At 29.0% G+C, this 51,440-nt stretch carries 41 protein-coding genes and 1 riboswitch; of the genes, 3 read left to right on the top strand and 38 right to left on the bottom strand.

The window, feature by feature from the left end; all coding sequences use genetic code 11:
• Positions 1-385 precede the first annotated feature (385 nt).
• The 15 genes from GXK56_RS23610 to GXK56_RS23540 all read right to left on the bottom strand — a co-directional run bounded on the left by GXK56_RS23610 (position 386) and on the right by GXK56_RS23540 (position 20,638).
• Positions 386-2,032, bottom strand: a complete 1,647-nt coding sequence (locus GXK56_RS23610) for a glycoside hydrolase family 43 protein (RefSeq protein WP_160692077.1) — start codon at positions 2,030-2,032, stop codon at positions 386-388.
• A 258-nt stretch (positions 2,033-2,290) separates the two neighbouring features.
• A complete protein-coding gene (locus GXK56_RS23605) occupies positions 2,291-4,006 on the bottom strand; it encodes a methyl-accepting chemotaxis protein (RefSeq protein WP_160692075.1) in 1,716 nt (571 codons plus the stop codon).
• Positions 4,007-4,516: 510 nt separating this feature from the next.
• Positions 4,517-4,822: a hypothetical protein gene (locus GXK56_RS23600; protein ID WP_160692073.1), complete on the bottom strand. Its 306-nt coding sequence runs from the start codon at positions 4,820-4,822 to the stop codon at positions 4,517-4,519.
• Positions 4,823-5,096: 274 nt separating this feature from the next.
• Positions 5,097-6,065 carry an AraC family transcriptional regulator gene (locus GXK56_RS23595; RefSeq protein WP_160692071.1) on the bottom strand — a complete coding sequence of 323 codons (969 nt, stop codon included), beginning with the start codon at positions 6,063-6,065 and terminating at the stop codon, positions 5,097-5,099.
• Between the two features lie 192 nt (positions 6,066-6,257).
• The gene (locus GXK56_RS23590; RefSeq protein WP_160692069.1) at positions 6,258-6,911 is read right to left on the bottom strand and encodes a hypothetical protein; all 654 of its coding nucleotides are present in this window, start codon (positions 6,909-6,911) and stop codon (positions 6,258-6,260) included.
• A 271-nt stretch (positions 6,912-7,182) separates the two neighbouring features.
• Positions 7,183-8,124 carry a DMT family transporter gene (locus GXK56_RS23585; protein WP_160692067.1) on the bottom strand — a complete coding sequence of 314 codons (942 nt, stop codon included), beginning with the start codon at positions 8,122-8,124 and terminating at the stop codon, positions 7,183-7,185.
• A gap of 252 nt (positions 8,125-8,376) precedes the next feature.
• Complete coding sequence (locus GXK56_RS23580) at positions 8,377-9,435, bottom strand: NAD(P)-dependent alcohol dehydrogenase (protein ID WP_160692065.1); 1,059 nt, start codon at positions 9,433-9,435, stop codon at positions 8,377-8,379.
• Positions 9,436-9,789: 354 nt separating this feature from the next.
• Positions 9,790-11,688: a sigma 54-interacting transcriptional regulator gene (locus tag GXK56_RS23575; RefSeq protein ID WP_160692064.1), complete on the bottom strand. Its 1,899-nt coding sequence runs from the start codon at positions 11,686-11,688 to the stop codon at positions 9,790-9,792.
• A 100-nt stretch (positions 11,689-11,788) separates the two neighbouring features.
• Entirely contained in the window at positions 11,789-13,252 is a 1,464-nt protein-coding gene (locus tag GXK56_RS23570; RefSeq protein ID WP_243156230.1) for an MATE family efflux transporter, read from the bottom strand.
• A 154-nt stretch (positions 13,253-13,406) separates the two neighbouring features.
• Positions 13,407-15,584, bottom strand: coding sequence for a Tex family protein (locus GXK56_RS23565; RefSeq protein WP_160692060.1), 2,178 nt, complete (start codon positions 15,582-15,584; stop codon positions 13,407-13,409).
• A 210-nt stretch (positions 15,585-15,794) separates the two neighbouring features.
• Positions 15,795-16,130: a hypothetical protein gene (locus GXK56_RS23560; protein WP_160692058.1), complete on the bottom strand. Its 336-nt coding sequence runs from the start codon at positions 16,128-16,130 to the stop codon at positions 15,795-15,797.
• Positions 16,131-16,253: 123 nt separating this feature from the next.
• Entirely contained in the window at positions 16,254-17,312 is a 1,059-nt protein-coding gene (locus GXK56_RS23555) for a DUF1835 domain-containing protein (protein WP_160692056.1), read from the bottom strand.
• A 126-nt stretch (positions 17,313-17,438) separates the two neighbouring features.
• The gene (locus GXK56_RS23550; protein WP_160692054.1) at positions 17,439-18,314 is read right to left on the bottom strand and encodes a CPBP family intramembrane glutamic endopeptidase; all 876 of its coding nucleotides are present in this window, start codon (positions 18,312-18,314) and stop codon (positions 17,439-17,441) included.
• 154 nt (positions 18,315-18,468) lie between these two features.
• Positions 18,469-19,953: a HAMP domain-containing sensor histidine kinase gene (locus GXK56_RS23545; protein WP_160692052.1), complete on the bottom strand. Its 1,485-nt coding sequence runs from the start codon at positions 19,951-19,953 to the stop codon at positions 18,469-18,471.
• Positions 19,943-20,638 carry a response regulator transcription factor gene (locus GXK56_RS23540; protein WP_160692050.1) on the bottom strand — a complete coding sequence of 232 codons (696 nt, stop codon included), beginning with the start codon at positions 20,636-20,638 and terminating at the stop codon, positions 19,943-19,945. Before GXK56_RS23540 ends, GXK56_RS23545 begins: the two co-directional genes overlap by 11 nt.
• Before the next feature lie 158 nt (positions 20,639-20,796).
• On the opposite strand from GXK56_RS23540, the gene GXK56_RS23535 reads away from it, so the two are divergent.
• A complete protein-coding gene (locus tag GXK56_RS23535) occupies positions 20,797-21,129 on the top strand; it encodes a hypothetical protein (RefSeq protein ID WP_160692048.1) in 333 nt (110 codons plus the stop codon).
• A 325-nt stretch (positions 21,130-21,454) separates the two neighbouring features.
• On the opposite strand, the gene GXK56_RS23530 is transcribed toward GXK56_RS23535, so the two are convergent.
• From GXK56_RS23530 to metK, 10 genes are all read right to left on the bottom strand, one after another.
• Positions 21,455-21,742: a putative quinol monooxygenase gene (locus GXK56_RS23530; RefSeq protein WP_160692046.1), complete on the bottom strand. Its 288-nt coding sequence runs from the start codon at positions 21,740-21,742 to the stop codon at positions 21,455-21,457.
• Between the two features lies 1 nt (position 21,743).
• Positions 21,744-22,250 (bottom strand): nitroreductase family protein, encoded by a 507-nt coding sequence (locus GXK56_RS23525; RefSeq protein WP_160692044.1) that lies wholly within the window; start codon positions 22,248-22,250, stop codon positions 21,744-21,746.
• A 114-nt stretch (positions 22,251-22,364) separates the two neighbouring features.
• A complete protein-coding gene (locus GXK56_RS23520; RefSeq protein ID WP_160692042.1) occupies positions 22,365-22,790 on the bottom strand; it encodes a MarR family winged helix-turn-helix transcriptional regulator in 426 nt (141 codons plus the stop codon).
• A 210-nt stretch (positions 22,791-23,000) separates the two neighbouring features.
• A protein-coding gene (gene prfB, locus GXK56_RS23515) for a peptide chain release factor 2 (protein ID WP_160692040.1) occupies positions 23,001-24,096 on the bottom strand; the annotation gives its coding sequence in 2 pieces (ribosomal slippage) (positions 23,001-24,017 and positions 24,019-24,096; 1,095 coding nt in all).
• Positions 24,097-24,429: 333 nt separating this feature from the next.
• Positions 24,430-27,015, bottom strand: a complete 2,586-nt coding sequence (gene secA / locus GXK56_RS23510) for a preprotein translocase subunit SecA (RefSeq protein WP_160692079.1) — start codon at positions 27,013-27,015, stop codon at positions 24,430-24,432.
• A gap of 357 nt (positions 27,016-27,372) precedes the next feature.
• Positions 27,373-27,903 carry a ribosome-associated translation inhibitor RaiA gene (gene raiA, locus GXK56_RS23505; RefSeq protein WP_160692038.1) on the bottom strand — a complete coding sequence of 177 codons (531 nt, stop codon included), beginning with the start codon at positions 27,901-27,903 and terminating at the stop codon, positions 27,373-27,375.
• 483 nt (positions 27,904-28,386) lie between these two features.
• Positions 28,387-29,043 (bottom strand): phosphoribosyltransferase family protein, encoded by a 657-nt coding sequence (locus tag GXK56_RS23500; RefSeq protein ID WP_160692036.1) that lies wholly within the window; start codon positions 29,041-29,043, stop codon positions 28,387-28,389.
• Entirely contained in the window at positions 29,016-30,032 is a 1,017-nt protein-coding gene (locus tag GXK56_RS23495) for a hypothetical protein (RefSeq protein WP_160692034.1), read from the bottom strand. The genes GXK56_RS23500 and GXK56_RS23495 overlap by 28 nt, the downstream gene beginning before the upstream one ends.
• A gap of 52 nt (positions 30,033-30,084) precedes the next feature.
• Entirely contained in the window at positions 30,085-32,316 is a 2,232-nt protein-coding gene (locus tag GXK56_RS23490) for an ATP-dependent RecD-like DNA helicase (protein WP_160692032.1), read from the bottom strand.
• A gap of 197 nt (positions 32,317-32,513) precedes the next feature.
• Complete coding sequence (metK, locus tag GXK56_RS23485; protein ID WP_160692030.1) at positions 32,514-33,689, bottom strand: methionine adenosyltransferase; 1,176 nt, start codon at positions 33,687-33,689, stop codon at positions 32,514-32,516.
• A gap of 173 nt (positions 33,690-33,862) precedes the next feature.
• Positions 33,863-33,962, bottom strand: a riboswitch (SAM riboswitch).
• Between the two features lie 206 nt (positions 33,963-34,168).
• On the opposite strand from metK, the gene GXK56_RS23480 reads away from it, so the two are divergent.
• Positions 34,169-35,236 (top strand): nitronate monooxygenase family protein, encoded by a 1,068-nt coding sequence (locus tag GXK56_RS23480; protein WP_160692028.1) that lies wholly within the window; start codon positions 34,169-34,171, stop codon positions 35,234-35,236.
• A 206-nt stretch (positions 35,237-35,442) separates the two neighbouring features.
• On the opposite strand, the gene GXK56_RS23475 is transcribed toward GXK56_RS23480, so the two are convergent.
• From GXK56_RS23475 to GXK56_RS23440, 8 genes are all read right to left on the bottom strand, one after another.
• The gene (locus GXK56_RS23475; RefSeq protein ID WP_160692026.1) at positions 35,443-35,823 is read right to left on the bottom strand and encodes a RidA family protein; all 381 of its coding nucleotides are present in this window, start codon (positions 35,821-35,823) and stop codon (positions 35,443-35,445) included.
• Positions 35,824-35,983: 160 nt separating this feature from the next.
• Complete coding sequence (locus GXK56_RS23470) at positions 35,984-37,705, bottom strand: HD domain-containing phosphohydrolase (RefSeq protein WP_279283290.1); 1,722 nt, start codon at positions 37,703-37,705, stop codon at positions 35,984-35,986.
• A gap of 276 nt (positions 37,706-37,981) precedes the next feature.
• The gene (guaD, locus tag GXK56_RS23465; protein ID WP_160692024.1) at positions 37,982-39,262 is read right to left on the bottom strand and encodes a guanine deaminase; all 1,281 of its coding nucleotides are present in this window, start codon (positions 39,260-39,262) and stop codon (positions 37,982-37,984) included.
• Between the two features lie 144 nt (positions 39,263-39,406).
• On the bottom strand, positions 39,407-39,838 hold the full coding sequence (locus tag GXK56_RS23460) for a GNAT family N-acetyltransferase (protein ID WP_160692022.1): 432 nt from the start codon (positions 39,836-39,838) through the stop codon (positions 39,407-39,409).
• A gap of 96 nt (positions 39,839-39,934) precedes the next feature.
• A complete protein-coding gene (locus GXK56_RS23455) occupies positions 39,935-40,984 on the bottom strand; it encodes a methyltransferase domain-containing protein (protein ID WP_160692020.1) in 1,050 nt (349 codons plus the stop codon).
• Between the two features lie 164 nt (positions 40,985-41,148).
• Entirely contained in the window at positions 41,149-41,772 is a 624-nt protein-coding gene (locus GXK56_RS23450; RefSeq protein ID WP_160692018.1) for a type IV secretory system conjugative DNA transfer family protein, read from the bottom strand.
• A gap of 177 nt (positions 41,773-41,949) precedes the next feature.
• Positions 41,950-44,565, bottom strand: a complete 2,616-nt coding sequence (gene adhE, locus GXK56_RS23445; RefSeq protein WP_160692016.1) for a bifunctional acetaldehyde-CoA/alcohol dehydrogenase — start codon at positions 44,563-44,565, stop codon at positions 41,950-41,952.
• 789 nt (positions 44,566-45,354) lie between these two features.
• Positions 45,355-45,756, bottom strand: coding sequence for a MerR family transcriptional regulator (locus GXK56_RS23440; protein WP_160692014.1), 402 nt, complete (start codon positions 45,754-45,756; stop codon positions 45,355-45,357).
• A gap of 97 nt (positions 45,757-45,853) precedes the next feature.
• Between GXK56_RS23440 and GXK56_RS23435 the strand changes: the two genes are divergently transcribed.
• Complete coding sequence (locus tag GXK56_RS23435; protein ID WP_160692012.1) at positions 45,854-46,648, top strand: SDR family NAD(P)-dependent oxidoreductase; 795 nt, start codon at positions 45,854-45,856, stop codon at positions 46,646-46,648.
• A 132-nt stretch (positions 46,649-46,780) separates the two neighbouring features.
• Here the strand turns inward: GXK56_RS23435 and GXK56_RS23430 are convergent, their stop codons facing one another.
• The 5 genes from GXK56_RS23430 to GXK56_RS23410 all read right to left on the bottom strand — a co-directional run bounded on the left by GXK56_RS23430 (position 46,781) and on the right by GXK56_RS23410 (position 51,363).
• Positions 46,781-47,041, bottom strand: a complete 261-nt coding sequence (locus tag GXK56_RS23430; protein WP_160692010.1) for a GNAT family N-acetyltransferase — start codon at positions 47,039-47,041, stop codon at positions 46,781-46,783.
• A 59-nt stretch (positions 47,042-47,100) separates the two neighbouring features.
• The gene (locus GXK56_RS23425; protein ID WP_160692008.1) at positions 47,101-47,712 is read right to left on the bottom strand and encodes a hypothetical protein; all 612 of its coding nucleotides are present in this window, start codon (positions 47,710-47,712) and stop codon (positions 47,101-47,103) included.
• 417 nt (positions 47,713-48,129) lie between these two features.
• Positions 48,130-48,393 (bottom strand): hypothetical protein, encoded by a 264-nt coding sequence (locus tag GXK56_RS28355; protein WP_243156228.1) that lies wholly within the window; start codon positions 48,391-48,393, stop codon positions 48,130-48,132.
• Positions 48,394-48,535: 142 nt separating this feature from the next.
• Positions 48,536-50,362 (bottom strand): sugar-binding protein, encoded by a 1,827-nt coding sequence (locus GXK56_RS23415; protein WP_160692006.1) that lies wholly within the window; start codon positions 50,360-50,362, stop codon positions 48,536-48,538.
• Between the two features lie 311 nt (positions 50,363-50,673).
• Entirely contained in the window at positions 50,674-51,363 is a 690-nt protein-coding gene (locus tag GXK56_RS23410) for a hypothetical protein (RefSeq protein ID WP_160692004.1), read from the bottom strand.
• Positions 51,364-51,440 lie beyond the last annotated feature (77 nt).

The following is a 51,440-nucleotide window of genomic DNA, read 5'->3' as shown; positions in this document are numbered from 1 at the left end:
TATTGCCAAGAAGGAGTTGATTTTATTCAGTTTACACAAAATTTTTTACAGAGCCAGATTCATAAATTTTGTTAAAAAGGCTTTACAGGTTTTTCGTAAAATAATCATAAAATCACCCCTAAAAATTCTATAGTTTGTTAAAACATTTATATTAATTAATTTTCTACGTATTTACTAATTAAATAATAATCATTATAGCAAACTAAACCTTTTCATAAAAGTTTAGCTTTCCACAAAAGATCTAAAAGTAAAACATAGTTTTTTATATTATTATTACCTTGCTCTTGCTTTATCTAAAGAAAAAATTCTAGCTATTATATTTTAATATCTAGAATTTCTCTTGTATTTATGCCCTTATATAAAACTAAATTAACATTTTAGATTTCTAATCAACATCCTTTGATTCATCAGCTTCATAATTAAAGAAATCAAAATCTGCATAATGTTTGTGTAATACTCTGTCTGCGCAGGTAATTCCAACAAAAGTTCCTGTAAATTCACCATACTTGCAATATTCATCTGAAAATTTAGTTGTATCAAAAACTCCTCCTATTTTCTCAAATGAATTTCCATCATATGACCATTCGAAATATGATTTTCTGCCTTCAATTTTTAATTTAAAATAAATTGGACATTCTTTTACTGGTATTCTAGTGTTAAGAAACTCCGTCTTTTCCCCATTTTCTATGTGAATTACTGATATTGCACTTTGCTTTAAAGTTTCACTATAATACTTTCTTAAGTAAATATAATTCATATTGTCATAGTACATAATAAGTCCAGCACTATGTTGGTGCACTTTTGGAGTAAATTCCATCTTAGTTGTTACAGTTGCATAAACAGAAGTTAATTTTCTTGCTAAAATACTAACTTCATTTAAAGAACATCTTGACTCCTGACCACGTATTCTAACATATCCAGGTCTTGCTTTAACATCTGCAAAAGATTCTGGTGCAATACGTGGAGCATAATACTGAAGTCCTAATTTATCACTGTCAAAATCGTCAAAATTAGGTATTTGCGACATTTCTACTTCTGGTAAATTACTAGGTTCACAGTATTCTTTTGCTAAATTACCGCCACCTTCTAATCTTAACCAGCTATCTTCTGTCCAGAACATTTTTTGAATTGCAGTTTCTCTACCTAAAGTACATCTTAATTCTGGAACAAATGGTCTGCTGCATAGATGTACAAGATATACTTCACCATTTGGTGTTTCAACGTAACTTGCATGTCCTGACTTTTGCAGTTTAGAATCTGGATTAAAATATTTTGGTTTTAAATGATCAGGATCATGTCTTTCATAAAACTCTCCTGGAATAGATGTTAATATTGGATTCATGGGATCTTTCTCATATGGTCCCCATACATTTTTTGAACGTCCCATTGTTACACTATGGCCATAGCCAGTTCCACCTTCTGCACACATAATATAATAATACTCTCCACGCTTTGTTAAATGTGGAGCTTCAATACATCCTCTATCTGTGCCCCCAGACCAAATTCTCTTTGGATAGCCTATAATACTTTTTTCTTTTGAAGAATATTCAACCATACAAATTGCCCCTGGTTTTTCGTAGCCTTCTCTTGTTTCCCATTCTAAGGATACTACCCACTTTCTTCCGTCATCATCATGTAATATAGATGCATCAAAACCTGAAGAATGTAAATATACTGGTTCACTCCATGGACCAGTAATATCTTCAGCTGTTACAAGATAGTTATTCACATCAAAGTATCTTGCATTCATAGAATTCATTACACCATAAACTACATAAAATAAATCTTCTTCCTCACAATAAGTTAAACAAGGTGCCCAAATTCCCTTAGCATATGGAAGTTTTCTTAAATCAAGCTTTTCTGGATCAGTTAAAACGTGAGTATATAATTCCCAGCTCTTTAAATCCTTTGAATGATATATTGGAATTGCTGGAAACCATTCAAAAGAAGAAACTGCTACATAATAGTCATCTCCTTTTCTGCAAATACATGGATCTGGGTTAAAACCTTTAAATATTGGATTTTTAATCATTAAATAATGCACTCCTCTCACTGTTCACTTCTTTTATAATTAAATCTTATTCTTTATTAAGCAACTCTCTTAAACCGTTTTCATTATTAAATTATAACATCCTCTTTTTTAAGCTAATAGTACACAATTTGTGAATATAGTTTGAGATTTGTGAATAATAAAATTAATACATCATTTATCTTATAAAAAAGCATCGTCAAATTATTAAATCATAATCTGACAATGCTTAATTTAATTTCTAAAATCATTAATTATGTACTATATTCTAAATTCATTTACCATATCATTAAGTTTTTCAGCTACTTCTGCTTGTTGCTGTGCAGTCTGCATAACTTGTCCAATAGCCTTTGTTGTTTCATTTATACTATCTTTAATTGTTTCAGCATTTTCAGAAGATTTTTGTGCAATATCAGCTGTGGTTTGTATTGCTTGGCTAACTTGGTTTATTGTTGCTGTAAGTTCCTCTGACATTGATGCAATTTCTTCTGACATATTAGTTACAAATTCAGCATCCTTATAATATTGATCTCCTACACTCTTCATATCTTCGAATTTTGGGTCCACATCTTCTACTATGAAATCTAATACTTCTTGATTATTAGCTGCAAGATTTTTAAAGGCAACTTCTACTTTTATTATTGTATCCTGTATTTTTGTTACAGCTTGTGAAGATTGTTCAGCTAGCTGTCTTACTTCTTCCGCAACTACTGCAAAGCCTTTTCCCTGCTCTCCTGCTCTTGCTGCTTCTATTGCTGCATTAAGTGCAAGTAAGTTTGTTTGTTCAGATATATCTGCAATTGTATTTGCCATTACTTCTATTTCTTTTACTACTTCTCCATCTTTTAAAGCCTTCAATCCTTTTTGTTTCTTTTCTTCGTATATTCTTCTCGTTTCTTCTATAGATGCTTTACCCTTCTTTTGAGTTTCTATAGCTCTTGATCTTGACTCATTAGCATTACTGCTTCCATCCATTGCTTTATTCGATAATATATTTATACTTGAATCTACTTCTTGAACTGATGCGCTTATTTCTTCTGCAGATGCACTTGTTTCCTGTACATCATGAGTTATATTTTTTATTGCTTCATTTATATGTTCTGAAGTTGTTGTTAATTCCTCAACTGTAGCTGAAAGTTCTTGGCTTGATGCACTCATATCTTGAGCTTTTTCCATTATTTCATGTATTAATAAACCTATGTCCTTTTGCATTACTAATATGGAATTTGAAAGTTCACCAATTTCATCTTTTCTCTTAAGATAATTTTCTGGAATAATTCCTGAAAAGTCCTTTTGAGATAAAACCTTAATGTAATTAACGGTTTTATCTAATGGTTTAACTATTGCTTTTGTTATAATTATTGCTAATACAACTGCTATTACAACTGCTATTAATGCTAATCCAATAAATACTCTTATTGACCAATCAAAATCTTTAGCATTTTGAGCATCAATTTCTTTAGCTTGCTCCGAATTATACTCAGCAAGGGCTTTCAGATTTTTTTGAAACTCATCTGCTTTTGTAGCAAGAACTTTATATTTTTCAAATGCATCCTGACTATTTCCTTCCATAGCCAATTTTAGTATTGTGTTCATTCCATCTCTGTATGCCTTAAGTTCTAATTCAACAATTGGTATTGTTTGAGATTCAAACTCATCTAAATCAGTTTTCTTATAATTTTCCCAATTATCATCATACTTTTTTGTTCTTTCTTGAATGTCACTAAATTTGTTCTTTTGTTCCGCAGCATTCCTACTATTTAGAATTATGTAATATAAATCAGCTTCTATACCCCTTGCTTGGTTTCTGTTATCATTTAACCATTGAATTGGAAGAAGTCTTTCATTATACATAGACCTAACACCTTCACTTGATCTTATATTGTAGAAAAATCCTACTCCTCCAACAAAAATAATAGATAAAATCATGATAATTGAAAATAACATGATTTTTGTTTTAATCTTTAAGTTATTCATTTGTGCCCTCCTATGCTTAATTGCTATTATTTAAAACTTAATAAAGTTTTTTCTTTCCTATAATGACTTAATTTCATTTACTATATTGTATCCTATATTAGCACAAGATTTTCCTGTTGTGTATACTTATATTTTCCAAATATGACTTTTAATAAAAATACTTTAAAATACACACATATATAAGGAGTAACTATGCTATAATTCGAAACTTTTCACTTCTAAAAAAAGCAGCTATGCACTAATAAAAAGAGTGGCTATGCCACAAAGCGGAACTTTCCTGCAATTAAGATCTTTTCACATCTCTAAGGAGTAGCTATGCTACAATTCGAAACTTTTCACCTATAAAAAAACAGTTATATACCTATAAAAAGAGTATCTATGCACCTATAAAAAAATAGATTAGAAGTAGACATATAATCTTATATCTTACTTCTAATCTATTTTATTAAATCTGCTATAAATATTTATTAATTTAGATAAACTGTGTTAACTAAGTTTTAACAATTCAAACTATGAGTTATATTTGAATTTAATAGCTATTTCTTTTATTTCACCTTTAGAATTTTTTCTAATTGTAAAGTTTTTAATATCTTTAAAATCATTATCTAATTGGTAATTTAATTCTGTAATTGTAGCTTTAGCTTTCTTAGTGACACCACCATCTTCAACAACTGCAAATCTTGACTTTCTGCAAGTTGTTTCATTGCTCACATCATCAATAATTACATAGTATTCTGGAGCTTCTTCTATTACTGTATATTCTTTATTTAAAGTTAGTGTTGTACAAAGATTATTATCAATACATTTTACTATCATAATAATTTACCTCCCTATTGGTAATTTAAATATTTTCCATAAGATCATTTCCTATTTCTAAACTACGTCTTTCTTATGTATTAATTATACAATATTTTAGCAATATTTAAAACACCATTTTTTTGAAATTATAACGATTTATTATTTCAACTATTATTTTTTAATTAATTTTGTATTTTTATATTTGTAATAGTTTAATATTCATAATTTGCTAATTTGGTTTACATAGAATTTACATTCTCTTTCATTTTCTTTACATTATTACTATTATATTTTAGTGATTTTGAATATTTAATTTATATTCTCTAGGTGTCATTTTATATTTTCCTTTAAAAATTTTATAAAAATAAGTAGGATTTTCATAGCCTACAAAATCCATTATCTCAACTATTGAATAATTAGTTGATTTAATTAATTCAGAAGCTTTACTAAGCTTACGTTCTTGCAACAATTCTTTAAATGTCATTTCTGTATGTTTTTTTATTAATTTGCTAAGTTTATAATCTGGCTGCTTCAACTTTTCAGATAGTTCTGTTAAAGTTGCCCTTTCATAATTTTCTTCAATATACTTAAGACTTTGAATTATTAACATCTTCTCATAATTATCCACAGAATACATCTCTATATCCTGTGAATTCTTTATTAATTCTACTAATAAAAGTCCTACTAACAATTTTATTGTTGCCTTTTTCATGATTGAAGTAGTGTACAATTCTATAATTATTTTTTCTACTAAATCCTGAATATCTTTTCTTTCCGAAACTTTAAAATACAAATATTCTCCTTCTTCATAGTCCGTATATAGTGTAGTTAATAAAAACTTACTAATGATATTTTCATTATCTAAAAGTGTTATTATATAATCAAAAAATTCTGGTCTGATTATAAAATTTATAATTATATCTTCTTCACTGGAAGCTTTTATTTCATGATTTATGTATTGATTTAAGAATATTAATTCTCCCTTTTGAAGCACTATTTCTTTATCATCTATAACTTGAGTGAATTTTCCCTGATAAACATAGTTAAATTCTATATAGTTATGCTTATGACTTGGGAAATTAACAAATCTAGTGTGTTTTCTAATATTAATAAGTTCCCCTGGTGGCAATAATTTATTACTATCTATAATAAATTTCCCCTCATCAGTATATATACTTTTGTCTATAGAGGATTCTCCCTTTAATATGTGCAGTTCTTCCTCTGTCAAAGCTACTAATTTATCATGGATTTCTTTTAACATAAGCCATCCTCCTCAAGTTATGAATAAATAATAGTATTTACATTATACAACCCATCTATAAGAAAGTTAATCCTTAAAATTAATAAAATATTCTTAGCTCTAATCATTAATTTTTGCTTTAAAATAAAAAAGATACAACATTATTATTGCATCCTTTAATACTAACAAATTTTATTAATTTCTTATTTGGTCTTAATTTGTTATACACTCATTCATAAACTTAAGACCTTCTTTTATGTTTCTATGCTTCAATAGCTTTACATCTGACTTAAATGCTTTATAAATAATTTGAATACAGTATCCTATTCCAAATGCAGTAACCAGCGTCCCAATTCCAACAAATCCACCTAATATCCAACCTATTATTAATGCGCACATCTCAATACAAAATCTTATTATGCCTATTGATTTTCCTGTAAGCTTAACTAAAGCCATCATAAGACCATCCCTTGGACCACATCCCATTTCACAGCCTATATACAAATAACTGCCTATAGCTGAAGCAAATAAACTTCCTATAAGCATAATTATTCCTGTAAATAAATTATTGCATACTGGAATAATCTTAATATATATAATAATATCTATAAAACATCCAATTACTATCATGTTCGCTATTGTGCCCAACCCAACCTTTAAGCCAAGTAAACTTGTCACTATCACTATGACTACACCAACTATAATACTTGCTTGTCCCATAGTTAAACCAGTTACATTGGTTAATCCTTGATGAAACACATCCCATGGGCTTAATCCCAAATTTGAATTTAGTGCCATAACAGTTCCACAGGCACATAATACAAATCCTAGTGTTATTCTAATTATAAGACTTAATATTTTTTCCATAACCATCCTTACTATGAAAATTACGATTTGAACTAAAATAAACATTCACTTAATGCCTGTTATTTAATTTATCAATAAAATTCATTCTCTAAAATTTTAACTATTAGTCAGTTTACATCAATATTTAGTATATTACAATTTACTTTAAACCTAGAAATATTCATGTAAAGCGTATACATCTAGTTATTTATTGTTATAATAAGCCTTAATGTAATTTTTATAAATCTCATATATCATAATTACATGAATAACACTTGGTTCACTTTAATTTTTATGCAGTAATCTCTTCTGTTTTTCCTTTTTTAACTCTGTATACTAAAAATATTCCATAGCAAACAAGAATTAATGCTATTAAGATTTTAATATCAAATATATTTTCACCTAAAACTAAAGCTGATAAAAGTGTTCCAAAGACAGGTACTAAAAAATTAAATACAGATATTATTCCAACCTTATTATACTTTAATAATTCAGTCCATAGAGCAAAGGCTACTGACGACAATAAGGCCATATAAATTAATAATGCTGTAGATTCTATTGTAAATCCAGTTAAAGTGCCTCCTAAAATAAATCCAAGAACAGTCAATATAATACCACCTATTGATAATTGAAATCCAGTAACTATTGACGGTTGTTGACTTTGAGTTATCTTTTTGCCATAAATGGCTGAGGCAGCAAATATTATTGCAGCAAGCATTATAAATCCTTCTCCTTTTAATGTAAAAGAATTTCCTGCTAACGATTGTCCGTTTAAATTTACTATTATTACCCCTAAAAAGCCAATTAAACATCCAACTATTTTATTAAAATTCAATTTATCATTTTGATAAATAAAATGTGCAAGTATTATGCTTACAAAAGTTCCTGTCCCATTAATTATTGAACCCCTAATTCCAGTAGTATAAGACAGACCTACATAAAAAAATATATATTGAAGAGCAGTTTGAGTCATTCCTAGTAAAGTTATTTCTCCAAATTGTTTTTTTGTAAAATTAATCGCTGTTTTCTTTATAGCAACTTCAAGTAAAAGTATAAAAATACCTGCAAGAGTAAATCTATAACCTGCAAAGACTAATTTAGAGCCCACATCTTTTACATTAAATAATTCATATCCAACCTTAATAGCTGGGTAAGCACTTCCCCACAAAAGACAACTTAAAACTGCTAAAAGCACAATATTCCTTCTACTAGTGTAAAATTTAGTTTTATCCATATGTAAATCTTTATCTCCTAACTACTATATAAGTTAAATTTAATATTTAAGAAAGCCTTAATATCATTTCGAAGACTTCATTTAAATACCTATTTATTATATCAAATAATACTAGTAATAAAAAATTTAATCTTTAAATTATTTAAACATTCCAATCTCAATGTTTAAATTTTAACTTATTTATTTTTATACAAACGCAAAGGATAGGCTTTTTAGAATTACCTATCCTTTTCTAATATTTATTTAAAAATATTATTCTAATATAACTACTGCTTTAATTAAATCTTTTGGCTTGTCCTTCATTAATAAAAGTGCTTCTTCTATGTGATCAAAACCATGATACACATGTGTAACTAATTTGCTTAAATCAACACGATTATATACTACCATGTCTCTTAACATCTCTGCTCTTAGACGACCTCCTGGGCAAAGACCTCCCTTTATTGTCTTATGAGCCATTCCACATCCCCAGTCTACACGAGGTATTGGTAAAGTTTCTCCACTTCCATGGTAATTAATATTTGAAATTACTCCACCAGGTTTAACCATAGATACTGCTTGTGCTAATGTTTCAGCACCCCCACCTGCCATAATTACACGGTCAACACCTTTTCCATCAGTCAAATTCATAATTTGAGTAACTATGTCACCATCTTTATAATTTACAATATCTGTTGCTCCATAAAATTTAGCAGTTTCAACGCAAACTGGTCTACTTCCTACACCTATTATTCTACCTGCTCCACGTAGTGCTGCACCTGCTATACCCATTAATCCAACCGCTCCAATACCAATTACTGCAACGCTAGATCCCATTTGTATATCTGCAAGTTCTGCTCCATGGAAACCAGTAGTCATCATATCAGTTATCATAACTGCTTGTTCTAAAGGCATATCTTTTGGTAACATTGCAAGATTCATATCTGCATCATTTACATGAAAATATTCACCAAACACCCCATCTTTAAAGTTTGAAAATTTCCATCCTGCAAGCATTCCATTTGAATGTTGTTGAAAACCTGCTTGAACTTCTAAAGATCTCCAATCAGGAGTTGTACATGGCACAATAACTCTGTCTCCAGGTTTAAAATCTTTAACTTCACTTCCTACTTCAACAATTTCACCTACAGCCTCATGACCTAGAATCATATCATGTCTATCACCAAGTGCTCCTTCAAAAACAGTATGTATATCTGAAGTACATGGTGATACAGCTAATGGACGCACAATTGCATCATATGGACCTGCTACTGGCTTTTCTTTTTCAATCCATCCCACTTTATTAATACCTAGCATTGCAAAACCCTTCATAAATATGCTCCTCCTTAAAAATAGTTGTTATTTCTTTTAAACCATAAACTTACTGCAAAATATATTGAAATCCATTTGTGGTTACATCCTATTATTAAGCAAACTTTATGCCAAACATATTTTATGAAACATATTATGATTTTTATTTTTATATCATCCAACTGTATATCGCTATTTTTCTAACATAATGATGTGAATTTTTTGCTTAAATTGTATTTCCAATTAGTATATTCTAAATAATATGTAGTAAAAAACAACATTTTTATCATTTAATATTGTTGTGTTTTCATACACTGTTTGATTTTTAAACACAATTTGAATCATTAACTTGTTAAAAAATAAGCTATCAAAAATTTATTTAACTTTTATATCATATTTCTTCATCTTTGCATATATTGTACTTCTATTTATCCCTAATATCCTGCAAGCTTTAGAAATATTGCCATTACATTGATTTATACAACTAGAAATTGCTCTTTTCTCCAATTCTTCTAACGAACACATATCATATTCCAAATTTACATTGCTGGAATAATTGATTTCTCTTTTTATAGTTTTATTTTCAAAGGTAAATGAAGTATTTCCATCCATATTTACAATATTCTCAATGCAATTTTCTAATTCCCTTACATTTCCTGGCCAAGTATGATTTAAAAGTTTTTCATATATACTTTCTCTTATTTGGGGAATAGGTTTCACTAATTTAGCAGATTTAATTTTGAGGAAATGCTCTATTAGAATTTCAATATCCTTTGCTCGTTCTCTTAGAGCTGGTACATATATAGGAATTACACTTAATCTATAATATAAATCTTCTCTAAACGTTCCATTCTCCACTTCTTTTTTTAAATTCTTATTTGTAGCAGCAATAATTCTTACATTTACATCAATACATTTGTTCCCACCAATTCTAGTAACACAACCTTCTTGAAGTACTCTCAAAAGATTTACCTGCATATCTAGTGGCATTTCGCCTATTTCATCTAAAAATAAAGTTCCTCCACTGGCAAGTTCAAACTTTCCTGGGCATCCTCCTCTTTTAGCTCCAGTAAAAGCACCTTCTTCATATCCAAAAAGCTCACTTTCTATTAAACTTTTAGGTATCGCTCCACAATTAATCGCCACAAAGCTGTTGTTTCTTCTATTACTATTATTATGAATAGATTGTGCAATAAGCTCTTTCCCTGTTCCACTTTCCCCTTGAATAAGTACCGTAGATGGGCTATTTGATATATTCTTTATTTGTTCCTTCAATCTTAGAATAGCTTCACTTTGTCCAATTATATCGTTAAAAGTATACTTAGCACTTCTACCAATGTATTTATTAACTAAATTATATATATTTTGCATATCTTTAAAGATTCCTACCATACCAGTAATATTGTCATTTTTATCTTTAATAGGATATACATTTAAATTAAATCTTTTTTCCTTATCAGAATATATAATTTCTCTATCCTCATAGACTTGTCCACCTCTAAGTTGCTGAAGTATATGTTCCCAGTTATCTAAAACAGTATCTACATTTTTATTTATAACTTCCTCTGCTTTAATATGTAACATTTCACAGGCACTATTATTTATGGCTTTTATTGAGCCTTCCGTATCCACTGCAAAAATTCCTAAATTTAATGAATTCATAACTTTATTTAAATATTGATATGTTTTAAATAATTCCTTTTGAGTCTTCTCACCTTTTAACTGATTTTCAATAGATTTTACAGCTGCCACTACAAGGCCTAAAGTATGAGGATGAGCTAGTTGACGCCGTCCTGTTAAATTAACACATCCAATTATTTTTCCATCTTCACTATGAATAACTGAAGAAGAACAAGTCCAGACATGAAAAACTTCTATAAAATGTTCTTCACCTGAAACTTGAAGTGAACAATTTTCAGAAATAGCAGTACCAATTCCATTAGTACCAGCACTTTTTTCACTCATATCAGCGCCTTCAATAATTCCCATCTTAGTTTGATCTATTATTATATCTTCATCACCTATAATAGTAAGAACAACTCCACTTTTTTCTGTGAAATATAATGAAAAACCTGATCCTTTTAAGAAGTTATAAAGTATTTCCATAAATGGTTTAGCTATTTCTATTAGTTGTTTATTTTTTTGTATAAGAATCTGAAACTCTTTATCTTTAAGTATTCTTAAAGGGCATGGTATATCTTTTTTTACACCGTGATTACTGCTTCTCTCATGTGATCTATTTATTATTTCATTATATGCATATCTTTTCAGCATTTCATATTTCCTCCATATTATTTTCACATAAAAAACAAACTCCTAAATAATATTATACCGATTTCAGAATTGTATTACTATGTTAAAAATTATATTGTGCTTACTGATTAATCTCACATTTCTCTATATTGTTTTCAGTAATATTTACCATCCACTTTTTCGAAAACATCAATTTAAGTCCAATTACAAGCCTTACAAGTTCTTCGCTAGAAAGCAATAAATAAACCCACTCAATAGGAAGCTTTAATATAAAAGCAGAAATAAATCCCATTGGAACCCCAATTCCCCAGGTCCCTAAAAAATCTAAGTATAAGGTATATTTAGTTTGTCCTCCACTTCTTAAGACTGCTCCACCTATAATCATATTTGAAACCTTTATCCATAATATTAAGGCAAATATAATCAATAACTTTATTGTACACTCTTTTAAATCTTCAGGTATATTAAATATGACTACATATAATTTTGAAAATAAAATTAGTAAAATTCCAAATATAACTGAACCTGCAATCCCTAATTGAACAAATTTTTTTGAATATTTGAAAGCTTCATCATTTTCATCTTTACCTAATTTATTTCCTATCATAATTCCTGCTGCAACACTAACACCTGAAAATAATCCAATACTTAAGCTTTGTATAGGAAACGTTAATGTCATAGCCGCAACTTCAGTAGTTCCAATTCTTCCATATACAATAGAATACATTGTTTCTCCTACTGCCCAGAAAAATTCATTTATTAAAATAGGTGTAGTTATTACCATGATCTTTTTGAAGAATTTAATTGATAAATTGAAAATTTCTTTTAATTTAAATGCTCCTGGATACTTATTTAAATATACACAAAATAAAAGTACCATTCCTTCTAATATTCTAGTTATAGTTGTAGCATATGCTGTACCTTGTAATCCCATTTCAGGAACTCCAAACTTACCAAATATGAGAATGTAATTTAGTAATGTGTTCATTACTATTCCAAATATCCCTGCAAACATAGGTAATTTAACATGCTCTGTGCTTCTTAAAATAGATGAATACATAGTTATAATAAGTATGGGGATATATCCAATTGCTATTATTTTAAGATATTCACTCCCTAGCTCAATTACTTTACTATCATTTGTGTAACATCCTAATACCTGCGTTGGAAACACCAAGGAAATTATTGAGAATATTAAAGTTATAGCAAATCCAACAAATAAATTTCCACCAAAAGAGCGTCCTATATTTTCTTTATCTTTCTTACCCCAAAATTGAGATATCATAATAGACGTTGAGGCACCTATAGCACTTAAGGTTATTATAAAAATATTAGGAAACCTAGACCCTAAGCCTACTGCTGCAATTGCATTTTCTCCAAGCTGACCAACCATCACCTGATCAATAATACTTAAAGAAGCTTGAAACAAGCTTTGAACTGAAACTGGTATTGCTATTGCCAGCATTGGTCTTAAATAAGAATCTTTCTTTAAAATTTTATTGTCCATATACTTCTCATCACCTTTTATTATTTGTTGTACACTTTGTACTACTTTTAGTTTAAAATTATTAACTATATATGTCAATGATCTATTGTAAATTTATAATATATTGTAAATTACTCCAAAAGCAAAAAACCTTAAGAATAAATAAACTCTATTCCTAAGATTTTTGCAAATTAAAACTCACTATTTATTTTACCGAATCTGTATATACTTACAAAATAATATATATCTTTAATTATATTCCCTCTGATTCATTTACATCCTTCATTGTTAAGGATATTCTCTTTCTCTTTTCATCAACTTCTAATATAGCTACTTTCACTATATCTCCAACCTTAACAATATCTAAAGGATGTTTTACAAATCTATTTGCCATTTGACTCTTATGAACTAATCCATCTTGGTGAACTCCAATATCTACAAAGGCACCAAAGTCTGATACATTTCTAACCGTACCAGCTAATACCATTCCTGGTTTTAAGTCTTTAAGCTCAATTATTCCTGTTTTAAGTATTGGTTTTGGCATTTCTTCTCTAGGATCTCTTCCTGGCTTCTTTAATTCTTTAATTATATCCTTTAAAGTCATTTCTCCAACTTCTAAAGTTTGACTCAATTTACTTAATCCTTGTGCCTCTGCTCTTTCATCTATATCTCCAAGTTTATTATTTTTAAGGTCTTCCTTATTATATCCAAGAACTTCAATTAATTTTTTAGCTGTATCATAAGATTCTGGATGGACTGAAGTATTGTCTAAAGGCTCTTTACTACTATCAACTCTTAAGAAACCTGCACATTGTTCATATGCCTTTTGCCCTAATCTCTTTACCTTTAATAATTCTTTTCTTGAAGAGAATTTTCCAACTTCTTCTCTATAATCAACAATATTTTTAGCAATAGCTGCATTGATTCCTGAAATATGTGTTAAAAGTGATGGTGTTGCAATATTTAAATCAACTCCAACAGTATTAACTGAATCTTCTACTACACCTGCTAAAGATTCTTCTAATTTTTTAGGGGTAACATCATGTTGATATTGTCCTACGCCTATTGCTTTAGGATCAATTTTAACTAATTCCGCAAGTGGATCTTGAAGTCTTCTTCCTATAGAAATTGCCCCTCTTACTGTAACATCTAAATCTGGATATTCTTTAGTTGCAAGCTCTGAAGCTGAGTAAACTGATGCCCCTGCTTCTGATACAATAACATAAGCTAGTTCTTTTCCAGTTTCATTTTTTATTTCAGTAAGCATTTCTGCAATAACTTCTTCTGATTCTCTAGATGCTGTTCCATTTCCAAGTGAAATAACATCAACATTATGTTTAGCTATAAGTGCTTTTAATGTTTTCTTTGTTCCTTCAATATCTCTTTTAGGTACTGTTGGATATACTGCTGTATTTTCTAAGAACTTACCTGTTTCATCTAAGATTGCAATCTTACATCCTGTTCTAAAACCAGGGTCATATCCCATTACTACTTTACCTTTAATAGGCGCTTGAAGTAATAAAGCTTTTAAATTTTCCTTAAAGATTTTAATAGCTCCTTCTTCACCAATATCAGTTAATTCACTTCTGATTTCTCTTTCTATTGATGGATAAATTAATCTCTTATAAGAATCCCTTATTGCAAGCTTCAATTTTTCATCTAAAACAGCATTTCCCTTTAATACTTGATTTTCTAAATATTGAATTACCTTATCTTCATTTACAGTAATTTTAACACTTAATATTTTTTCCTTTTCACCTCTGTTTATAGCCAATATTCTGTGAGGTGGTATTTTATTTACTGCTTCTGAATATTCATAATACATCTCATAAGGTGTTGATTCTTCTGAACTACCTTTAGATTCTATATTTCCTTCTCTAACAACGAATTCCCTTATGTATTTTCTATACTTAGCTTCATCTGAGATAGTTTCAGCTATAATATCTAAAGCACCAGAAATAGCTTCTTCACTGTTTGCTACTCCTTTTTCTTCGCTTATGTATTTAGCACCTTCTTCATCTAAACTTCCTGTAAATTTACCTTCTAAAATTAATTCAGCAAGTGGCTTTAATCCTTTTTCAACAGCTATTGTTGCTTTTGTTCTTTTTTTAGGTTTAAAAGGTCTATATATATCTTCAACTTCTGTTAAAGTTGTTGCCTTTTCTAATGCCTTTCCAATTTCATCTGTGAACTTCTCTTGTTCTTGTATTATTCTTGTAACAGCTTCTTTTCTTTCTTCTAAATTTCTTAAATAAGTAAGCCTTTCAGATAGTTTTCTTAAAACTTCATCTGAAAGTCCTCCAGTAACTTCTTTTCTATATCTTGATATAAAAGGAACTGTATTCCCATCATCTAAAAGTTCAATAACACTTTGAACCTGACCTAATTTTATTTCTAACTCTTTTGCAATTCTTTCTTCAATTGAATTCATAATTTCCTCCTGATTTTTAGTAGACATATCTATAAAATAATAACTTACCATGCTATTTTATTTCATAGGAATGAATATCTACGCTATAATGTATAACTTTTTAATCTATTGTATTATTTTATTTAATATGTAATAAATTATTCGACCTAATAATATTTTACCACATAAATAACTGCCATTACTATTTTTTAGTAATGGCAGCAATAATATTTATACAGTACCTTCTTGAATAACAGTATCCACTTTAAAGTCGTCTTCATCCATATTTATAGTAAGTATTATTGTTCTTAAATCATCTTTTCGCAAGTTCTCATATACTACAACTTCTTTTTTCTCACCATTTCTATTGTATAATAATCTGAGGTTTGTCGGCTTAGTTAAATACATTAAAACTAAATTTATAGTTTTTTGTTTGTTTGAAGCTATAGTTGATATTTTATACGGACTTTTTTCTAACCCTTCATAAATCAAATAAAAATCCTTTAATTCTTCTCCTGTCATATTTTTAATAATAACATCTTTTGCATATGGCATATTAAAAAGCATACAATAATCCTCCATTTTCTATTAAATTATATATTTTCGTTCAAATAACTTTTTTCTTACTTATTCTTGCTACCTATAAAAAATTATAGACCACTATTTTGTGATGTGCATATAAAAATCATTTTACTGAAGAATCCTTTCATCATTTTCTAAATTCTTGACCTGTCCTATTGTTAATCCTGTCTTCTCAGCAATAACCTCTAAGTCCAAAACATCCATAAGCTTTTTAGTTATGCTTATTTTTTCTTCCATTCTTCCCTGTTTCTTAGCCTCATTTATAGTATCTAATTCCTTTTCTATTTCTGCTTCTTTGTTTTTCCAAAACAATATTGCTTCTGGATCAGTACTTAAATACTCTAATCCTTTAGGAGATATTTTTATTTCCATTTCTCTCATAACTCCAAGCTTTCCCTTAAACTCTAACATTTCACTCTTTACTAATTCCTGCACTCTCCAAAAAATATATTCATCAGAAATTTTATTTTCACTATATCCTAATATACTTCCTACAATTCTTGCTGATTTTTTTAAATTTTTTTCTGTATACTTAAGTATATCTATATCAAAATAATCTTCCTTTACACTTTTTATCTTGCCTTCTTCATAAACACGAAGTAATGAATTTTCAGTTTTTAGTACATTCCATTGATTTAATAGCTCATTAAATTCTTCAGCTTCAATTTTTCTTTTTATATCAATAAAAGTCTTTAGTTTTTTAGGCATAATTTCTGCAACAGCTCTATATGTATATACATTACCATTCAATGATTCTTCAATTTTATCTGATACATTAATAAAATACATTTTCGGATTCTTATCTTTTATTAATTCCAAAGTATACATCATTCCACAAAGTTCCTGACTACATTGTCCAAACCATAAATACAATGTATCCGAAGATTTAACCTTCTGAATCTTCTTATAAAATTTCTTATACCCTTTTCTTAAATGTGCATTATCCCAAGAACGAATTCTTTCATCTTCTTCACTAAGACTATTAAGCCAGTTAATTCTTTCATCCGCATTTATATAATCTTCTATTATTCCTTGGGAAATATCATCTGGGAACGCAATAACTTTCTTTCCATCTATTGATTTTTCCTTTTTGACAGCATATTTTAATACTGCACCTGCAGACGCTGAAAAGCATACATGTATAATGTTTTCTGTACTTTTTTCCATTTAATCATCGCTCCTTTTATTATTTTCCACTTTTAATTATAATAAAGTAGGAATTATTATATATTTCTTACATATAACAATCCCTATTAAATACTTCATTTATTATATAAGTCTAAAGCAGCTTTTTTATTTTGATAATCCAACTCCAGTAAGTTCCAATTGTTTTTTCTTGTTATACATTTCTCTCAAATAGCTTTTATTTTCTCTTATAAACTTAACAAAAAACACCATTCCTGCTGAGAATAAAACTACACCTGAAAAAGCATAAAAAATCATATCTTTTGATGTCAAAATAATGTTTTGAACTCCAAACCCATGGAATAAAAGAATAAATATCATGCCAATAATACCATTTAAAAAATATATAAACATGGGAATTAAAATATTTTCATATTTTACATATAAAACACAATTGACTATTCCAAGCAAGAATATTCCTATCATTTGGGCTCCAAAGTTTAATGAACAAAAAATTATTGAGGATACAATTAAGCCAATATATACATTAAATTTCTTTGCAAGTCTTTTAAATATTGTATTCCTAAATATAATTTCCTCTGTAAATGGAGCTAAAAAAACTACCATAATAAATACTATTATGTAATCAGTCACAGTATTAATAACCATTGCCGAATCATTTGAAAACCAATTAGCAAAGTCTGGACTAATCAAATATGCTAGGTCTACTAAAATATTATTGGAACCAATTTGTAAGCATGCAGTAAATAGAATAATCCAAATTATTTCCTTCATATTTAAATTTTCTTTAAAATCTAAATATAAACGTTTTACATTTTCTTTAGAAAGCTTTAATTTGAATGCCATCATAAAAACTAGTAAAATTTCAATGACTAAACTTAATATATTTTTATCAGTATTGCTAATATCTCCTTTTTTTAAAGCTATTGCAATGGCGCACACTATTGAAAAAAGAAGTACAATCAAAAACATAAATACAATGTGCCTAATTTTCATTTCTTTAAAATCATTATCAAACTTCAAAAGAGCACCTCCTCTCTATAATTTAAATTGTTAAACCTTATTATTTGAAAGCAGTAAATTTAATATTTATATAATCCATTTTTCCTATTATGATTATTATAAGCCTATGTTATTAAAATCCACTTAGAATAACATTAATTTAACCTTAAAATTTCTATTTAACTATTGGCAACATAATTTCAAAGCTTGTACCAATTTCACTGTCTACAATCCTTATTCCACCATGATGTTTATTTATTATTTTCTTTGTGATAGACAATCCAAGTCCTGTTCCTCCTGTTTTAGAATTCCTAGACTTATCTACTCTTACAAAAGGATTAAAAATATTTTCTCTATATTTTTCTGGTATACTTTCTCCATTATCTGAAAATACTGCGCAAAAATATAAATCTTTAATCTCAACTTTTATTCCAATGGCGGTTCCAACTGGATTATATTTTAATTTATTATCTAAAATGTTATTAAAAGCTCTAGTTAATTTTTCTTCATCCATCATCACATAATAAGATTCATCCGGTATATCAAAGTCATACTCAAATTTGTTATGTTCAAATTCGGGAATGTAATTAGCAATAATCTGTCTTAAAAATTCTGATATATCACCTTTTGTTAAATTAAACTTATAATCTGCATTATCATATAAAGAAAATTCAAATAAATCATTCATAAGTTTATTAGCTCTATAAGAATTTTTATTTATTATAGTTAAATATTCTAGCTTCTCTTTTTCATCTAAATCCTTATTATTAATTAAAGTCTCACTATATCCTAAAATAGAAGTAAGTGGATTTTTTAAATCATGGGATATATCTAATATTAAACCTTCTCTTATTTTTTCTAGCTTTTCTTTTTCTCTTATTTCATTTCTTATAGTCTCAGCCATCATATTAAAACCATTGGCTAAATCTAAAAATTCATTTTTTGTATCTATTTTTATGTTTACATCATAGTTATTATTTGTTATTTCCATAACTCCATTTAATAATGCTTTAATTGGCTTTATAAAAATTCTTGAAGTTGCCTTTGCAAATAGATAAACAATAAATAAAATTATAAGCACATTAAACAAAAATAATACTTGAACTAAGGATTTATATGGAATTATTTTAGTTAATATATTAGGTCTTGTAATTGCTGAATAAGGACACCCTACTATAATCATAGAATCTTCTTCTGGTAAATACTTGCTATATAATGAGTATTTAATCTTATCATTAGTGTCAATAATAGAATTATTAAATTCCTCTAACACCATGTGAGCAATAATATCTTCATTTAATACTACCTTATTCTCCTTTGTAAGACCTGCTAAATGCATATAACTTTGCATACTTAAATCTTTAAATTCACCTATAACATGTCCTTTTGAATAAGTCACTTGATTCATAGTATTAATTTTTACAACAAAACCATCTATTTTTTTTAAATCCTCGTCTGTTATAGTCCTATAATCCTCCGACAACTTATTTTCTAGTTCAGCAAAATTAGAATTATATGTACGTGGATTACACAAAATTTTATATGCTCCAATAGAAAATACTATTCCTACTGCAAGTATTAAAGTAATAGCTATGTATCCAAAGAAATATATGAAGAATAGTTCTGCTGTAACATTTCTTTTTATTTTTCTAATTTTCATTAGCATGAACCCTTTCAATCTTATAGCCTATACCTCTTATAGTTTTTATATAAACAGGATTTTTAGGATCATCCTCAATTTTTTCTCTAATGTGGCTCAAATGAACCATTATATTATTTGAATCTCCAAAATAAGCTTCCTCCCACACCTCTTCATAAATCTGTTTCTTTGTGAAAACCTTTCCTAAATTAGAAACCAATAATTTTAATATTTTAAATTCCTTTGGATTTAATTCAATTTTCTTGTCCCCTTTGTACACTTCAAAGGTTTCAGTAAATAACTTTAAATCACCAGTAGCATATATTATATCTTTATGTTCCGCATATTTATAACATCTTCTAAGATTAGAAGCAACTCTTGCTGATAATTCAATTGGACTTATTGGCTTAACTAAATAATCATCAGCTCCAAGACCTAAGGCTAAAACCTTATCAGAATCATTTCCCATTGCTGTAATACAAATTATAGGTATTGTTGATACTGCTCGTACCTTTTGTATAACTGTAATACCATCAACATTCGGCATCATTATATCTACTAAGATCAGATCTATTTTTTCATTTTCAAAAATAGTTAAAGCTTCTTTTCCATCAGCAGCTTCAAATACTTCATAATTTTCTTTTCTCATGTGCAGTGAAATTAAATTTCGAATATCTTTTTCATCTTCTGCAATCAAAATATTCATAATTTATTACCCCCTTGTAATTAATTATTCTCAGAATCTATTTTATCATATATTTGTGGAATTATAGGAATTAATTTCTTAGTATTTTTATATTGCCCCTATTAAAATCTAACTGTATAATTATTATGTAAATATTTACCAAGAAAGGTGATGAATTTATGATTAAAAATATAAGTAAAATATGTTCTTTTTTATTACTATTTCTCCTTTTAGTACTAGCTTTAAATGAACTTAAAATAATGAATTATTCAGATGATTTAAAAAAGATTTTTTATTTTCTAACCCTTGTTTTAATAATGTTTTCTTCTGTTACAACACTGCTTACAAATAAGTCTGGCTTCTTTAAATTTGTGAGTGTTGTAATAATGCTTGCACTTATAGTTGGTGGAGTTATGTCTATACTTAAACCAGGATTAAATATTTCTTTGTATGTATGCATTATTCTTACCGCTGTATATTCTTTAGTTGATATGTTTTATAAGGCTACGTAAGCTGAACAGCACATATAATTTGCAATTAACATTTTACAATGTACAATTTATTTCAAAATCAAAAAGATAGAATATAGTACTTTGTAGACACATCGTATTACATTCTATCTTTTATTTTATAAGTTCTATGAAAAACTACATTTCTTAGCTCAATTAAAAATGTCCAGTTAACAATTTAAAATTAAAATAGAAAAACAGACAGGCTTTTTAATAAATCAAAGAATAGTTATGCACATAAAAAAGAGTGTCAACAATAATTAGTTTTCAAGAAATTCCGTAAGAATTCCATCATTTATTGTCAATTGTTAATTCCAATAAATATAAACTATAGTACTTTTGTATATATATTCATCTCTGCAGGTTTTTCCATATAAGTTGACATAAGTGGAACTATTCTTTGAAAATGTTCTGATTGTGAATGTTTAGTTAATGCTTCTTTATTTTCCCAAGTTTCTATCATTGTAAGTATGTTATTATCTTTTACGTCTTGATACATTTCATAACTTATGCAGCCATTTTCTTTAACAGTTGCTTCAACTAATTCTTTTGAAAGTTTTAAAACTTCATCCACATTATCTTTCTTCACGAAATTTTTAGCTATTACTTTAATCATATTATTTCCACCCTTCATAATGAACTTTGTCTTTATTGAATCTATTAACAACCTCGCTGCTTTGTTGGTCTGGATATCCTACTGGAACCACTGAAAATGGTAATATATTTTCTGGCAAATCAAAAAGATTTCTTACAAAATTCATTGTCTCTTCTGAAGTTGCAGTTCCAAGCCATACTGCTCCAAGATCTAATTCTACAGCTTCAAGCAAAAGATTTTCTGTTGCTGCTCCCATATCTTGTTGCCATGCTGTAGGTACTTTTAAATTGTCTTTATTGGCTGCAAGTACAAATGTAACAGCTGACCCCTCTATCATTTTTGAGTATGGACTCATCTGAGATAATTTTCTAAGTGTATCTTTATTTTCAATTACGATAACTTCCCATGGCTGTTGATTAACCGCTGATGGCGCCTGCATAATTGCTTTTAATAGTTTATCAATCTTTTCCTTTTCTACTGGTTTATCTTGATATTTTCTTACACTCTTTCTTTTAAATATTGCTTCCATTTATATTCCTCCATTATTAAAATATATTATCAAATTCTTATATAAAAATTGTCTTAACCAATTTATTTAGTTGTACATACAAATGTATTACCGAAAAATATGCTAAATTAAAATTTATTTCAATTTAGCACAAGTTTCATTTAATGTATTAGTTAATGCTTTGCATTCTTCCACTCCAAGATATTCTTTATATATAGAATGTAGGTTACTCCATGCTGTATTAATATCATTTTGGATTGCCTTTCCTTTTTCTGTTGAATAAATAAAGGAATTTTTTCCTTCTACTCTTCTCTCTAAATGTCCGCTATTCTCAAGTTTATCTATAAATCTTGTAATAGTTGAAGGAGCTACATCAAGTACTTCTCCTATTTCTTTTTGGCTAATTCCATCACTTTCATTAACAACACTCAAGAGAAACGCATATGTTGGAGAAAGTCCTGTTATTCTAAATTCTTCATCAGCAAATTTTCCTATTATTCTCGATAACTTATTAACAGAATAATACAAACAATCACCTAATAATTTATTTCTATCTAACATTTGTATTTTCCTTTCATTTAATATGCATTAAATAATTATAATTTATCACAAACATATTGAAATTTAACAACTTACAAATTTGTTTAATATATAGTTGTTTGTACATACAACTATATATTAAACAAATCTTTTTGTCAATACTACTATTTACAAAATAAATCAATCTTCAAAGAATTAAACTATTCTTTGAAGATTGATTTTACACAAAATTTAGTTCTTTAAATATGCATTTATAAACATATCTATTTCTCCATCCATAACAGCTGAAACATTTGAAGTTTCAACGTTAGTTCTGTGATCCTTAACCATGCTGTAAGGATGAAATACATAAGATCTTATCTGACTTCCCCATCCCATATCTTTAAGCTCTCCAGTTAAATCTTCAATCTTTTCTTTATGAGCTCTTTCCTTTAATTCAACTAATTTAGATTTAAGCATTTCCATTGCTGTATCTCTATTAGAAATTTGACTTCTTTCATTTTGGCACTGAACTACTATGCCTGTAGGGAGATGGGTAATTCTAACTGCAGAATCAGTTGTATTTACGTGCTGGCCTCCAGCACCTCCTGATCTATAAGTATCTATTCTAAGATCATCAGGCTTTATTGTAATATCCTGTTCCTTTGTAAGCTCTGGAAGTACTTCCATAGATGCAAAGGAAGTCTGTCTTTTACCATTTGCATTATATGGTGAAATTCTAACTAGTCGGTGAATTCCTTTTTCTGCTTTTAAGTATCCATATGCATATTCTCCTGTAACCTTTAAGGTCACACTTTTAATTCCGGCCTCATCACCTGGAATTAAATCTAAGGTTTCAACATTATAACCTTGTTTTTCACACCATCTGGTATACATTCTTAAAAGCATTTGAGTCCAATCATTAGCATCAGTACCGCCAACACCCACATGTAAAGTTAAGATCACATTGTTTTTATCATATTCACCGCTTAAAAGCACCTTCATATTATAATCTTCTATTTGAGCTTCAATTGCTCTCATAGTTTCAATTATTTCACTGGCTGATTCTTCATCATCCTCTTCCATAATTTCCTTCAATACTTCAATATCTTCAAGCTGAGATTTTAGTTTATCATACTTTTCCATTTTGTCTTTAACGGCTTTACTCTTTCTAGTAACTTCTTCAGCTCTTTTGGTGTCCTCCCAAAAACCTGGCTCCTGCATTTGACCTTCTAATTCGTGAAGTTCTCTTTCTAAACCTCCACGGTCAAAGTGAAGCCCCCATTTCCTCTATAGATTTCTTTATACTTGGAAGCTTTACTAATTCTTTTTCAAGTTCAATAATCATCTAACCACCCCTTTTATTCAGTTAACAGTTAGCAATTAACAGTTAACTATTTTTGGTTGAAATCCTAAAAGGATTTCTTTAATTTCCTATTTTTATCAATTGCTTTATATTAAAAATATATTTCTAACTACTAATATATTAATAAATATATTATATTAATCACCGAATTTCTTCAACTTATTCAACCTAATAAAAATTCCGTAGAAATCCATTTATAATTGCTACAACAACTACGCTTTAAAATCTCTACGGAATTTATTATATCACATTTATTTCTAAAAAAACTCCCTAGAGTTTTTTCCTTTAACTGTTAACCGTGCACTGTTAACTGCCTTAAACTTCTCTTCCACAACAGTTTTTGTATTTCTTACCACTTCCACATGGACATAATTCATTTCTTCCATGTTTATCATCATTTCTAACTGGTACCTGTGGTGCTACTGGCCCCTCACCATTTTGTGGACCTACTAATGCTGGGTCCTCCCATGGTCCTGCTGGTTTAAATGCACCTCCACTTGGTACTTCATCATGGACTGCTGCTGTTTCCTGAGCAACTCTTACTCTTTCTGGTGCTCTTTCTATCTTAACATGGAATAATAATTTTACAGTTTCTTCTTTAATTGCTTCTATCATGTCATTAAACATTGCACTACCTTCCATTTGGTATGCTTGAACTGGGTCAATTTGTTTAAATGATTGAAGACCAATACCTTGTTTTAAGTGATCCATGCTATCAATATGACTCATCCATTTAGTATCAACAGCTCTTAAAAGAACTACTCTTTCAATTTCTCTTAATCTTTCAGGAGTAAATTCTTCTTCTTTTTGTTCATAGAAGCTACGTGCTGTTTGATAAAGACTTTCCGCTATTTCTTCATTTGAAAGATTTTCAAGCGCAGGTAAATTAACTGAATTTGGAGGTATACAAATTTCTTGTAATGCCACCATTAAGTGAAGGAATTCTTCTCTATAATTCTCTGATTCACCTGTAACATAAGTATTAACAGCTTTTGATATAACATCTTTTGTCATTGATAATACTTCTTCTTTTACATCTTCACCTTCTAGAACTTCTGCTCTTTGCTTATAGATAACTTCTCTTTGAATATTCATAACATCATCATAACCTAATAATTGTTTTCTTATATCAAAGTTATTACCTTCAACCTTTTTTTGAGCATTTTCTATTGCTTTTGAAACCATTTTACTTTCAATAGCTTCTTCTTCTTGAAGTCCTAATTTTTCAACTACACCTTGAATTTTTTCTGATCCAAATATTCTCATTAAATCATCTTCTAATGAAATAAAGAAAGTTGATTCACCTGGATCTCCTTGTCTACCTGAACGTCCTCTTAATTGGTTATCTATTCTTCTCGATTCATGTCTTTCAGTACCTACTATCTTAAGACCACCAAGTTCAACAACACCTTCTCCAAGCTTAATGTCAGTACCTCTACCTGCCATATTAGTAGCTATAGTAACCATTCCCTTTTCACCAGCATGACTTATTATTTCAGCTTCTTGTTCGTGATATTTAGCATTTAATACTTGGTGTGGTATACCTTTTTTCTTAAGCATACTTGATACAAGCTCTGATTTTTCAATACTAACAGTACCAACTAATACAGGCTGACCTTTTTCATAAGCTTTTGCAACTTCTGATGCAACTGCTTTGATCTTTCCAAGCTCAGTACTGAAAACTAAATCTGGATTATCTATTCTAGCTATTGGTCTATGTGTTGGTATAACAATAACATCTAAGCCATAAATTTCTCTAAATTCATTTTCTTCTGTTAATGCAGTACCAGTCATACCTGATAATTTCTTATACATTCTAAAGTAATTTTGGAATGTAATAGTAGCTAAAGTCTTAGATTCTCTTGCAATCTTAACTCCTTCTTTTGCTTCTATTGCTTGGTGAAGACCGTCTGAGTATCTTCTACCTTCCATAAGTCTTCCTGTAAATTCATCTACAATGATTACTTCTCCATCTTTAACCATGTAATCTTTGTCTATTCTCATACCATAATTTGCTTTTAAAGCTTGAGTTACATAGTGTTGTAATTCTATATTATCAGCATCAGCATAGTTATCTACTTTAAATGTTGTTTCTGCTTTTCTAACACCTTCATCAGTCAACATTACTGCATTTGCTTTTTCATCTTTAGTAAAATCTTTTTCAGCAACCAATTTCTTTACAAAGAAATCAGCAACCTTATAAAATTCAGTAGATTTTTCTCCTTGACCAGAAATTATAAGTGGAGTTCTAGCTTCATCTATTAAAATAGAGTCAACTTCATCGACTATAGCAAAGTTTAATGGTCTTTGAACTCTTTCTTCTTTGTAAATAACCATGTTATCTCTCAAATAGTCAAATCCAAATTCATTATTTGTTCCATATGTAATATCTGCAGCATATGATTCTCTTCTTTGATCATTGTTCAATTCATGAACAATAACTCCTGTAGTTAAGCCTAAGAAACCATATAATTCGCCCATTTCTTCAGCATCTCTTTTTGCAAGGTAATCATTAACTGTTACTATATGAACACCATTTCCACTTAATCCATTTAAATATGCTGGAAGTGTTGCTGTTAAAGATTTACCTTCACCTGTTTTCATTTCAGAAATTCTACCTTGATGAAGTACCATACCACCCATAAGTTGTTCATCAAAATGTCTCTTTCCAAATACTCTTACAGATGCTTCTCTAGTAACTGCAAATGCTTCTGGTAAAATATCATCTAAAGTTTCACCATTTGCTAATCTTTCTTTAAATTCTAATGTTTTTCCTTTTAACTCTTCATCTGAAAGTTTTTGAATTGATTCTTCTAAATCATTTATTTTGTTTATAGTAGGTCTAAGTCTTTTGACTTCCCTTTCACTATAAGTTCCAAATACAGCGCTTAATAGTCCCATAATTACATCCTTTCGAAATTCTAATTTCATTTCTATATGTGTATTTTATTCATTCATAAATTAAATATAAATTACGTATTTTTTAATTATAGCATTTTACACATCTTCTTTTCAATAAAACTCAAGATATTTGTGTTAAATCCCATATAAATCATTAAATCTTAACAATTTATTAATAAAATTATAAGAACTTTTCTTTTAATGCGTAAATGATTTATGATTTATCTAATTTATAATATCATTCAACATCATTAACTTACAGAATTCTCTCTATAAGCATAAATTTATTTTATCAAACTTAAAATAACTGTTCAAGCTGCAACTCTAATGCATCTTGAACAGTTATTTTTTAATGTATTATATTAATTCAGGTTCTAACAAACCATAATCTCCATCTTTTCTCTTATATACCACATTTACCTTATTAGTGTCAGCATCTTGGAATACAAAGAAATTATGTCCTAGTAAGTCCATTTGAAGAATTGCTTCTTCTGAATTCATTGGTTTAACCCCAAATTTCTTTACTCTAACTAGCTTTCCTAAATCTTCTTCTAACTTACTATCTATATCATTCAATTCTCCAAATTTTACTGAGCCTCCATGCTTTCTCGACAATCTAGTTTTTTGTTTTCTTATTTGTCTTTCTAGCTTGTCTTCTACCAAGTCTAAAGACTTGTACATATCTGAAGTTGATTCTTCACCTCTCAATATAGCTCCATTAAATGGAATTGTAACTTCAATTATTTGTCTATTTTTTTGAACACTTAATGTTGCTTTTGCCTCCACATCTTTCTCAAAATACTTTTCCAATTTACTTATCTTTTTTTGCACAATTTCCTTTAGTGCTTCTGTCAATTCCATATTTTTTGCAATAACTGTAACTTTCATAAATTCCAGCCCCTCTCCCTTGAAAAAGTTTTGTTAAGTTTTATATTTTTGAGTTAATATTATTTTATCATCTTTTGACGAACTTAACAAGAGAATTATCAGTAAATTCTGAAAATTAATTTAATGAAAAAAAATAATCCTAAAAAATCGGATTATTTATGTATCTAAAAGTAAAAATTTAATTTTAAATTGTATTATTAACATACTTTAAGTTGTATATAGCAAAAAACTGATAAAATTAACTCTGCATGTCCTTAAATAAAGAGTAAAGCTAGTTGACCTGGTCTTTGACCCCACACTCGCCTGCTGGAGCTTTTGCTACTAAAAATTAATTCCTCACTACTAACCCTCTCAGTTCTATCGACTGGCAGGGCTTACTTCTATACCGCACCATGCTCCTTAGACATTTTATCTAAATTACGTGGATCGTTTTGCCTGCGACTAGCTTCGACTTTCAACCACAAACCTAGCTTTACATTAATATTATATATGACTTTTCGCCAAGGTCAATAGTTTTATATCACTAATATCAAATTTTTTTAACAATTCACTAGCTTCTTTTAAAGTTGCACCTGTTGTTGTAACATCATCTATCAGAATAATTTTCTTATTTTTTATGTTTATTCCTTTTTTTACGCCAAAGGCACCTCTTATGTTCTTAAATCTTTCATCCTTTTTTAATTTCTTTTGTTCCTTGGTTTCTTTTACTTTGATTAGCAGCTCTATAGCTTCAATTTCTAGGCTTATAGCTATTTTTCTTGCAATATATTCACATTGATTAAAACCTCTAGCTTTTTGAGATTTTTTTGATAAAGGAATATACGCTAATACATATTCCTTATAACAAAACTTTTCCGCAATATATTCCTCCAAAATTTCTGCAAGAATATCTCCCGCAGTAAAATCATTTTTATACTTAAATTTTAATATTAATTCTTTTAATACTCCGCCATAGTATCCACAGCTTATTATTTCTTCCTGATAGGATTCAGATATAAATTTAATGCTTTCTTTGCATCGATTACAAATGCCAAAACAATCATCTTCACCACATATAATACAATAATTTTCTCTTGGATATATTATTTCAATTAATGCTTCCCATAATTTTTTTATAGTTCTATTAAGCGTTTTTCCCATACTCTCTTATTGAATTCCCTTGCCATATTCTTAGCTTTCTCCATATCTTCTGATACTTCATTAGACACCAAAAGTACTTCTGGCAGTTCTGATTTCATATTTCTTATTTGACCACATATATATAAAATCTTTTTATAATTATATCTTTCACTATCAGAAAACATGACTACAATATCATCAACATAGCAAGATTCAAGTAACTCCTCTATTCTATTTGTTACTATAAATATTGCCTTATCTTTATGCTTTGATACACTTTCACATTTCTTTATATGATCATCTTTAGAGCATTTAATGACTTTCACTTCAGAAACCTTTAGTTTATTAATAAAGTAATCATAAACTATATTAACTTTCTCTTCCGTTGGTACATATATACCTACCTTATGATTACTTTCTTTAAACCATTTCAAATAATCATAAAGAGTATAGGGAATATCTTCATTTAGATCTATTCTAGTAGTTAAAATTCTAGGTTCGACAAAAGGTTTTTTATAGTTATATGCTGCAAGTTCAAACTTAGCCCCAACTAGTGCTAACTTCTCTATGCTATATACTAAAACTCTTCTTCCTAAATTTGAACAAAACTCCAGTTTTTCCTTTAGAATTATACTACTTAAATTTGAAAAATAAGTTATATCATCAAAAATAACTAAATCATACCCTTCTTCAATTTTATCCAGATTGTCATAGTGTATAAAAGTCAAATCTGCATCTGAAAGCCCGCTCTTAATATATGAATGTGTAACTTTTAAATTCATATCTCTCAATTTATTAACTAACTCTTTATTTTGACTATTTTTTCCCCATACATATAATACTTTTTCATCATTTTTAATGCTAGTTTCTATTATCTGAGAAAAAACACAAGACGTATTAAAAGGTACTGTGATTATAGTTAAAAATTTTATATTTTTTTTATACCAATAGTCAATCTTATCAAAGGCATACTGTAAATCTTCTTGGGCTACTTTGCAAATATCCTCCAAGCATATCTCTCCTTCTTTGTATACTGAAAATAACTTCTTTTAAATTCTCTCCTTAATCTTCAAACTCTTCTTTAGTTATTATATCTTTAATTCTATGTTTCAAAGCTGAATATCTTTCTATACTGTTAGTATTATTAATCATATACATTAATGCTTTTTGAAAACCAACTACTACCACGAGCTGCTTTGCTCTTGTAATACCTGTATATAATAAATTTCTATTCATTAAAAAAGGTGAACCCATAAATACAGGAAGAATTACTACCTTAAATTCACTTCCTTGACTCTTGTGAATTGTAGTTGCATAGGCTAATTCTAGCTCATCTAAGGTATTAAAATCATAAATAACCTTTCTTTCATCATCAAATACAATAGTTAAAACCTTAGATTCCTCATCAATGCTCTCAATAAAGCCTAAATCTCCGTTAAAAACTCCTACGCCTTCATTATCGTCTCCAAATCCATTGATTCTAATCCATTTTAAGCTATAATTGTTCTTTGTCTGCATTACTTTATCGCCTTCTCTAAAAATCATATCTCGAGAAGTTCTTTCTTTTTTATCCTTTTTGGGTGGATTAAATATTTCCTGAAGCCTTATATTTAAATTATTAACTCCTAATACACCTTTTCTCATAGGAGTCAACACTTGAATATCTTTTAATTTATCCCATGACTCATTAAATTTAGGAAGTCTTCTATTCATTAAATCTATTATAGTATTTAAAATTTTATCCTGATCATTTTCATTAATAAAGAAGAAATCTTTATCTTTTTGATTTAAGACAGGCATTTCCCCTTGATTTATCTTATGCGCATTTACAACAATTAAGCTTTCTTTTCCCTGTCTGAATATCTCTTTTAATCTTACTACTTTTATGTATTCACTTTCTATGAGGTCTTTTAATACATTACCTGGACCAACCGATGGTAGCTGATCAACGTCCCCAACTATTATCAATCTAGTTCCAAGTTTTATTGCCTTAAGCAGACTTTGCATTAGCATTATGTCGATCATAGATGCTTCGTCGATTATTATCACATCACAATCTAAAGGTGATGCTTCTCCCTTTTCAAATACAGATTCATCATCGTCTGAAACTCCCATTTCTAGAAGTCTATGAATTGTTTTAGCTTCTCTTCCGGTAGATTCAGTCATTCTCTTTGCAGCTCTTCCTGTAGGAGCCCCTAGTATTACTTTCATACCATTATTTTCATAAATATGAATTATAGCTCTAATTATTGTAGTCTTACCTGTTCCTGGTCCTCCAGTAATTATTTCTATACCATTATTAAAGGCACCTGCTATTGCCTCCCTTTGAGATGGCGCAAATTCTATCTCATGCTCATTTTCAAAAACTCCTATTTCAAAGTCAACATCTGAATTTATGGTTGGTACTTGCTGCAGTCCTAAAGTTATTATCTTACTGGTTACTCCAAGTTCACAATAATAATATTGAAGTAAAAATCCAACTTCACTATCATTTACTTTTTCAAGAACTATTTTTTGCTGAGCTGCCATATCATATATATTTTTTTCAATTAAATCTTTAGGTATTAATATTATTTTTTCACATTCTTCTATTATATTGTTTTTAGGCATATATGTATTTCCTGAAGAGCAAAATTGATTCATTACATATTTAATAGCACTTTGAATTCTAAATTCTGAAGCTTTTTCTACTCCAATGCTCATTGCAATTCTATCTGCAGTCCTAAAACCAATACCTGAAATTTCTTCACTCAATATATATGGATTATTAGATACTATTTGTTTTGCATTAGGACCAAATTTTTTATAAATCTTAATACATTGATTATTTGTAACTCCATGTTTCCCAAAATATAATACAATATCTTTAAGCCCTTGCTGCTCTATATAAGATTCATATATAATTTGAAACTTTTTTTCTCCTACGCCTTCTATCTCCATTAAACGTTCTATGTGATTTTCCATTATATCCAAAGTTTCCTCACCAAAACGCTGTATTATTTTCTTAGCCGTTACTGGGCCAATTCCATTAATAATTCCTGCACTTAAATATTTTTCTATTCCATCTAAAGAATTTGGCATAACTTCTTCATAATCCTGAATATTAAATTGATTTCCAAACTGCTTATGCACGGTCCAGTAGCCTGTTAATTTTACATTTTGGCCTTCCTTTATAAAAGGAACAGTACCTACAGCACTAACTAAATCTTTGTCAGTTCTAATTCTGCAAACAACATAACCAGTATCTTCACTTTTAAAAACAATATTCTCAACAAAACCATTTAGGACTTCCATTAGAATCTCTCCAAATCTTTAAAATAATTATTTGCTATTTAAATTTATAAACATTATAAATTCACTTTTATTTTCAATTATACCATAATACATTATATAATAATCAAAAGTGACACGCCATGATGCACTTTTTATGTTAATTTATAATTTACCATAAAAAAGCTGCCTCAAAATAATCTGAGGCAGCTAATATCATATTATAGATATTTCTTAATTTCTTCTACTTTATTTAATTGTTCCCATGGTAAGTTAAGATCATTTCTACCAAAATGTCCATAAGCAGCTGTTTGTTTGTAGATTGGTCTTCTTAAGTCAAGATCTCTTATAATAGCTCCTGGTCTTAAGTCGAATACTTTTTCTACTATTTCAACAATCTTATCTTCATCAACTTTTCCTGTTCCAAAAGTTTCTACTTCAATTGAAACTGGTTTAGCAACACCTATAGCATATGCTAATTGTATTTCTAATTTATCTGCAGCACCTGCAGCAACTAAGTTCTTAGCTACCCATCTTGCAGCATATGCAGCTGATCTATCAACCTTAGTTGGATCTTTTCCTGAGAAAGCTCCACCGCCGTGTCTTCCATATCCACCATAAGTATCAACAATTATCTTTCTTCCAGTTAAACCAGAATCTCCTTGAGGTCCTCCAACAACGAATCTTCCTGTTGGGTTAATGAAGTATCTAGTTTTATCATCTAATAATTCAGCTGGAACAACTTCATCAATGATATATTTCTTAACATCTTCTTTAATTTGTTGCAGCGAAACTATTTCATCATGTTGTGTTGAAATAACTATAGTATCAATTCTCTTTGGTGTATTATCTTCATATTCAACTGTAACTTGAGTCTTTCCATCTGGTCTTAAGTAATCTAATGTACCATTCTTTCTTACTTCTGTAAGTCTTCTTGATAACTTATGAGCCATAAATACTGGAAGAGGCATATAAGCATCTGTTTCGTTAGTAGCAAAACCAAACATCATCCCTTGGTCTCCAGCTCCAACAGCTTCAACTTCATCTTTTTGACCTTCTCTTGATTCAAGCGCTTCATTTACACCCATAGCAATATCTGCTGATTGTTCATCTATTGCAGTTAATACTGAGCAAGTATCACAGTCAAATCCATATTTAGCTCTATCATAACCTATTTCTCTTATTGTTTCTCTAACAACCTTTGGAATATCAACATAACAATTTGTTGTTATTTCTCCCATTACCATTACCATACCTGTAGTTGTACAAGTTTCGCAGGCAACTCTCGCAAGTGGATCTTGTGCTAAAATCGCATCTAATACACCATCTGAAATTTGGTCACACATCTTATCTGGATGACCTTCTGTAACTGATTCTGAAGTAAATAATCTTCTCATTTCTTTTCTCCTCCCGAAATAACTCTCCATCACACTTTGTGTATCATTTTCATACTACTGAAAAATATACATCTAATTGACAAGCACTATATCCGAAGCTTCATATACCTTCAGATAGTTTTACCAAAATAAAAAAGCTCTTCGATAAGAAGAGCGCAATTTCGGCAATACTTTTCTTATCTTGTAGAAATATATCTACAGGAATTGGCACCTTATATAATACAGGTTGCCGGGTTTCACAGGGCCCTTTCCCTCCACCTCTCTTGATAAGAGTTACATAATTTAATTTTCAAACATATAGTATCACAGGATTTCTAATTAGTCAATACAATAAAAACAGTATTTTTTTAAATTTCACTTGTTTAAGTAAGAATGTTATTCTATAATAAAATAAATACTTTGATAATCAAAGTATTTTTTATTTTGAAAATCTAAAAACTTAAAAATTTGAAAATTTCTTGTGAAAGGATATATGTAAAATGAATTTTAATCCACTTAAAATTGGAAATTTAATTGCTCCTATTCCTATTATTCAAGGAGGAATGGGAATTGGCGTTTCATCTTCTAACTTAGCTGCTGCAGTTGCTAAAGCTGGTGGAATTGGAATAATTTCTGCTGCTCAGCTTGGTTATAAAGAGGATGACTTTGAAAAGAGTCCATTAGAAGCAAACTTAAGAGCTTTAAAGAAACATATTGAACTTGCAAAATCTAAAGCAGTTAATGGAATAATCGGAATTAATGCAATGGTTGCAACTAATAACTATGATGAACATATAAAAACTGCTATAGAAGCTGGTGTTGATTTAATAATATCTGGTGCTGGTCTTCCTACTATGTTACCTAAATTAGTAAAGGATTCTTCAGTAAAAATAGCACCTATTGTTTCTACTTTAAAAGCAGCAAAGGTAATATTGAAGCTTTGGGATAAACATGATAATATAGCTCCAGACCTTGTTGTAATTGAAGGTCCAAAAGCTGGAGGACATTTAGGCTTTAAAGTTGATGAGCTTGAAGATGAAAATTTTGATTTTGATAAAACTGTTACAGATATAATAGATGAAACAAAAAAATACGCTGAAAAGTACAACAAAGAAATCCCTGTTGTAGTTGCTGGTGGAGTATTCGATGGATATGATATTGCAAAATATCTAAAATTAGGTGCAAGTGGTGTTCAAATGGCAACAAGATTTGTTGTAACTGAAGAATGTGATGCTTCTCAAGCCTTTAAGGATGCATATATAAATTGCACAAAAGACGATGTCCAAATAGTTAAAAGTCCTGTAGGAATGCCTGGACGTGCTATTAGAAATCCTTTTGTTAAAAGAACTCTTGTTGAAAGGGAAAAGATAACTCACTGTTATAACTGTTTAACACCTTGTAATCCTGCTAATACTCCTTACTGCATTAGCAAAGCTTTAATAAATGCTGTAAACGGAAATATTGATGAAGGTCTTATCTTCTGTGGAGAAAATGCAAGCAGACTTACAAAAATGACTACTGTTCAAGAACTTATGGATGAATTAGTTTCTGAAATAAAAAAGGCTTAAATCATTTAATAAGTAAGAAGTAAAAGCTAAGAATTAAGAGTTTATTATAGAATTTCTCTGTAATTCTTAAAATTATATAAGAAAATGGACTGTAATAAAGATTACCTTGTAAAAAGCATCTTTAATAACAGTCCATTTTTTATTTACATAATTCTAATATGTATTCTTTATAAATATTTATTATGCAAAACTACAAAATATGATAATTATGCATTTTTATAAGCAATTACTTCAACTTCACATAAAACAGCCTTTGGAAGTTCTTTTACTGCAACACAAGAACGTGCTGGTTTACTTACAAAATATTTAGCATAAACTTCATTAAACTTAGCAAAATCAGCCATTTCAGCAATAAAGCATGTAGTTTTAATAACATTATTAAAATCAATGTTATTTGCTTCTAAAATAGCTGAAATATTTTTCATGACTTGTTCAGTTTGTTCTTCTATAGTTGTTCCTACTACTTCTCCTGTTGCTGGATCTAAAGCTATTTGACCTGAAGTAAATAATAAATCTCCAAAACTCACTGCTTGAGAATATGGTCCAATAGCTGCTGGTGCTTTTTCTGTGTTTGTTACTTTTAACATTCTTAAATTCCTCCCCAATTAATTTACTTATTGCATTTATGTACTTTTTGAAATGCCATCTTCTTAGCTAAAGTGATTAAATCACTTCTGGTTAATAACTATAAAATGTTAATCTTTCAGTATTATATAGTCATTAATTTTATTCAATTGTATCACCTTATTATTTTATATACAATTTTTTCGCAACTTTGTTTATAAATATTTCTATTAACTTAGGATCAAATTGACTCCCTGAATATTTTTTCAATTCTTCAATTGCTTCATCTTTTGTACGAGATTTTCTATATGGTCTGTAACTAACCATTGCATCATAAGCATCCGCAATTGATAAAATTCTTGCCATTAAAGGAATTTCTTCACCTTTAAGTCCCTTTGGATACCCTGAACCATCATACCATTCTTGATGCGCAAGAATACTCTCCCCTAAAAATGATATATCACTTGAGGAAGAAACAATATGATATCCTACTTGTGGATGTTTTCTTATTTCCTCCCATTCCTTATTATTAAGCGGTTCCAATTTATTTAAAATGCTTTCACTCACCCCTATTTTTCCTATGTCATGAATTTCTCCCAAAATCTCTAATTCTGAAATTTTTTCCTTAGACATTCCCATAGCTTGACCAATTCGCTTGCATATTTTACTTACTGACTTTGAGTGCATATCATTTTGTTCACTTTTTTCACATAATGTATTAATAATTATTTTTAATGTTCTGCTTTTTACACTTTTACTTTCTAACATTTTTATTTTATACATCATTTCTTCTGCATTAGTAACTGATTTCATTATATCTTCATCTTTATTAACTTTAGTGTCATAGCCTAATGAAATCGATATATTTAAGAGATCTACATTTTCTTTTATACACTCGCTCTTTATTCTTTCACTAATTACCTCTACATCTTCCGCTTTAGTTTTTGGCAATAAAATTATAAATTCATCACCACCCCATCTTACAATAATATCACTATCTCTACATACTCTCTTCATTATATTAGCTGCAGACAAAAGTAATTTATCTCCCATTAAATGGCCAAATGCATCATTAGTTAGTTTTAATCCATTCACATCTCCCATAATTATGGAAAGTGGTAAGTTTTCTTCTAAATCAATATTTTTGATTTTCTCATTAAAAAAATTACGATTATATACACCTGTTAATCCATCATGATAAGTTATATAATCTATTTCTTTATCTTTAGCAATTTTTTCCGATATATCTCTAAAATTAATTACCATACCATATATTTTGCCTTCACTATCTTTAACCGGAGAAATATCATATACTATAGGAATATCTATGCCTGTTTTTGATTTTAGCAGCATATTTTCTTCATTTTTTATACTTTCACCATTTTGTATAAGCTCTAATATACCTTTGGTAATTTTATTTTCATCATTATGATCACAAATTTTAAAAACATCAAATATATTTAAATTTAATATATCTTTTTCTTTCCATTGTGTTAATCTCTCACCAGTTTTATTCATACTGACAATCTTTCCATGCAAATTCGTTGCTATTATGCCTTCGTCTATTGATAATAAAATACTTTTAAATAACTCTCTTTCCTTTATTTCATTTCCTATATCATTTAAATAAGTAATGAAATAATCTTTACTTGGAGAATATATTTTAATCTTATACCAACCTTTAAGTTCTTCCAAATATTGCTCAAATTCACGTTCCGAACCACTTATAGTAATATCCCCATAATGACTTATACAATCAAATTTATTATCTCTTATTGTTGGGAATATTTCTGTAATCCTTCTTCCTATGATTTCACTTCTATTTAATTTCATAATTTTTTCGAAGGCATCATTTATTTCTATATATTCAAAATCCTCTGGGACTCCGTGTTCATTTAGAAATATTTTATGTAATGCATATCCAAAAGGTGCTTTATTTAATATTTTCTAATACTCAAAATCCTTCATTAGTATCAATCCTTTCAATCTTAAAGCCTTTAAATACTTTTTAATATGCATTTCATAATTACGCCATGGGCTAATGTTAATTAAATTGTATTTAATATTTATATGTATTACAAATTTTTTTCTCTAACATTAGACTATATATATGAAAATAATCTAATTATTCACATTTTTCTCGCAATTAAAGTATAACACATTTAAACCCGCATTATAATGTTAATTTGATACTTTTCCACATAAATATTTATTAATTATATTTTCCTTACCGCCAAAATATATTAATCTTTCTATCCGCTCTTCTATATTTCCCTGACTAACCTTCCATAAATTAGAATCATCTATCACTAAAGCATCAAATTCATAACCTTCTTCAAAACTTCCAACCTTACCAAAAAATTTTCCTCCACCTTTAGTAGCCAAATAAAATACTTCTGGAATTGTTAAAGGTTTTTCTTCCTCTTGAAAACAAACAGCTCTTAATTTTGACATTCTTATTGTACTAGCCATTACAGCAAACATATTTAAAGTTTCGCCACCTGATATATCTGAGCCAAGTCCTATTTCTACATTTTTCTTTAATAACCTGCTTATTGGTGATATTCCACTAGATAAATTTACATTAGAAGTTGGACAATGTGCTATAACCACTCCATTTTTATTAATTGTAGCTATTTCTTCATCAGTTAAATGAACACAGTGAGCCATTACAGTCTTAGTCTGTCCAAACAATTTATATTTATCATATACATCACCATAATTTTTACAATCTGGATGCAGCTCTTTAACCCATTGAATTTCTGATGGATTTTCTGACAAATGAGATTGAACTGGAAGATTATGCTTTTCAGCTATATCTCCTAATTTCTCCATTAAATATCCAGTACAGCTTGGCACAAATCTTGGAGTTAATATTGGTTTTACAAATTTATATTTTCCACTACAATTTTCTATCCATTTAATAGTCTTCTTAATTGAATCATCACTATCTTCTCTTAGCGTATCTGGGCAATTTCTATCCATATTTACCTTTCCTACATATGAAGAAATTCCCTTTTCCTCAAGTAAGTCCATTAAAATTTTTGTAGATTCTTCATGAATTGTTCCAAATATAACTGCTCTTGTTGTACCTTGATCATATAATTCATCAACAAATTCTTTATATATTTTTTCAGCATAAGCTTTATCTTTAAACTTTGCTTCCTCTGGGAAAGTATAGGTTTCAAGCCATGGTATAAGCTCCTTATCGTAACCTATTCCCTTTATTGCATATTGAGGTGCATGGGTATGTAAATCAACAAATCCAGGAATTATAAGTTTATTTCCATAATCCTTTACTGATATCTGCGTATATTTTTCTGGTAATTTGTCATATACCCCTTCAACACAATTATCTTTTACAACTATATATCCATTTTCAACTATATTAAATGCCTCACTAGTTTTTGTATATACAATATTACCTTTTAATACCTCAATGTTGTTCTTAGAACAATTCATATATTCAACCCCTTGTAATTATTAGTTTTGTACATATTATAATAAATCTCTTAAATATCCTCGTCAAGGTTTTGAAATCCCTAAATAACTATATAAATAAAGAACTAGGCATAAAACTCCTAGTTCACTCTAAAATTAATATTACTACTTATTGTTATTATTAAGACTCTTATTTCTATATACTAAATCTTTTCTTTCCTCAAAGCCTTCTGCTTCCCAAAAAGAATTTCCTAATTCATTTGTATTAAAAGCCACCAATGCAACTTTATTAATTCCTTCTGCCTTTAATGCTTCCATTGCCGCATTTACAAGAGCTTTACCAACTCCGTTTTTACGTGTTGTTTCCTTGACAGATGTATGATATATGTAACCTCTACGTCCATCATGTCCGCTTAAAATCACGCCAACAATTTCATTTTCAACTTCTGCAACAAAGCAGGTTTCAGGATTTCTATTAAGATATTTTTCAATACCTTCTTTTGAATCATCTACACTTCTCATACCCATTCCAGATGTATTCATCCAAAGCTCATATATATTTTCATAATCATCAATAGTCATTTTTCTTATATCCACAGCCCAACTCCCCAATCATAATTAATATTAAGCCTCTGTATATAAAATACTATGACTACTGCATTCTTTCAAGCCATTACCTAACTAATAATTTATTTATTCAGATATTTCTATTACATAATTTATATAATCCATTTTAGTATATTTTAACTTTTTATTTAATTTTTTAAATTCAATAATTAGAAAATCTACATTTGAATAATATTCATCCTCTATTTCCTCAATTTGCTTAGCTGATAATTTACTCATGATGTCTTTTCTATCCTTATCATCTTCAAACATCAAATCTCCAATTACAATTTTACCTTGATCTTTTAATACTCTAAGCATTTCTTTTATAGCCATAACTTTTTGTTCATTATTTAAATGATGAAATGCATAAGTTGATACTATAACATCAAAAGATTTATCATTGAAAGGAATCTTTAAAAATTCTCCTAATCTTACTTTTAACTTAGGATATTTTTGCTTCGCCACATTAAGCATTTCCCTTGATTGGTCTATCCCCACAACATCATAGTTTTCTTCTAGAAATCTTCCAGCCAAGTTACCAGTCCCAACGCCAATGTCTAATATTGATAAATCTTTTTTATTTATATTAGTAGCTGCTTTAAATACTTCATCCAATATATGATTATAATTTTTATACATTTTTACACCTGATATATCTTTAGCTACATCTTCATCGTATGAGCTAGCCCAGCTGTCAAAGCTCCATTTATCCTTCCAATTATCTCTAAGCTCATTTAACTTCTTTGTACTCTCAATGATGTGTAAAATATTATCACTAAATTTATCATTGTTGCTTTCATATAGCTTATCTATTATTGTCCCAATAGAATCTCTTACATTTATTAATTTATGAAGCTCATCATTGACGATTTCCCACTGTTTATTAAAATGATTCAAATAATTACTATTGCTGCTATCATCTAAAATATCTTTAATATCTTTTATTGATAATCCTATGCATCTATATAATAAAATTGCTTGAAGCCTTAAAATATCCTCTTCAGTAAATTTTCTATAATCGCTATTATCATCTCTTAAGGGCTTTATTAATCCTTTTTCTTCATAATATCTAATTTTATTTGTAGCTATACTGAACATTTTAGCCACTTCATTTACATTATAAAATTCCTTCATTAACATCGCCTTCCCTTCAAAATCATTTTAAACCTTCGCCTAAGGCTAAAGTCAATGCCTTGTTTTGATAATTTTTAATGTTAATCATAAATAACGTATATAAAATAAAAGCACCATAATAAATGGTACTTTTACAGTTATTAACTCTAAATTTATTCTAAATTTTATAATTGATCTTCATATATAGCCAAAAAGTTTTCTAAATGATAAGGTAAAAGTTTATTTAATTCTTCAGGAAAATCCTCAAGTTCAAGATAAGGAAATTCTTTTTTATCATCCCAAGTATGATATTTAAGTATATAAGGTCTATTTAAACTTTCAAATAAGTTTTTTGCTCCATTTTGTGACTCATTAAGAATATAAATATAATCAGGTAAAACTATATCCTTCTTAGCTCCACTATCTTTATTTAAAATCACACCTGTATTAATACCCAAACGCAAGCAAGTATCATATATTCGTATAGGAGCAAATCCTGTTATTAAGCTAATTTGTTGTGGATGATACATTGCTTTTAATAACTCTTCAAATTTTGTACTTTTTAATAAAACACTTTGAACATTATTGGTCTTACAGTAATTATTCATATTTGAAAATGAACTACTGTCCACACAATCATCATTAGATTTATTTTTACTTACTTTAGACCTATAATCACTATATATTGACTTTTGTAAAAGCTCATCAAAAGTATCTATTACATTATAATTATAAAGTTCACTATCTAATGCAGTAGCATAGTAGCCTTCATAATCTGAAACAAGCTGAGATAATGGTTGTTTTAACATAGAAAATGTCCCCCTATTCTAAATTGTTCATATATATTATCAACAAAATTACTAACATATTTTACTTAATATAGTATACTATATTGAACATTAAAATGGTATTAGTAAAAAGTAAAATCGTATCCATTTACTTTATTCAATGAACACGATTTTAGACTTAATTATAAATATAAATTATTATTTTGTTGTTACTACTTCTTGTTTATCTTCTGGTTTGTCAAAAGTACTAATAAACATTTGCTTTATTTCACTTATTAATGGATATCTTGGGTTAGCTCCTGTGCACAAATCATCAAAAGATAATTCAGACATCTTATCTAAAGTTGCATAGAATTTCTTTTCTGATACTCCTGCTTCCTTAATTGTCATTGGAAGATTTAACTTCATTTTTAATTCATCTATAGCCTTGATTAATGCTTCAATCTTTTCTTCCTCTGTTTCTCCACCTAAATCTAAATAATCAGCTAGCTTTGCATATCTAGATTTAGCATTTGGATATTTATATTGTGGGAAGGCAGTTTGCTTTCTTGGATCTTCTGCTGAATTGAATTTTATTACTTCATTAATTAATAATGCATTTGCAATTCCATGTGGTACATGGTGCTCTGCCCCTAACTTATGTGCCATGGAGTGACATACTCCTAAGAATGCATTAGCAAAGGCCATACCTGCCATTGTTGATGCATGAGCCATTTTTTCCCTAGCTTTTATATTTGTTTTTCCTTCTGTATATGCTAATGGTAAATACTTAAATATCAATCTTGCAGCTTCCAAAGCTAAACCATTAGTATACTCTGAAGCAAGTACTGATACATAAGCTTCAATTGCATGTGTTAAGGCATCAATTCCTGATGCTGCTGTTAATCCTTTTGGCATATTCATCATTAATTCAGCATCAATTATAGCCATACCAGGAGTTAACTGATAATCTGCCAATGGGTATTTTACCCCAGTCTTTTCATCTGTAATAACTGCAAATGGAGTTACTTCTGAACCAGTACCTGCTGAAGTTGGTACCGCTACAAATGTAGCCTTTTTACCAATCTTAGGCATATTATAGATTCTCTTTCTAATGTCCATAAAAATCATTGCTAAATCTTCAAAAGCCACCTCTGGCTGTTCATAAAGAACCCACATGATTTTAGCAGCATCCATTGGTGAACCACCACCAACTGCAATTATAGTATCAGGTTCAAAATTAAGCATTTCCCTAGCACCTTTTCTTGCACTTTCAAGGGTTGGATCTGGTTGTACATCATAGAATATTCTATAATCCACACCGATTTGTTCTAATACCTTCGTCACATTATCTAAAACTCCTAAATCATATAAAACTTTATCAGTTACTATATAGGCTTTTTTACGATTCATGTCTTTTAATTCTTCTAAAGCCATACCTAAACAGCCATATTTAAAGTAAATTCTTTCTGGAACCCTAAACCAAAGCATATTTTCTCTCCTTCTCGCAACACTCTTAACATTTAATAAATGCTTAACGCCAACATTTTCTGATACTGAGTTTCCACCCCAAGAGCCACAGCCTAATGTGAAGGAAGGTGCTACTTTAAAGTTATAGGTATCACCTGCTGCACCATGTGAAGCTGGCATGTTAACGAAAGTTCTTGATGTCTTCATAGCTGCACCAAAGCTTTCAATTCTATCTTTGCTTAATAATTCATCTGTATATAAAACAGAAGTATGTCCCATTCCACCATAAGCTAGAAGTTTAGCAGCTTTATCTAGAGCTTCATCAAAATTTTTCACTTTGTACATAGCTAAAACTGGAGATAACTTTTCATGCGATAAGGGCTCCTCTGGTCCAATTAACTCAACTTCACCAATTAATACCTTAGTTGCTTCTGAAACTTTAATTCCTGCTAATTGAGCTATTTTATAAGCACTTTGTCCTACAATATCTGGATTTACAGAACCATTAATCATTATTGTTTTTCTAATTTTATCAACTTCATCGCCCTTTAAAAAATAAGCCCCTCTATCTATAAATTCATTTTTTACTTCATTATATATATCATCAATTACAACAACAGCTTGCTCTGAAGCACAGATAACTCCATTATCAAAAGTCTTTGATAAAAGTATTGAATTAACAGCCATTTTAATATGTGCTGTTTCATCAATAATAACTGGTGTATTTCCAGCACCAACACCAATTGCTGGCTTACCTGAAGAATAAGCTGCCTTAACTAATGCAGGACCACCTGTTGCTAAAATAATATCAGCTTCTTTCATAACTATTTGTGAAAGCTCTATTGATGGTTCATCTATCCAGCCAATTATGTTTTCTGGTGCACCCGCTTTAACTGCTGCATCAAGTATTACCTTGGCCGCAGCTATAGTTGATTTTTTAGCTCTAGGATGTGGTGAAAAAATCACACCATTTCTAGTTTTTAGAGATATTAAAGATTTAAATATAGCTGTTGAAGTTGGATTTGTTGTTGGAACTATAGCTGCAACAACTCCAATTGGTTCAGCAACCTTTGTAATACCAAAAGCATCATCAGTTTCTAAGATGCCACAAGTCTTTTCATTTTTATATTTATTATAAACATACTCGGAAGCTAAATGATTTTTAATAACCTTATCCTCAAATACTCCCATACGAGTTTCTTCTACTGCCATTTTAGCAAGAGGAATTCTCTCATTAAGTGCTGCCATAGCTGCTTCTCTAAAAATTTTATCAACTTGCTCTTGTGAAAACTTTGCAAATTTCTTTTGTGCTTCTCTTATCTGCTCGATTTTTTTCTTTAATTCCTCTGAATTACTAACTTTCATAAAATTACCCCACTTTCATCTTTTAAAAATATATTTAATTTATTTAAATAGCAGAAACTAGAAGTATCTAGTGTTTTGCTTATTAAAATATCTTAATTTTTTCTAGATCTCTATTTTTATTAATAATTTAATATTGTATGCCTTTGCAATATATTTGTTATTTATTTAACAAATATATGCGTAATTATTTATTTCAATACATACTAAATAAAAATATATTTCCTACTTTTATTTAGATATATCAATAAATTAAATTTATTAAACTGCATTTTCGTATTTATATATTGTTACTGTTTAAATTTATTAAAATAATCATTGACAATAAAAATCACAAACGTTAATTTTTTAACATTCAATTTTATAAAAAATCATTTAATTATTTATAAATTCTCTTTAGAAATAAAAATTATTTCTATTGTTATAATAGTTTAAATTATCTGTCAATTCAATTTATATAAGTTCAAAACATTGTTATGTTTTTGTTGACAGTTTTAAAGTAAAAAAATCATAAATGATTTTAGATTTTTCCTACTTTCATTCATGATTTTTAATTGAGCTTAATTGTGTATCCTTTCAATAATATATACACAAAGTGCTACCTCTATTATATTTTCTTTTCATATAGATAAAATAATCCTTTTCTACAATTTGTGTCTCCCACTCTTTAGTAACCAATTTTAAAGCAAAAAGATTCAGCAATACGTATTTTATAACTTTATTTATAATCCTTCCTCCCAAAATAAATCATTTAAGGTTTTATTTAAAGTTTTACATATATCTATCGTTGAATTATTCAATATTAAGGTGATTTCTTTCAAATTTAGATTCACTTTTTTCATCTATTGCTGCTTTATAAAAAGCAATTTTATCATTTAATTTTTGAAGATTTTCATTAGCTTTAATAATTTCTTTTTCTAACTCAGTTCTATGCTTTATGAGCATATCCATTCTTTCACCCATTGTAACATCTCCAATAGCTCGTAGTTTTGAATATTTCTGAATTTCCTTAATTGGCATTTTAGTTTCTTTCAATCGTTTTATAAATTCTAACCATATTACATCATTTTCATTATAATAACGTCTGCCATTATCTTTACGCTCTGGGGAAATCAAACCTTCTTTTTCATAGTATCGTAAAGTATCTATGCTTAGGTTAGTAATCTTAGAAAATTCTCCTATTGAATAATTCATTTTTATATCTCCTTGTAAGCATGAAATTTATTACTTGACCTGGAGTTAACTCCACATTATATAATTCCAATATATCATAAAAATGGGAGTGATTCAAATGAATGAAAAAGTAAAATATACAGTAATTACAGGTGCGAGTTCAGGGATAGGATATGAAGTGGCAAAGGCATTTGCAAGGCGTGGCAAGAATTTAGTTATAGTTGCTCGTAGTAAGGAAAATCTAGAAAAGTTAAAAGAAGAAATTTTACATGAAGCTCCATCAGTAAATGTAATAGTTAAATGCGTTGATTTATCTGTAATATCAAATGTACATGACCTTTACGAAGATCTTAAGCCATATTGTATTGAAACGCTAATTAATAATGCTGGCTTTGGTAATTATTCTAGTGTAGCAGATCAAAATTTAGAAAAAGTTGAATCTATGCTTCGATTGAATATAGACGCTTTAGTAGTATTATCCTCGCTATTTGTACATGACTACAAGGATATTGCTAATACACAACTTATAAACATTTCTTCTAGTGGCGGATATATTATTGTCCCAAATGCCGTTACCTATTGTGCAAGTAAATTCTTTGTAAGTGTGTTTACTGAAGGATTGGCAAGAGAATTAAAAGCTTGTAATTCAAAACTACAAGCAAAGGTGTTAGCGCCAGCAGCTACAAAAACTAATTTTGGAAATATAGCTAATGATGTAAGAAAATATGATTATGATAAGTCTTTTGGTACTTATCATACTAGCAGAGAAATGGCTGATTTTTTACTAAAACTATATGATAGTGATGAAGTGGTTGGAATAGTTAATAGAGAATCTTTTGAATTTGAATTAAGTTCTCCACTATTTAATTATTCAGGAAATCCACAAAATAACCAAAGCTGTTGTGAATTGTAAAATTATATATATAATCAAAGAAGCATCTATATTTATAGGTTCTTCTTTTTTTCTTTTGGACTTGTCAGAGCAAAATGCTAAAAATGCTGCAAAATTAAAGGTAACTAAATCCAAATTGAGTTTAGTTACCTTTTAATGAATATTATTAATTTGATATTCAAATCCTATTTTTTTTGGAACATGTTCACTACAAGTATTTCTTAAAACAGTATCTGCATATATAGTTTGAAAATTTAATCTATAAATTCCATAGTTTAACATTGACTTTTCTACAGCAGTTCCATAACCCTTTCCTTTATAAATATCTTCTGTTAATGCAATAGATAAAGTTGCTGTCTTCTTTATAAATTGAAAAAATAAACAAATCGTATAATATATACTTGCAATTATCATATTAGTTTTTTCACCTGTTTATTATTCTTAATTGGTTATTTTATATATTAATATCAAATTTAGTTCTTTATATAATCTGATGCATTTTTATGTTGGGATGGTTCTATATGCTTTGAATTATATATATCTACAACTTTTTTAATACCATCAGCAGACATATGTGGGATATATTTTTCAATATACTTCCAGTTTCCTGTTTTCTGTATGGTTTCTATAGCTTCTTCATCTGCTTCATTTGCTGAAATATCAGGTGCAATCTCTTTGTTTTCTTGATTATTTTGTCCCATAGTTAAGTACACTGAATTGTCTTTGCTATTCCATTCAACTTTGAAATACATATATTCTAACAATTCGTCCATTGGCATATATAATTGAGGTTCAGAATCTCCATCCTTCTTAATGGTAACTAAAGGCTTTTTTAATTCAATCTCCTTACCATTAAAATATACTTTACTATTATTAATGACTGCTTCCTTTATCCCTTCTCCTGTTGTAGCTGTATCTTTTCCCTCTCTAGTTGATGATGCTATTTTTGTGTCTGTAGTAACTGTTATAGAATTTTTTTCATTAGTTGTTGCTGATGCTTTCCAAACTACTGAAAAAACTGCAGACACTCCAATTATTCCAATAACCAATCCTATAAATACACTTTTAAAATCAATTTTTTTCATTTTTCTCCTCCTCATAAAGATCAATTCTATTGATAATATGGTAAAATTTTTTTCTACACCTCTATTTACTACCCAATAACCTGTATATATTATATACAATTAAAACAAAACTTACCATATTTATTCCTATATGGTAAGTTAATCCTAAGTATTCTATATATGATTTTAGCAAAAATAAAGTTCGCATTTATTTCTGGTACGGTTGACCTTATCATTAGTAAATCAAATCCTTTTACTTAGTATTTCTTATTGAAAAACCCATAAGTATACAAGCAAATATGGTGTAAGGTAATTGTAAAAGTAGTCCACCATCTTTACTATATCTAGGAAATATTGGCGAAAAAGCTGATGTATAAAAGTAATAACTACCTTCAAAATTGTGATATCCCAAAGATAACCCAATACATAAAATTACCCCTAATATGAATATAAAGCTAACAGATAATATATTTTTAACCTACTACCTTGATCTTTTAAAATAAACCTTGCAAATATATAATATGAAATTATCCCCAAAATAAAAATAATCCACATTTTTGTTTGTTCAAATTTCATTCTATTTATAATATCTTGTTCTGATTTAGCTTTAGAAGAATTAAAGCCAATAACAAAATTAGAAAAGAAGGTTAAAATTCTCAAGATAACATACCAAAATAACGCCATTATATTATTTTTAATCATAAATTTCCTCATTTCTATCAATCTAATCTTTTCACATAATAATATTATATACATAATACAAAAAACACGCATTGCATTAGCTTTGCGTGTAGAATTATTAAGTATTATGATTCATGTTTTATGATTTATAAATACAACTATCCTAGTTTTTAAACAAATCTGGCAATATGTCGTAAACGTACTGATCTACCCAATTCCAAGCATGTGTTCCATCAGGGCTTACGATGAAATAGAAATTTCCTTTAGTTGTATCGGCTGAATAGATAAAACTATCCTTTAATTTAATCATAGCATCAACTTGAGGTTTCAAGTTAGGATAAGCTATATCCTTGGCACCTGTTGCACTAAACACATAGTAATCAGTTGGTTTATAACCAGAATTTTTTGCTACTGTTGCAAGGTATTGTGCTGTTTCAACTGGTTTTGTTCCTCCAGCTCCTTGTCCTAGTGACCAGCAGTCACCACTTAATGGCATATAATATTTAAAATAGTCCATGCAATTTATGAATGTATACCAAGTAGTTACTGAACCCATTGAGAATCCACCAAATGCTCTGTGGCTTCTGGAAGCTTTCAAATCATTTAAACTTCCTGATGTAGCATAGGTATGGTATTTAGTTTCTACCATAGGTACAACATACTTCATCAATTCTTTATTAAAAATGGAAGTATCCTTAACAGCATCTTTGCTATTAGTATAAAATGAAGGTGTAACAACAATAAATGGTTCAATATTGCCATTTGCAATCATGTTATCTATAATCTTCTTTAAGTCCTTATTCTCGCCAGGCCCACCAAATATGGTAGTTTCATTTTCTCCGCCACCATGCATTAGATATAAAACATTATACTTCTTAGTATTATCAGAAGGATTATAGCCATTAGGAAGATAAACATTCATTTTCTTAACCATTTTACTATTATCCTCATTAGTCACTGTGTATTCCAATTGTTCAATTGTACCAGGTTTTGTACTGTTTACCCTATATTCATTTGGAACTGGTTTGAATTGTTTAACCTTTGCTGCTTCATCAGTAAGTGCAAGGCTGTTTATTGCTGCCTTTATAGCAGTATATTTGTCATCAATTTGCTTTTGAGTAACATTTTCCTTTGAAATAGCTTCCTTTGCAGCTGTTATACTATCTGTTAATATATTTGCATTTTTATATTGTGTCAAATCAAGTTTTTTAGTACTGTCAATTAAACTCAATAAATCGTATGGATTCAAACCACTAACAGCATTATTTGATCTGCCGGTCAATAATATTCCACCAAATTTACTTGTATCATTCCATGCAGTACCTGTTGAATCAAAAACATTAATGGTACCTACTCTATCTGTACCCTTTGCATCATTAATCTGTAATTCTAATCCAAGTACTTTACCATTTTGAGGTACAGACTTAAGTGCAATTCTTGCTTCTATTACATATCCATCCTGAGTCATTTGAGTTTTTGTATACAACCTCTCAATATTTCCAGCATCTACAGATTGGGTATTTTCATAATTTACTCTAAAATGCAAATCATCTATGCCATAATCATGTGTCTTGTCGTTATTCTCATCTAAAAAGAGTTCTAAAGAATCTTGAGCATATGGAGTTCCAGACTTTACAGATAAGTTTTTATCTTTAACTTGTGCAAGAATATATAAAGCCTTATCATCCCATAAAGCTCTAAATTCTGCTGATGTATCAATGTTTTCTGACATATATTTTGGCTTAACAACTGGTGCATCCTTCCATACATCATCAATTATGCCATCAATTTTAGGTGATGCGAATTTAGCCACCATTCTTCCCTGAGAATCAAATCCTTTCTCATCTACAAATACTTTAGCAAGTCCATCTTGATTACTTGAAGCCGCAGAGACTCGAGTAGTAGGTAAAAGGAGAAAATTTGTAGATACTAAAGATGCAACCAACATGATAAATGCACTTTTTCCAAACTTCTTTTTTTCTTTTTTCATAAAACATCTACTCCCTTTTTTTTATTTTAACGTTTACCATAAGAAAGATTAGTTGCTATATGGTTTATCTATCAATAGAATACTATAACGTTTACAAATGTGTCAATATATTCCAATTAAAAATAATACTGATGAGAATTAACCCATCAGTAAATTTCATACAAAACTTTTTTAATTATTAATTTTACAAGCGTTATTTTTGACTCTAACTTATATATTCAATATTTCTTTAGACATAGCTAATTAAAGCCTTTATACGATTAGAGCATACAAAGTGTTTTACCCATGGTTATGACTTCACCCCATCAATCCTAACCCACCTCATCATCCACCACAATACTAATTTCCTTAATAAGGCTATTATCAACTTTAAAACTTATATATGGGGCAGTAGAACCATAATTACCTTCAGCATTAAACATATACTCCCCTGTTGTAGTAATGCCATTGGTAACCACTTTATTATTTTTATCTGCTATTTGCATTTTTTTATATACTTCTGTTAACTTTTCTAATTTATCTCCAACTGATATATTTCTTTTTGTTTTAAATTTAGGGGAATATGCTGTTACTGACTTAGTTTTATCTCCACTTTCCTTTGAATCAACGATTAATGTACATATAGTTATTCCATCAAACTCTCTTTCTCTCCATAGATAATTTCCTGACCAGTCCACTTTAAATTTTTTATCTGACTTAATAGCTCCTAACTTATTTATAAATCCGCTATAATTAGCAGTATTCAATGATATATACTCACCATCAAAAATTAAGGAATATTCATCAACATTATTTAAACTTAAATTATCCTTATTTGTATGTTCAACATTATCAGTTGTTAAAGTTTTATCAGTTTGAGTAGGGGGATCGGTAGCAATTACTACATTTTCTTTTGAAGTATCTGTAGTAGCAGCTGTGGAATTAGATCCTTGAGAAATTGTATTAGAACTGCATCCAGTAATAAGTAGAAAAATTAAACCAACAGCAAAAATTTTTTTCATTATTCCCTCCATATTAATTACAACGATCTGTTAAGTTATATGAACATTGCGCTTCTCAACCTTAGGAAATACAATAG

The sequence above is a fragment of the Clostridium sp. C2-6-12 genome (assembly GCF_009928485.1).
Taxonomy (GTDB): Bacteria; Bacillota; Clostridia; order Clostridiales; family Clostridiaceae; genus Clostridium.
This window is presented reverse-complemented; position numbering and strand designations above follow the sequence as displayed.

Coding starts and splice junctions, on each gene's coding strand:
- GXK56_RS23610 (WP_160692077.1), bottom strand. CDS start 2,032: ATGATTAAAAATCCAATATTTAAAGGTTTTAACCCAGATCCATGTATT.
- GXK56_RS23605 (WP_160692075.1), bottom strand. CDS start 4,006: ATGAATAACTTAAAGATTAAAACAAAAATCATGTTATTTTCAATTATC.
- GXK56_RS23600 (WP_160692073.1), bottom strand. CDS start 4,822: ATGATAGTAAAATGTATTGATAATAATCTTTGTACAACACTAACTTTA.
- GXK56_RS23595 (WP_160692071.1), bottom strand. CDS start 6,065: ATGTTAAAAGAAATCCATGATAAATTAGTAGCTTTGACAGAGGAAGAA.
- GXK56_RS23590 (WP_160692069.1), bottom strand. CDS start 6,911: ATGGAAAAAATATTAAGTCTTATAATTAGAATAACACTAGGATTTGTA.
- GXK56_RS23585 (WP_160692067.1), bottom strand. CDS start 8,124: ATGGATAAAACTAAATTTTACACTAGTAGAAGGAATATTGTGCTTTTA.
- GXK56_RS23580 (WP_160692065.1), bottom strand. CDS start 9,435: ATGAAGGGTTTTGCAATGCTAGGTATTAATAAAGTGGGATGGATTGAA.
- GXK56_RS23575 (WP_160692064.1), bottom strand. CDS start 11,688: ATGCTGAAAAGATATGCATATAATGAAATAATAAATAGATCACATGAG.
- GXK56_RS23565 (WP_160692060.1), bottom strand. CDS start 15,584: ATGAATTCAATTGAAGAAAGAATTGCAAAAGAGTTAGAAATAAAATTA.
- GXK56_RS23560 (WP_160692058.1), bottom strand. CDS start 16,130: ATGCTTTTTAATATGCCATATGCAAAAGATGTTATTATTAAAAATATG.
- GXK56_RS23555 (WP_160692056.1), bottom strand. CDS start 17,312: ATGGAAAAAAGTACAGAAAACATTATACATGTATGCTTTTCAGCGTCT.
- GXK56_RS23545 (WP_160692052.1), bottom strand. CDS start 19,953: ATGAAAATTAGAAAAATAAAAAGAAATGTTACAGCAGAACTATTCTTC.
- GXK56_RS23540 (WP_160692050.1), bottom strand. CDS start 20,638: ATGAATATTTTGATTGCAGAAGATGAAAAAGATATTCGAAATTTAATT.
- GXK56_RS23535 (WP_160692048.1), top strand. CDS start 20,797: ATGATTAAAAATATAAGTAAAATATGTTCTTTTTTATTACTATTTCTC.
- GXK56_RS23530 (WP_160692046.1), bottom strand. CDS start 21,742: ATGATTAAAGTAATAGCTAAAAATTTCGTGAAGAAAGATAATGTGGAT.
- GXK56_RS23525 (WP_160692044.1), bottom strand. CDS start 22,250: ATGGAAGCAATATTTAAAAGAAAGAGTGTAAGAAAATATCAAGATAAA.
- GXK56_RS23520 (WP_160692042.1), bottom strand. CDS start 22,790: ATGTTAGATAGAAATAAATTATTAGGTGATTGTTTGTATTATTCTGTT.
- secA (WP_160692079.1), bottom strand. CDS start 27,015: ATGGGACTATTAAGCGCTGTATTTGGAACTTATAGTGAAAGGGAAGTC.
- raiA (WP_160692038.1), bottom strand. CDS start 27,903: ATGAAAGTTACAGTTATTGCAAAAAATATGGAATTGACAGAAGCACTA.
- GXK56_RS23500 (WP_160692036.1), bottom strand. CDS start 29,043: ATGGGAAAAACGCTTAATAGAACTATAAAAAAATTATGGGAAGCATTA.
- GXK56_RS23490 (WP_160692032.1), bottom strand. CDS start 32,316: ATGGAAGTCCTAAATGGTTTTGTTGAGAATATTGTTTTTAAAAGTGAA.
- metK (WP_160692030.1), bottom strand. CDS start 33,689: ATGAGAAGATTATTTACTTCAGAATCAGTTACAGAAGGTCATCCAGAT.
- GXK56_RS23480 (WP_160692028.1), top strand. CDS start 34,169: ATGAATTTTAATCCACTTAAAATTGGAAATTTAATTGCTCCTATTCCT.
- GXK56_RS23475 (WP_160692026.1), bottom strand. CDS start 35,823: ATGTTAAAAGTAACAAACACAGAAAAAGCACCAGCAGCTATTGGACCA.
- guaD (WP_160692024.1), bottom strand. CDS start 39,262: ATGAATTGTTCTAAGAACAACATTGAGGTATTAAAAGGTAATATTGTA.
- GXK56_RS23455 (WP_160692020.1), bottom strand. CDS start 40,984: ATGAAGGAATTTTATAATGTAAATGAAGTGGCTAAAATGTTCAGTATA.
- GXK56_RS23450 (WP_160692018.1), bottom strand. CDS start 41,772: ATGTTAAAACAACCATTATCTCAGCTTGTTTCAGATTATGAAGGCTAC.
- adhE (WP_160692016.1), bottom strand. CDS start 44,565: ATGAAAGTTAGTAATTCAGAGGAATTAAAGAAAAAAATCGAGCAGATA.
- GXK56_RS23440 (WP_160692014.1), bottom strand. CDS start 45,756: ATGAATTATTCAATAGGAGAATTTTCTAAGATTACTAACCTAAGCATA.
- GXK56_RS23435 (WP_160692012.1), top strand. CDS start 45,854: ATGAATGAAAAAGTAAAATATACAGTAATTACAGGTGCGAGTTCAGGG.
- GXK56_RS23430 (WP_160692010.1), bottom strand. CDS start 47,041: ATGATAATTGCAAGTATATATTATACGATTTGTTTATTTTTTCAATTT.
- GXK56_RS23425 (WP_160692008.1), bottom strand. CDS start 47,712: ATGAAAAAAATTGATTTTAAAAGTGTATTTATAGGATTGGTTATTGGA.
- GXK56_RS28355 (WP_243156228.1), bottom strand. CDS start 48,393: ATGATTAAAAATAATATAATGGCGTTATTTTGGTATGTTATCTTGAGA.
- GXK56_RS23415 (WP_160692006.1), bottom strand. CDS start 50,362: ATGAAAAAAGAAAAAAAGAAGTTTGGAAAAAGTGCATTTATCATGTTG.
- GXK56_RS23410 (WP_160692004.1), bottom strand. CDS start 51,363: ATGAAAAAAATTTTTGCTGTTGGTTTAATTTTTCTACTTATTACTGGA.